Origin of the sequence: Psychrobacter sp. H7-1, from assembly GCF_904846585.1 — a bacterium.
Classification (GTDB): Bacteria; Pseudomonadota; Gammaproteobacteria; order Pseudomonadales; family Moraxellaceae; genus Psychrobacter; species Psychrobacter raelei.
This window is the reverse complement of sequence record NZ_CAJHBH010000024.1, coordinates 1-43,385: the sequence shown is the minus strand read 5'-3', so window position 1 is coordinate 43,385 and position 43,385 is coordinate 1. Positions and strand designations below refer to the sequence as shown.

The window sequence follows — 43,385 nt, the reverse complement described above, 5'->3', positions numbered from 1 at the left end:
GATCCCTTCTCGAACTCAGAAGTGAAACATCGTCGCGCCAATGGTAGTGTGGTTCGCCCATGTGAGAGTAGGTCATCGTCAGCTCCCTATACCTAAAAGCCCCCATTCATCCGAATGGGGGCTTTTTTTATGTGCTCTATAAGAGATTTGTATGTTGCTTTCTGGGGCTTAATCCAAGGTGTTCTACCCAAAGCAAACAATCGCTTACCCATACAGCCCACTACTTTTGTTATGGTGTCTATCTATCAACATTAACAAAAGTACTACTGCTATGACTCCTTCCAAACTATTCGATTTAACCAATAAGACAGCTATTGTGACCGGTGGCGCCAATGGTATCGGCAAAGCATCTGCTATCCTACTTGCCCAGCACGGTGCTAATGTCGTTATTGCCGACCTAAAATTAGACGATGCACAAAAAGTCGCTAAAGAGATAACTGCTCTAGAGGACACAGATGCTCAAGCATTGGCCATTGAGTGCAATATTTTAAAAGATGATAACTTAACCAATCTTGTTGATAAAACCATTGAGACATTCGGTGCGGTTCATATCCTGATTAATAATGCTGGCGGCGGGGGCGGCGGAAAAGAAAGCCCCTTTGAGATAGACGTTAGTGATTTTAAACGTGATTTTGAGCTGAACGTATTTAGCGGTTGGCGTCTATGTCAGCTGGTTATGCCACATATGAAAAAAGCAGGTTATGGCTCTATTATCTTCACGACCTCTATGGCCAGCATCAATAAAAGCCCTAACATGAGCGGTTATGCCAGCTCAAAAGCTGCGGTTAATCATATGGTCGCAAACCTTGCTCACGACTTTGGCCCAGAAGTACGCATTAATGCCGTAGGACCAGGCGCCACCAAAACAGACGCTCTGCAAACGGTGTTAACGCCTGAGCTTGAAGATAAGATATTAGAGCATACTCCAATTAAGCGCTTAGGCGAACCTGAAGATATTGCAGGGGCCATGCTGTACTTTGCCTCTCCCATATCTGAGTGGGTGAGTGGACAGACCTTATTTGTAAATGGTGGTGGCACGCAGACGTTAGATTGATAATAGCAACTCTTAAACTTGCCCTTTTATAGTCAAGTCAAGGTAAAAGTGCTACCCGTTACTCTATGCAGTACTTTTAAATTAAGGTTCTGTATTTACATAGATTAAAGATGGATAGCGACTGGTTGAATAACCTGATAGTCAAAAAGTTAATTTAGACGAAAATACTTTACTGCCTGGATTTATGGCTTATGTTTTTCATTTTTAGCCTGATAGGCTATGCCGTAATATGTAATAATTGTTTATTAAGCACGAGAGTTTTTAAGGAGCTTTTATGACTACCTCTACAGTTGAATACCAAGGCAATCTACGTACCCAAGCCTTACATCTACAGTCAAACAATCAAATCATCACCGATGCGCCAACGGACAATCATGGTAAAGGGGAGGCGTTTTCGCCGACCGATCTATTAGCGACGAGCCTTGCTAGTTGCATGCTGACCATCATCGGTATCAAAGCCGAGGCCATGGATATAGACGTGACAGGCACACGTGCTGAAGTGACTAAGATCATGGCGGACAAACCCCGCCGAGTAAAAGAAATTCAAGTGGTCATTACCTTTAATCAGCCGCTTGATGAGCGCACCAAAAACAGACTTGAAGCCGCGGCTTTTAGCTGCCCTGTGGCAAAAAGTCTACACCCTGATATTGAACAAAACGTGACCTTCCACTATCCCAGTGGTGAGTAATGTGTCGGCTAAGACCTTACTGATTGTTGCGCATGCACCGTCACCGAATACCCAAAAGTTAGCTCAAGCGGCCTTTGATGGGGCCAATCATTCTGATTTAGACGTTACGGTGATTCTCAAGTCGCCACAAGAGACTCAGCCTGGTGATGTGCTTGCTGCTGACGCTTTATTGTTAGGCACCACAGAAAACCTAGCTTATATGGCAGGGCTGACCAAAGATTTCTTTGATCGCTGTTATTATCCAGTGCTGGATAAAAAGCAGGGCCTACCTTTTGCTGTCTATATTAGAGCAGGTCATGATGGGACAGGAACCAAGCGGGCACTACAGACGATAACCACAGGACTGCGCTGGGAGTGGGTTCAACAGGCATTGATATTGCAAGGTGAGTGGCAGGATGTATTTGCTAAGCAAGTCGCAGAGCTAGCGATGACGTTAGCAGCAGGTGTTGAGGCAGGTATTTATTAACTCAAGTTTTATGTGCTTATGAGTGATCATCAGCACAGAGACCGTAGGCTGATTATCTAAGAGGGGTGTTATGAATCAACAAAATTTGGGCAATACAGATATCAGTCATAGCGCCCACCTGCCGTTTTCGCAAGCATGTGAGAATAATAAACAGCCTATTTTAGAGGTATTGCAGCACCAGTTGTCAGCTCATCATTATGTATTAGAGGTGGGCTCAGGGACAGGGCAGCATAGTGTTTACTTTGCACCCAGACTGCCGCATTTGCAGTGGCAAACAAGCGATGTGCTGGATAATCATGGGGTGATTCAAGGTTGGCATGACAAGTACCCTGCACCAAACTTACACGCACCGCTGGCCTTTGATTTGACCCGTGATGGCATGCCCATAGCAATGAGCGCGCCATCTTATCCAGATAAAAGTTCGCCCTACGATGCTGTTTTTACCGCCAATACCCTGCATATTATTGCTTGGCCGCTGGTTGAGAGGTTGTTTGAGCTGGTAGGGGATGCCTTGCCGACTCATGGCAAATTTATTGTCTATGGGCCGTTTAATGACAACGGTCAGTATAGTAGCGATAGCAATCAGCGCTTTGATAGGCATTTGCGTCAGCGTGATCCAAACAGTGGTATCCGTGACAAAGTCGATATTATGCATTTAGCCAAACAGCACCATCTAATTTTAGTTAATTGCTATAGTATGCCGGCCAATAATGAGATATTGGTGTTTGAAAAATCTGATATTTAAAACCTCAAGTGAATATAACGTTAACGTTAATAGTATGGCAGACCCTACAGGAAGCATTTCGCTAATAGTGCTTCAGACCAATGGTGCGTAGGGTACCTTTATCGTCAATATCTTTGATAATAAGTGACCACTCTTCATTGATTTGGACCGTGTCTCCAGGTACAGGTGCGGTATTTAGGTTGGCTTTGATAAATTCAGCAACCGTTTGTTGCCACATGTTAACCGGTGAGCCATCTTTATCGTAAGTGACTTTGGTATTCGGCGGGGTAGAGGAGACGCTTTCATCAAAGAAGGGCAGATCACCAAGCCGAACATTGGGAGAGATCATCCAGTCACCATAAAAATCTTCCACTGAGCGCCTATCTAGCTTGATGTCATTATAAATACGAGCGATTTTGGCGGCATGATTACCCCTTAAGCCATACCAGACTCGGTCGCCATATTTTAAGCGGGTGTCTTGATCAACAATAACGATTTTTTCATTACGAATTAACGCAAAAATGGCAATTTCATCCTCACTTATACTCGAGTAGATGTCCAAGGGGTGGCGGCCCATAGCAAAAGCACCAGGCTTCACCTCAAACTCGTATAAGGTAATACTGGCCTGCTCTGATACCCAAATCTCCATCTCTTCATCAGGCTCAGCATTGCTTGGTACACGTACTTTAAATAAATTAGCCATAAACGGAATAGTGGTACCTTGTAGCACTAAGGATAAAATCACCACCCCAAAGGCAATATCAAATAACAAAAAGGCATCCGGCAGGCCGGCCATCACCGGTAAAATGGCCAGCGTAATTGGCACCGCACCGCGCAGGCCAACCCAAGAAATAAAGCCTATTTCTCTATCTTTAAAGCCAAATGGCTTGATGCTTGAGAATACGGCGATAGGACGGGCAATCAAAATCATAAAGGCGGCGATGGCCACAGAGTAGTGCCAGACGTTGAGCACGTTTGAGGGGGTCACCAATAAGCCCAGCACCACGAACAGTACGGCTTGTGATAACCAAGCAAAGCTGTCCATAACCCTTAACACATGCTCAGTGGCGCGTACTTTATTATTACCTACTAAAATACCGGCCAAATATACCGCCAAGAAACCACTACCACCAATTAAGTTGGTCGCAGCAAACACAGCCAGACCTGCCGACATAATTAAAATGGCATACATGCCGACCGCCAGATGTAGCTTAGGCAACATCTTCGATAACAGATAACCAAATAATAGCCCCATGAGCATCCCAAAGCCCAATTGCTGCGCCAATAAGCTCACAAACCCTAATAAGGTTTGGCTATTTTGATCGACATTAAGCGCAATTAGGCCTGTAACCAGTAAGATAGCAAAAGGATCGTTGGCGCCGGATTCAAGCTCTAGTGTGGCTTGAACACGGTCGTTTAGCTTCACGCCGCCATTACGTAATAATGAAAATACTGCCGCTGCATCGGTTGAGCCGACAATGGCTGCCATCAATAGCCCGATACGCCAGTCGACATCCAGCAGCCAGGTGACGAATAAGCCCAGCACCAAGACGGTGGCAAATACACCCCAAGTGGCCAACACTACAGCCGGCTTTAAGCCCACACGGAAGGACTTAAAGGAGGTTCGCAAGCCGCCGTCTAATAGGATGCAGGCCAATGCCGCCTGCCCCACAAAGTTAGCAATGGCATACTGGGAGAACTCAATACCCAAAATCCCTTCTTCACCTGCCAACATACCCACCAATAAAAATAGCAGCAGTAAGGGTAGGCCCAAGCGGGCTGAAAGTGTACTGGCCATAATACTTGAGAAGATAAGTATCGCACTGACCAAATATACAATGTTTAGGGTTTCCATGAGTCCAATAAGCCTAGAGTCTAAGAGTAAGCTGCCTAACACAACTGATTAGGCAAGAAGGCGCCCAGCCAATTCGCTGAGCGTATTAAATGATAAAAAAGGTATCAGGTGCGGTAGCAATTGCGATGAGCGCGTGCTAGATAGATTCTGCAGTAGTTCGCTTGATTTGTCTATGCTGTACCCAAATTAGTAGGATAAAACACATCAGCCATAATGCCAGTAGGTGATACAGATAACTACTAACTTGACTTAAAGAGGCGCCCATTTGGTTTAATTGTACCGAGGCATTCATCCCTGAGGTAGATGGAAATAGCCAACGCACATATTGTAACACCTCAGGCAACTGAGTGACCGGCCAAGGATAGCCGCTCAAAAAGAACATGGGTAGGGAGCTGAAAATTAGAATCTGCATACCGCGCTCACGCTCTTTAAACCACAGGCCAAGCAAGCAGCCGAGTGTCGCCACAGTGGGAGCGTAGATTGCCATAAACAGTAAGGTACCCGGCAGATTATGACCGCGCGAATAATTTTGAAAATTAAAGACCCAACCATAATAAAAACAGGCCACGGTAAAAGTAATTAAAGATAAGGCGCCAATACGGCCAAGCCAGCCTAGGATACTGGCGTTTTGTTTTTTGTTTTCGTACCAAGTGCCAATAAGTAAGGAGGTGCCCATCAACAAGGTTTGCTGCAAAATCAAAATGGCCACGGCCGGTACCACATAAGCGCCATAGCCTTCGGTACGGTTAAACATGGGATCAATGCGCAGAGGCACCGCTTGAGTACTTACCTTGGCTGTTGGCATATAAGCACCTTGGGCCACACTGCGCTTAATCTCTATGCCCGCTGACACGGTGGAGACGGCTGTGGTAAAGCCCAATTGCAGCTGTTTATTTAATAAAAAGTAACTGTTATTGCCCAAAATAGACACATGTGCAGGCTTGCTGGCGTAGACGTCTTTTTCTAAATCACGAGGGATAATCAAATAGCCGGCAATTTGCTCATCATACAGGGCATTTAAGGCATCTGTTTGGGTAAGATAAGGGGTCACCTTGATGTTGGGATGGGCATCGCTATAGCGGGTAATGGTCTTTGATAATTTGCTGTGATCATAATCGACCACACCAACTGGCACCTGCTGCACCACCTCACTACCATAAGGCCAGGGGTAGAAGAACCCATAAATTATTGGCGCAAAAATCAGCATTAATAGCACGCCTTTGTCCTTAAAAGCCAATGCTAATGTGCCTAAGAATCCTTCAATAAAACTGCTGTGGCTGATCATAGCTGTCGGCTTTTTATCCACACTTGAGCGTGGCTGTGAGGGGCCTTTTGATTCAGATGATAAAGCAGGCTCTGCTCGTAACTGACTCACATCACAGTGTGCAGCATCTGTCTGATAGCTTGGCAGCTTATCTTGTGATAGTGGGTCTTGATTGATTGAGCTGTTATCTGTTGGGTCTTGATGTAACGGCTTCTTGTCTAAAGGGGCAGGGTCTAACGCAGCCTGTTGTGATGACTCATGATTCAAGTCAGTGTGCAAATTGCTACTGCCTTGTTGGGTAGTGTCTAAGGCACCATCATTGTCTTCATGTGGCTGTTTTGGGTTCAAAGGGAGATTGGACATTAGCGGGCTCCCCAGCGTTGCGGATTTTTAAAGGCGCGGATACATAATAAGGCGGTAAGTACCAAAGTGACCACCACAGCCACTATTAGGCCGGCGAGTGTGGGTAGCGCCACTGAAACCGGTGCCGACATTTGTAATTGGGTTAAGTGAATCCGTAGATAATGGGTTAAGGGTAGAGCATTGGCCCAGCGCTGGGCGCCTTCACTCATTGCCAATAGCGGAAAAGTGACACCCGCGAAGGCAAACGATGGCGCAGAGACAAAGCCGGTACTTGAGAGCCCCATACGCAGCGAATAACTGTTCAAAGTAAAAATGGCGCCCACCCACAAAGAGATCATCATCAGAGCTATAAAGGCAGCAAATACAATCAAGATGGCCGCAGCGCTGGCCGGATGCACGGACACCGCTAAGAGTAGCATCAGCCCTGCCCACATCATATAAAACAATAGCGCCCAGATAAGCTTGCCATTTAGACCGACCACCAGCGCCAAGATAGACACTGTTTGTGGCATACGCGGCTGTCCCAATTGGGTGGTGCTGATAGGGGCTGGTACTGCACTGAGGCTTGAGGTAGAAGTGGGTACAAAAGTCTGGGTGCTCAATGCGTTATAATCAATCGGGCCTTGCCAGCTAGCATCAAGATCTGCCTGCATTTTTGCCAGTTTTTGTGCTGGCGGGAGATGCTTGAGCGCTTTAAAATCAGGATAAGGCATGTCCGGATAGACGATGGTGTGGTACCACTGTGAGAAGGTTTTATCCCTAATCTCGCGGCCAATGGTCGTCGCCCCAATAATCATGGCCAAAATATGTAATAAAGCGGGAATCACGGTGGAGGCCAAGAACTGCTGATAGTTGGCTCCTATATTAAATAAGCTTATGCGCTCGACACCAATGGGCGAGTAGCTAATCTTAGCCTGCTCTATATAACTGCCTTGCTTGACAGTGCGCTTAATCTCCACCCCTGCTGATAGCGTACCTACCACAGCCTGCACCCCTTTTTGAATGATACCTGAATGGGTACCATACTGCGCATTAACCTTTAAGATAATCGGTGAAGGGGCTGCTTTATTAATTTGATCGGCAAAATCTGATGGAATGATGACCACCCCATATATCTTTTTGGTCAAGATATCCTCGTTGACCTGAGCAATATCGGTATACAGCTGCTCAACTTTGATATCAGGGCTGGCATCGAGGTAGCGGGTAAGGGTGCGAGAGTAGGCGCTGCGACTATCTTCAATAACGCCAATGGGCAGATCGACGATATAAGGCTTAGAAAATATCCACCATATGCTTAAGATGGTCGCTAAAGGCAGCCACAATAGCATGACAAAGTCCCACGAGTGGTGCTGCAAGAAGCGACCTTCATAGCACGCACTGCGTAAGAACACTGACCACAGTGAGGCCTTGCGATTGTCTTTATCACCAAAGACAATCTTAGGCGGTGTGCTGTGATTACCGGAAGATGCAGACATAATCTAGCCTTAGCCTATCCAATCTGATTTAGTTAACACGGTTGGTTTTTTTATTAGAGGCACTGGCATCAAGCTCTACCACCACGCTCATGCCCGAGCGAATCTTGGGGTCAGCAGTGACGGGACGCGCTTTGACCTCAAAGGTACGCACATCAAAGTTATCTTCGGTATTGGTGGCGCGCCAAGTAGCAAAGTCAGACAAGGCGGCGGTGTTAAATACTTTAAAAGTCATCTTATAAGGGGCATCAGGACGAGACAGCGCTGGTACTTGGCCGACAAACTGGGTGCCAATGCTAAACTGATTTAATAGGTTTTCTGTCACATTGAGTACCACCCACTGCTGATTGGGATCGACCAAAGTCATGATGGGGACGCCTTGGCCGATGACCTCACCTGGATTGACAATCACATCATCAACTATGCCGGCAATGGGGCTTTTTAAGTTGGCCTCATTTTGCGCCGCTTGTGCCTCTTCAATCTTACCATCTACTTGGGCCACCTGTGCTTTAGCACCCGCTTTATCTTCTTCACGAGCCCCTTCTACGGCCAAGTCATATTGTAAGCGGGCGGCGTCAGCTTTATCTTGGTTGGCCACATACTGAGTATAGGCTTCATCGCGCTTTTGACGTGCCATTAGTCCCTCTTCATAAAGACGATTAACACGCTCATAAGTACTCTTGGCTAAGTCTGCTGCGGCTTGGTTGGCTTGCCAGGCTGCTTTGGCTTGGCCAATTTCTTGCGGACGGGCACCATTTTGTGCTTTATCCAGCTGGCTTTGGGCCATGTCTCGGGCAGCTAAAGCCTGGTTCATTTTGGCAGTAATCTCAGGTGAATCCATCTCAATCAGCTGTTGACCCGCAGTGACATTATCACCTTCAGTGACCAATATCTTGGCGATGCGTCCCGGCACTTTTGCGGCAATGGCGGTGGACTGCATCTCCATTTGGCCTTGCACCACGATAGGTTTTTCGTTACTTTGTGAACTTTTATTTAAGCCATAAATAATCAGCGCTATTATCCCAGCCACAACTAAGGTGATTATGATGTTTCTTAGCATGGTTGGGCTGGGCTTTTTTGAGGGGCTCGTGTTTGAGGTGCTCATGTATTTATCCTGAAGATAAAATAAAAGTAAAAAGGTTAAGGCGTGTAGCGGCGCTTAGCGCTAATAAACCGTGGGCAGCTTAATATCGGCCACGGCCATATATTCGTTAAAGGCCTCTGGGGTACCAATGCTTTGCATTAAAGCGGCAAGCGCCTGTACATAATCATTGGCCGCAGCAGCTTGCTCGGTGCGGGCTTGCAAGTACTTGGTTTGCGCAGTAGTCACATCAAGGGCGGTATTCACCCCCTCTTTCATGCCCAGTTGCTTGTAGCGTAGTAACTCTTGAGACAGCAGCACATTACTGTTTAATGACTGGAAACGGACCCGGGCATTTTCTACCGATTGCCAGTTTTTTTCTACTAACAATAAGATGTTGTCACTCACATCGATTTTGGCCAATAAGGCTTGGCGCATTTGTGCTTGACCAGAAGCATGCTGTGCGCCTTTGTCCAAGCCACCCCACAGCTTCCAACTGGCAGAAACCCCCGCAATCCAGCTGGGATCCTTGTCAATTTCATGATAACCGAATAAGGTAACGGTCGGCTTATAACCGGTGTTGGATAAGCTGGTTAAAGATTCTGCTTGGGCGTATTTGGCATCGACTTTTTTAAGACCGGGATGGTTTTTTAAGGCCAAATCTTGGAAGTACTTTAAGGGAGGTAGAGGCTTTGAGGAGACAAACAATGGGCTGGTAGGCTTGATGGGTGTTGGTGAGCGCAATAGGCGCTGCAGGGCAGTCATGGCTAATTGAGCATTATTGCGCGCTTTTAGCGCCTCACTTTCAGCCTCTGCTAACGCTGTCTTCGCCTCTAGTCTTTCAACGCCTGATATAAAGCCTTCCTCTAGGTATCTTTGCGCCATATGATCGGTTTCTTTCACCGTATTTAAGGCATCTTCACGTAAGTAAGCAGCGAGCATGGCAAGCTGAGCGGTGAAGTAGCGATTAATTAAGGTTGCTTGCAGGTCGTCCTTATCAAGTAAGGCGTCCGCTTGGCTCTCTTCAGTGCGCGCATCTGCCAGATCAGTGACCGCTTGGGTGCGCCCAGCGGTATACACCGGCCACAGCATGGCAACACCTGCGCTGGTATTTGTACCACTGCGTTTTATATTATATTCATCGGGTAGGCGGTCACTGATGATGGGCGGAATGGCATTAACAATATTAGGATCAATATTTTGTAAAATAGGATTGTCTTGAATTGCTTGGTTTACGCTGTCATTGATACCGGATTTAAGACCGGTTAAATCCACATCTGCATCCACACTATATCGGGTAGCGCCAGCCCGTAAAAAAATCAGCGGTTGGTTGAGACCTTTGGTAGCTTCAGATTGCAGCTCATTTGCTGCAATACCGGCATTGTTGCTGGCAAGTTTGGGTGACACTTGCATTAATACGTTTTGGGCTTGTTGTAGACTGATTTTGTCGGGTACATCAATGGTATACACATCATCAATGGCCACCCCTGAAGCTGGGTCGACAATGCTGTGTAACGGTATGGTTTGATAGCTGCCTTTGTCTAGATTTTCGCCAATCTTTTTTACATTGGTCGCCGGGATGGGGTTTTGATAAGTGGGGCTTTGCGGTGACAAGACATACTCATCGCTGCCACTATTTATAGGTGCCGTGTGGCCTATGGTTGATAGGGCACTGAGACTTACGGCCACCGAAAGCTGCCAAGATAAGGGAGCCAAATACGCAGCATGCCTATTGAGCCGCTTAGCATAATGCGTCAATATATGATACGAGGTAGGCGCACAAGGGCGTCTCACAAAAGAGGCTTGCGGTTTTACAGTCTCAGAGCGCTTTAACTTAAGTAATGACATAACGGCAACTGGCTAATAAAAGGGATGAGTTGGAGGTAGAGAGTGTATCAGTTTTATTTAATGATTTTTGGTTAGTGATGACGCCTAAACCATGGATTAATCAGGCGCCAAGCGCATATCTTGATTTGGGTTCATTATAATAGCCTGCTAAAAAGCTTATTTGAAGTTATAAATACGTCCGACCAGTCCTTTTAGCATGTCTTAGCGCAATATAGCCATAAACACCACCAACAAAAAAGCCGTACAAGCAGGTATGGCGTGTATTGACAGGGTTAAAAACAGCCTTTAACCCCAATATGGAAGCCTCATCAATGGCCATAAAAAAAGGCTGTGTTTTTGCTTGGAGACAAAAACGCAGCCTTGGTAGGGTGCAAACTCATAAAATATGGTTTACATTGAGCCAAAGTTTAATGATTAGTTAACTAGATTTCAACAGCAGCCCGTTAATAAAATGCCAGCAGTGGGCGACCGGCCAGTCAAATATTAAGCTTAAGCTGTCAGTTATCAGCTTATACTTTCAATCATGCCAAGTGGGCTAAGCCTTTTCAAGCTTAGGACGAGCTTTGGCAACCGCTTTTAATAAGGCTGCTTTAAACTCACCTGGACCAAACTTCACCATATCTGAATGGGCTGCACAGAAGTTCTCGGTTTTTTGCCATTTTTCTGCCAAATTCTCTGCCCAATCACAGTATTTTTTTCCGGCATTAGGCTCATCGGTTAGTGCCTTTTTGGTGGTGGGATGTAGCGACAGTTCTGGCAAAATGGCTTGCAAGATTTTGGCAGGCGGCGTGACAAAAGTATCATCTACATGTAAGCTTTTGCTGGCAGGATGAAAGGCCAGTAAAGAGCTGGCGTGAATCATCTCATTGTCTGAGATATAGTCGATACCTTTGGGGAGTGAGAACTCAAGCTCAGGATAGCGTTTGGCTACCGCCTCGCTTTCTACCAAGTCATCGGCCCAGTTTACCTCGGTTATCTTACGCTTATGACGTTCGCTGCCGTAATTAATGGCGGTGGGAAAATCTTTGGCCATTTGCGCGCAGTGTATGGTATGAAAAGGGTGTAAATTTAAAATGGCTTCCACCTTTGTGCCATTATCAGTCAAGGACATCACCTTATCGCGCAGCTCACCGGTTAAACTATAGCTGTCTAAAAAGATAAACTTGCCTGACTCTAGTTGCACTAAAGAGCACTGAGTGCCAATATCTATTAGACCGCCCAGTTTAAATGAACCACGTATGTTCCAAAAACCTGAACCCAAATCAATTATCTTATCTGTCATAACATCCTCTTTTTAAAGTAAGTTATTTACTATTAAATGTTGTAGTCATCATCGGTTATTTGCCTCTAAATGTCTGTTAAGAAATAATACAGTGAGTAGTAAAAAAGCTAACGAGTGTAGTCTAATATGCCCACGACTTAATATAGCAAGCATTTCCTTGGTAGAGGATAGAGCAACCAATACCCTAATTTATCTGCTAAGAATAAAAAACACCCCAAGCGAATGCCAGAGGTGTTTTTTGAACCGTAAAGCTAACACAAGATGTCTGCCTTACCCGTGCGTGTTGCAGACGCAGTTATAGTAAGCTATCTAAATGACGTGCAGGGTCGGTCTCTCGAGCTGCGAGCGCATCGTCAACCGTTAAGCCGATGGCTTTGGCCACGCCTTCACCATAAGCAGGGTCACACCAGTAGCAGTTACGGATGTGGCGGTATTTGATAAAGTCTGGCACCGATGCTATGTTACGCGCTGTGTTATCAAATAATACCTGCTTTTGCTCATCGCTCATGAGATTGAATAAAGCGCGCGGCTGGCTAAAGTAGTCATCATCGTCTTTACGGAAGTCCCAATGAGCGGCATCCCCATTAATTCTTAGAGGCGGCTCAGCGTATTCAGGCTGCTCTTGCCATTGACTAAAGCTGTTTGGCTCATAATGTGGACGACCCCCATAGTTATCATCGACACGGCCTAGACCATCACGATGGTTGCTCGAGTAAGGGCAACGTGGTTGGTTGACTGGAATCTGATGGCTATTAACGCCCACACGATAGCGCTGTGCATCTGCATAGTTAATCAGACGGTTTTGTAGCATCTTGTCTGGAGAGACACCGATACCTGGTACTAAGTTACTTGGTGCAAATGCCGCTTGCTCTACATCTAAAAAGTAGTTGTCTGAGTTTTTGTTAAGTTCAAATTCACCCACCTCAATTAGAGGGTAGTCGCCTTTTGGCCAAACTTTAGTCAAGTCAAACGGGTGGTAAGGCACCTGTTCAGCCTCTGCTTCTGGCATGATTTGAACGTACATTTTCCATTTTGGGAAATCGCCATTTTCGATAGACTCAAATAAATCTTTTTGATGGCTTTCACGGTCCATACCGACAGTTTCGGCAGCTTCGGCATCAGTTAGGTTCTTAATGCCTTGCTGCGTACGCATGTGGAATTTGACCCAGAAGCGCTCGCCTTGATCATTCCAGAAGCTGTAAGTGTGTGAGCCAAAGCCATGCATATGACGGTATGAGGCAGGGATACCGCGGTCACTCATTACGATGGTCACTTGGTGGAATGACTCAGGTAGTAAGGTCCAAAAGTCCCAGTTATTGGTCGCTGAGCGCATATTGGTACGAGGATCACGTTTTACCGCTTTGTTCAAATCAGGGAACTTACGTGGGTCACGTAAGAAGAAGACAGGCGTGTTGTTGCCTACTAAATCCCAGTTACCCTCTTCGGTGTAGAACTTTAGGGCAAAACCACGGATATCACGCTCAGCATCAGCCGCACCGCGCTCACCGGCTACGGTACTAAAGCGGGCAAACATTTCGGTCTTTTTGCCGACTTCGCTAAAAATTTTAGCACGCGTATATTTAGTAATGTCATTGGTGACGGTAAAGGTACCAAAGGCGCCAGAACCCTTGGCATGCATGCGGCGTTCTGGAATAACTTCACGCACAAAGTTGCCCAGCTTCTCGTTCAACCAAAGGTCTTGCGCCAATAGCGGACCTCGAGGGCCGGCTGTTAAGCTGTTTTGGTTGTCTGCAACGGGTGCACCATTGTTCATGGTTAGCTTCGTGGGGGCGTAGGGGCATTTTTTATCACTCATTGTAATCTCCTTTTTTTTGTAATGAGTGGGGGATAAAACACTTGATTTTTTACAGCCTGTTATTTTTTTAAGTACAATAGAGCAGTTAGGGTATGGTTATTACCAAGCCGGTTATCTTGCTTATCTCTATTAAAGCCAAATTGTGTAGTTTTGTATAATAAATTAATTACAATAGTATGTTTTGTTTTACTAATCTATTTTTGCTACCGCTTTTGGTCTATAAATCCTTTTATAACTATTGAGATTTTTTTGGCTCGATTGAATTTAAGTCACCCATTACTTGATTGGTTATAACAATCATGTGGGTTTCAATAGCTAATGTAGTACAGTCCAACAAATAAAGCAATTTAGCCACATTTATAGGCGCCGCTGGGCTGATCGGTACCTTAAAATTACTATAATCGTGGGTGTTTAAATGTCTCCAACTGCCATCGCCTATGCCTATTTGGCCGGGGCTATTATCTTTGAAATAACCGGAACCACCTTTTTGGTGAAGTCGCAAGAATTCACTAAGCTTTATCCCACTTTAGCCACGGTGGTGCTCTATGCTTTTTCTTTTTATTTTTTGACTAAGTCATTAAGGGGTATTCCGCTTGGTATTGCTTATGCAATGTGGGGCGGGGTAGGTATTGTGTTAACAGCTTTGATTGGTCTGCTGGTATTTAAGCAGAGTATTGATACGCCGGCAGTGATAGGCATTGGCCTGATTGTGACCGGCGTTGTGGTGCTTAATTTGTTCTCAAGCTCTGTGGGGTAGGAGGGGGATTAGGGGAAGATCTAAACTCGGCTATCAATAATAACCGGATAGCCTTTGTGCTCAATGACGGTAGCTTTCACCCCATATAAATCCTGTATGGTCTCTTGCGTCAGCACTTCAATAGGATGGCCGGTTTGAATAACTTGTCCGGTCTTTATCATGACTACGGTATCGGCGAACTGTGCGGCTTGGTTGATATCGTGCAGCACAATAACCACTGTCTTTTTTTGTTCATGAGCCAAACTGCGTAGGGCGCGCATCAGCTGGCCTGAGTGGTACATGTCTAAGTTGTTAAGCGGCTCATCAAGCAGTAAATAAGGGGTATCCTGGCAGACAATCATAGCAATCAATACCCGCTGCTGTTGCCCACCTGATAAGGTAGATAAGTAGCGGTGTGCCATATCTTGCAATTCAAACTTCTCAATAACCTCAGCCACCTTTTGATGATCGGCTGGGGTAGGCCGGCCTTGATGATATGGATAACGGCCGAACATCAATAGCTCTTCTACCCGCAATCGGCCTTGTAGTTGATTGCTCTGTGCCAATATGGCCACTGTCTTAGCCATAACCTTACTGTCGGTATGTGCAATGTCGTACTCACCAAACTGAACCGACCCATTTTGTAGCGGTTGTAGGCGTGACATGACGCTAAACAAGGTGGACTTTCCGGCACCATTTGGCCCAATTAACGCAATCACTTGCGCATCTTCTAAGCTTAAGCTGACATTATTTAAGATGGGGTGGTGATCGATGTGATGGCTTACATTATTAATGGTAATCATAAAGATATTCAGCTGTCAGGTATAAAAATAGGATGAAAATTAGGGGGATATAACAGTAAGTGTCAAAGAAGCAGCCAAGCTGGCTTATTGATCACTTAGGCCACCTGCTTGCGATACTGCTTTAAAATCAGGCCGATAAAGACCATGCCGCCGAGCAGTTCAATCACAACTGACAACACACCGGCCATGCCAAGCACCCGCTCAAACAAAGTCTGACCCAATACCAACGTAATCATGGACACCAAGCTGACCAAAACGATACGCTCGCTATGATACATGCTGTGGCTTATGCGGTTGGTCAAAGCGCACACCAATAACCCCAAAAATACGATAGGGCCGACAAAGGCGGTCGCGGTTGCGACCAACACTGAGATGACCACCAATAGACGCAGGGTTAAACCCTGATAATCAATGCCCAGACCAATTGCATCGGAGCGGCCAAGCATCAGTACATCGACCTGAAAGCGCCAGCGCCAAATAAGCCATGCACTGACAAGACAAATGGCCAGGCTCAGCCACATCATATGGACATTGGTGATATTAAATTGGGCAAAGCTGGCCGCTTGTATCACTACGAAGTCTTCGGGGTTAATGAGGCGTGCCACCAAATTTGATAAGCTTCTAAATAACACGCCAAAGATAATGCCGACTAAAATTAGCCGAGATAAAGAGTGCTCAGTGCGATTAAATAATAGCCGAAACAGGAATAAGGAGGCGGCCACCATCAGTGCCACTTCAATGCCAAACTTTAGTAACGGCTGACTGGTAAACATATTCACCGCACCCAAGAAGAATACCAATAGGCTTTGGATAAGAATATATAACGAGTCAAAGCCCAATAGGGCAGGCGTTAAAATCGGGTTGTGGGTGAGGCTTTGAAACAGCAGTGTCGAGACTCCAATACAGTAGCCCACAATCATAAGCGCCGCCAGCTTTTGCCCCCGGAACGGCAACACAAAGTCCCAGTTGCCATTGGCCTGTAAGGTCATAAACAGCACGCAGCTTACCAGTAAAGTCAGCAAAGCAAGCCACACCGGTTTGCTAAATACCAAGCCTGGATTAATACGCAGCTGTACAGGGTGAGTGGTAAGTGGATGTTTAGAAGTTTGGCTATTTGAGGACACAAACTGCGAGCCTGCACAATCTTTATTATTGCTAGAGGACTTAGGCATTGATGTGGTGGATGCTTGCTTGGATGAATTCATAATAAGCTTAGCTGGCAAAAAGGATAAATGAGAAGATACGACTTAAGAGCTGTGGGCTTAGGCTTGGGCCGATGGATTGATTTCAAGCTTACGAGGTTTACGGAGTAACATCCATAAAAATATCGCGGCGCCAATAACACCGAATACGGTCGCTACCGGTACTTCAAAGGGGTAGCGGATGCTGCGGCCAATCACATCGCATAGTAGCACTAGGCTTGAGCCGAATAATGCCACTGCCGGCAAGCATCGACGTAGACTGTCTCCCATTAAGCGGCTGATAATATTAGGTACGACCAGTCCGACAAAAGGAATGGCGCCTACCGTAACCACCACCACGGCGCTAATCATGGCCACAGTTAAGATCACAAACCAGGTCATCAAGCGCTGGTTCACCCCTAAGTTAATAGCAATGGCTTCGCCTAATCCCACAATGGTTAGTTTGTCGGCCAAAAAGTACGCCACCAGTGCCAACGCACCGGTCACATACAGCAGCTCATAACGCCCCGCCAAAATAGTAGAAAAATCCCCAAAGCGCCACACTGACAGCATCTGCAAAGACTCCGTCTCATAGGCAATAAAGGTAGTGACCGCCTCAATAATACCGCCAAACACAATGCCTACCAAAGGGACCATTAAGATATCTGTGGCAGGCAAATGCTTAATCAGACGCATAAACAGCACCATACCGGCGATAGCGCACAAGGTCGCAATGAGCATCTTGCTAAATAGGCTACTTGTGGGCAAGTATAGGCTGACCAAAAGTAGGCCTAGGCCTGCGCTTTGGGTGGCGCCCACCATGGAGGGGTCAACAAAGCGGTTTTTTAACACAACTTGTAAAATCATCCCCGCCACAGCTAAAGAGGCACCGGTCAAAATAATGGCCAGCGTGCGCGGCAGTCGACTTACCAGCAACAACTGTAAATCGTTACTGACCGACTGCTGAGTCAAGGCTTGCCACAGCCCTTGCCATGAAAAATCTGCCACACCCAGCGATAAGCTTAGCAAAATTAGAGCCACCAATAGCAGCACACTTAACGTGTTGAGCAGCATAGGCGATAGCAAAACATGTCGAGCTTTAGGTTTGGCAGAAGAATCAAACATAACGGTCTTTATTTTTACTGTAAAAATTGAGGGATAAGCGTGTGCTTATTGAGCGCTTTCAACTGTTTCGGCTTTACTCAAGGCATCAGTGACGATCTTGGTATCTTTTAACCACTGATAGTAACCCCCGAAAGCAAGGTATGAGTCTGGGCTTAGGTAGACAATATGTTTGTTTTTCCAAGCTTTGGTTTGATGCATTAATGGGTTGTCTAATACCGCATCTGCACCTACGCCTTCTTCACCAATGGCTGAGCTTCTATCTAGCACAAATAACCAGTCTGGATCGATTTTTTGTAAGTATTCAAAAGATACGGGTTGACCATGTCGGCCATCTTCAATCTGAGTATCAGCAGCAGGAATACCAAAGACGGTATGTAAGAACCCAAAGCGAGATTTTTCGCCATAGGCTGAGATTTTATTGCCGTTTACTAGGACAACCAAACCATTGCCTTTACCGGCACTGGCAGCTTTGGCTTGCTCGATGGCTTGATCAATATCTTGTTGCAACTGAGCGGCTTTATCGGCTTTGTTAAATAGCTTACCTAAATCAGCTAAGCGCTGTTTGCTAGACTCATAAATATTTTCAGTATCTAAGGTCAGGTCTAAAGTTGGCGCCATTTTGCTAAGGGCGTCATATTTTTCTGCCATACGTGAGCCAATTAAAATGGCTTTGGGCTGCATTTGGTTAAGTGCTTCCATATCAGGCTCGAATAAAGTACCGATATTCTGGCTCTCTGGGGCACCTGCCGCTTTTAGATTGTCTAAATGTAAGTTGTCAGGCAGACCAGCTACAGGTACTTCTAAGGCAGCTAAATCCTGCATTAAGGTCATGTCATATACAGCTAATGGCTCAGGATTGGTGTGTAAAGTTACTTCACCGCGAGTGGTATCAATGCTTACTTGTGCTTGGTTGTCAGTCGCACTTGACTCTGTGGTGGCCGCTTCAGAGCCAGTCTCACTTTGAGTTTCAGCGGCACTGTCAGTTTGAGTGTCTGTCTGTTTAGGAGAGCAACCAAAAAGCGCACCGCTCACCATTAAGGTGAGTAGAGCCAACTTGGCTTTGGGATACGCAGAAGAGGCGGCGGCAGAGGATAGACGTTTGGTAAACATAAAATCTCACTTAATCATTAAACTTAGTCGTTAAAAAAGCCATGACAAGACAATGGCTGTTAAATAAAAAGCTGTAAAACATGTCAAAAAACTAGACTATAAAAAAACAAAACTCTCTTATCTGATGACATAGCGCACAGACCCTCTAAATTAACTGCGAGTGGTACATCAGATGTCTGCTAATTTTTTGAGAATGAGCCTATGATACGCTTTTTAAATGCAAAAATAAATGATAATAATTCGCATTAAATAAAACAAGGGTGTTTTGTTACTTTTAAGTGGGTCTATTATCCCCCAAAAGGGGTAGGGAATTAGGCTTATGTACCGCTTTTGCTCAATAGGTATTAATTAAGATTGGCGCTATATTAAAAGCAATTACAGGGCAGTGACTTGCTAAGCTCACAGGGTCTTTAAAGACGGGAGCTTGCCAACATCACTGCTTTTTTTTATGTCTATTGCTCAGGAGACGCATCATGCATGCCAAGGAGCTGCTTGAGGTTGAGCGCCGTGATATTAGAGCGCTGCACTATACCTGGATTGCTTTTTTTCTAACCTTTTATGTTTGGTTTAACATGGCGCCGCTGGCAACTTCTATGCTGGCGGCTGAAAGTTATTTGACGCCTGAGCATATCAAGCTGTTTTTGATTGCTAACGTGGCGTTGACCATTCCTGGCCGCGTAGTGGTGGGCATGGCATTAGATAGATTCGGCCCGCGCCGGGTGTTTTCGGTATTAATGATAGTGATGGCGATACCCACGTGGTTCTTCGCCTTTGGCACATCGGCGATGCAGCTGTTTGTATCTCGGCTATTTATGTCTATTGTCGGGGCAGGCTTTGTGGTCGGTATTCATATGACCGCGCTTTGGTTTAAGCCCAAAGACATTGGTTTTGCAGAAGGCTTTTATGCTGGATGGGGAAACTTTGGCTCTGCGGCGGCTGCGATTACTATTCCCACTGTGGCTTTACAGTTCTTCGGTGGTCATGATGGGTGGCGCTGGGCCATAGCATTGTCTGGCTTGTTGATGGCGCTATATGGGGTAGCTTATTGGTTTTTGATTACTGATGGGCCAACAGCAGATACACACCAAAGATCTAGAAAGGCGGGCGCCTTAGAGGTATCCAGCTGGCGAGATTTGTGGTTATACTGCTTGTTTACTATCCCATTGTATGGGGTGTTGGGGGTGCTGGTTTATCGCACTCAAGACATGGGGTTTTTGTCTGCGACAGGTGCTATCGTCTGTTATGTGATGATAGCGGTGGTGGTGATTTATCAGATTTACAAAGCCTTGAGTGTCAATATTCCTATGCTCAAAGCGGGCATTCCAGAAGATGACAAATACCCCTTTAAATCGGTGGCCGCTTTAAATGTATCTTATTTTGCCAACTTTGGCGCGGAGCTTGCGGTCGTCTCTATGCTACCTATGTTCTTTGCCAGTACTTGGAAGCTAGATGCCACAGCGGCCGGTCTAATCGCTTCTACTTTTGCTTTTGTTAACCTTTGGGCCCGACCTTTAGGCGGTTATATTTCAGATAAAATTGGCAACCGCCGTCTGGTGATGCTGGTTTATATGTTTGGCATCGGTATTGGCTTTGCGCTTATGGGACTACTCAACGCTGGTTGGCCATTATTTATTGCAGTCGTCTTTACCATTGGTTGTTCGGTGTTTGTGCAGGGTGCAGAAGGGGCAACCTTTGGCATTATTCCTTCTATCAAGCGCCGTTTGACCGGTCAAATCTCAGGTATGGCAGGCGCTTATGGTAACGTGGGTGCGGTATTTTACTTATTTATCTACACCTTTGTTGAGCCTAACCAGTTCTTTTATATCATCGCCGGTGGGGCCTTTGTGGCATGGCTGGTGTGCTTTTTTTGGCTCAAAGAGCCTGATGATGCCTTTGGCGAGGAGTACAAGATGTCGTCGGTGGATATCGCTTTGGCAGAGCAAGATCGCTTGGCACAAAACAAGTTGTCACCTATGACAAATGACTGAAACTCTGACAATGGCTTTAAAGCTATACGGATGCCCTTAGTCTCGTAGTGAATAAAAAAAGCCACCCAAGCGATTGTTTGGGTGGCTTTGTTTATGTATGGCTTAAAGACAGTCAAATAAAAGGTATTGCCTGTAATTCAAAGCTTAAGACATCAAAGGGTTAAGCGGTCAAATTATTCACCGCCCACACTGCGACATCTACTCGAGTGCGCAAATTGGTTTTATTTAAAATATGTTTGACGTGAACTTTTACGGTCGACTCAGAGATGCCCAGCTCATTACCAATCATCTTATTACTGTGGCCTTTGGCAATCATTTTTACCACTTGCAGCTCACGGCTTGTTAAGTTGCTGACAATGTCATCTAAATTGGGCGTACGCAGTGCTTGGGCTAACACAGCAGCTAAGCGCGAGCTGACCACCAGCTCACCGCGTAAGGCTTTACGAATATCAAGTGCCACCTGCTCAGGCTGCATGTCTTTTAATAAGTAGCCATTTACCCCAAGCTTTAACGCATTATGGATATCATCGCCACTATCAGAGACTGTGAACATCAATACTTTAGCCTGATGGCCTTGCTCACGAATTTGCTCAGCAGTATCTAAACCGCTAAGGCCTGGCATGTTTTGATCAAGAATCACTAAGTCCACTTGGTTTTGGGCAAGATAGCTCAATGCTTCTTCACCACTACTGACATCGGCGACTACTTGAAAGTCGGGCTCTAAGCTAAGTAGATCGGCCATACCACGTCGTAGCATGGGATGGTCATCGACCAGGAGGATTTTGGCAGGGGAGGTCGCGGTATAAACTTTCGTTGACATAGAGACTCACAAAGGTAAAAAATAAAAAGAATAATCAAATATAAACACTTAAATCGTATTACTAGAAAAAGGGTCTGTTAACACATAACTGATGAACAAAGAAGCTGTATACAACAAGGCGCCACAAGCTATCCATTAAAAAAATCTGGCGAAAAGCGTGCTTCTACCACAGTGCCTGTCGGCTCATTATTGCTGACAGTTAATTGGCCGCCCAAGCTTTTGGCGCGCTCTTGCATAATCATAAGCCCATGATGATGGGTCTGATCAAAACTACCTGATAGCCCTTTGCCATCATCGCTAATACTTAACAAGGTATCATTACTGTCTGCAATATAGCCAAAATTTACGGTCACGTTCTTGGCATTGGCATGGCGGCAGATATTAGATAAGGCCTCTCGAACAATCTGAATCACATTGACCTGCTCGCTTGCGCTTAGATTTAAGGAGATAACTTGATTGCTCACCTTGACATTAAAACCGCCTTTTTTGGCAAATTCTTCTGCCGAATTGTGTAGTGCCTCATCGAAACTGTCATCATTAAGGCTTAGACGGAAAGTTACCAACAGGTCTCTTAGGTGCTGATAGGCAGAGGTCAATCCGTCTTTTAGCTTGCCAATAGAGTCACTTACTAACGCCAAATCTGGGCTATCACAGTGAGTGTGCTGCAGTCGTTTTTCCAAAATAGTGGTCTGTATCTTCAAGTAAGATAAAGACTGCGCTAATGAGTCATGCAGCTCACGAGCAATGGTGGCGCGCTCCTCTAATAATATGATCTGATGCTCTTGTTGGCGCTGCTGTAACAAAAACATCGCCGTACTAATTAAGTTGGTTAAAGCGGTGATGGCCGGCTTGTTATTGGCAATTAATGCTTGTGTTTCTGTATCATCGATCATCGAATCAAGTTGAGCTACCTGTACCAAAGGAATGCGGTTCTCTGATGGGGTGGCCTGCTCAGTAGGGCGGCTTATGCCTAAAGATTTAGGGCGCACCCGTAAATCCCCAAACTGCGACTTTTGATGACGGATCAAAAAAGACTCCGTATAGAAGCTGGACTTAATCAAACAGCTATCACAGGTGGTGGTTGAGCACAAATCTCGCAGCTCACTACTGTGAATGGCAATGGCATCTTTATTGTCGATTAAATCGCCTTTGATACACAGTGTGAATTCAAGCTCTGGGATAATTTTACCAAAATCTGCAATCAGCCGGTTTAGTTCAGTAATACTCACCTGGCTGGTGGTTAAGTATTTGGCAAAGTCATACAGCAGTGACAATACTTGGTTGTCCTGCGTTAGGTGCGCGGTTTTTAATGCAATTTGTCTTTCCAAAAATTGTTTATTTTGCTCAATGGCGCTCACCATATCATTAAAAGAGCGGCCAAGCTCCTCAAACTCTTTATAACCGGTCAAGTGAACCCGAGTCTCTAGCTTACCTGAGGTAAAGGCAGCTTTGGCCTGCATCAATTTTTTGACCGGCAATAATACCTTTTTACGCAGCTCATAAATACCGCCAATCATGATAAGTATCATCAGACTCATTGAGATGAGCTGTAATAACTGCTGGCGGTTTTGCCGCTGCTCATTACGATACTGTAATTGAGACACCACCGCATCAACTTGCTGTATATATGGCAAGGACGCTTTATAAAACCCTACGCTGTCACGTGCCAATAGTAGGGGCATTAAGGTCTGTGTCCAGCCTTGATGAATGCGCTCAATTTGTCGATCGATGCGAGTGTCTTTATTGGTACGTTGGCTTTGATAGTGTTGCAGTAAGCTTTGACGCCGATTCATATCGTCTATCAGCTGATTAATCTGCTGCACTGAGCTGATATCCGCAGCTCTTAGCTCAGCGCTACTTTGGTCGGCCACCAATAAAAAGTTCATGCGGTAGGTGGCCATTCTAATGGAGCCAGCAGTATTAATGGCTTTGGCATCATTTTGCGCCGCCCATGCCAAAAACCCACTACTTAGGGCAGTGCCCAAAAAGAGCAAAATAATCAGTGTCGTGGCTATCCAAGAGCGAACTGCTAATGTATTAGGTATGGGCATCGTATATAACTACTTGATATATTTGAATTTAAAAAAGTTTCTGGAGCCGATCTTTTTAGAGATTTTGAGTATTTCTTTGAGCCAAAAAAGATGAGAAAAAAAAGGGGTAGGCTAAATTAGCATTTACGCCCCAAGCTTTGACATACTCCTAAAGTAGTAGTTAATAAGCGCTAATGCAAGTTACCTACTTAAGTGGATACATTAAACCCTTATAACCATATTAAATTCATGATGGCTGAAGTACCTTAACTTATCGAACAACAAGCCGTGACTGTGAGTTATCAACAGTACTAAGTGAGGTAAGTATGGGTGTGAATAAAGAAGACTTAAAAGGGGGCAAGCTCATCACTGACTGGCGCCCAGAAATGGAAGATTTTTGGGAAAACGGCGGTAAGCAGGTCGCCAGCCGCAACTTATGGGTGTCTATCCCAGCACTGCTATTGGCCTTTGCGGTATGGATGGTCTGGAGTGCGGTGATTGTTAACTTGCCTGAGATTGGCTTTGGCTTTGATGAGGGGCAGCTGTTTTGGCTGGCCGCTTTACCAGGATTGTCTGGGGCGACGCTGCGTATTTTTTATTCGTTTATGGTGCCTATCTTTGGTGGACGTCGCTGGACGGCCATCTCTACCGCGTCACTGCTTATCCCTGCAGTGTGGATGGGCTTTGCGGTTCAAAATCCTGATACGCCCTTTAGCGTGTTTGCCATGATTGCACTACTGTGCGGCTTTGGTGGCGCAAACTTTGCGTCCTCTATGTCCAACATCTCGTTTTTTTATCCTAAAGATAAGCAAGGCACAGCACTGGGTTTAAACGCAGGTCTGGGCAACCTAGGTGTGTCTGTGATGCAGTTTGTGGTGCCTTTGGTAATCGGTTTTGGTGTGTTTGGCGCACTTGGCGGTGCACCGCAAGTGACTGAAGCGGGCAAAACACTTTATCTGCAAAATGCAGGCTTTATCTGGGTGCCTTTTATTGCACTGGTGTCTATTGCTGCTTGGTTTTTGATGAATGATATTGCCTCGGCAAAAGCATCGTTTAAAGATCAAGCGGTTATCTTTAAGCGCAAGCACAACTGGATCATGTGTGTGCTATATATGGCCACCTTTGGCTCGTTTATTGGCTTTTCGGCCGCCTTTCCGATGCTGATTAAAAAAGGATTTCCGGATGTCAATGCGTTGCAGTTTGCCTTTTTAGGCCCCTTAGTCGGTGCGTTATTCCGTCCTGCAGGTGGCTGGATTGCTGATAAATTGGGCGGCGCCCGAGTGACATTCTGGAACTATGTGGTGATGATATTGGCCGTAGTGGCGGTGATGTACTTCTTGCCAAGTGGCACCAGCGCCGGTAGCTTTACGGGGTATCTGATCTCATTTATGGTACTGTTTGTCACCACAGGGATTGGTAATGGCTCAACCTTCCGTATGATTCCAGTTATCTTTAGAACGGTATTAGAGCGTGAGCATCCTGACAAAGTAGGCACAGAGCCTTTGTTTGTTGAGATTCGCAAAGAGTCAGCAGCAGTGGTGGGCTTTACCTCAGCAGTAGCGGCTTATGGTGCTTTCTTTGTGCCTAAGATGTTTGGCTCAGGCTTAGGTGTCAATGGCACATTCATCGCTTTGATTGCCTATTATGTGGTTTGTATTGTCTTAACCTGGTGGTATTACAGCCGCAAAAATGCAGAGTATCCGTCATAGGGCTATAGTGTAGGGCTATAATGGTAAGACACACAATGTAGTTATTTAGGACTTACGCAGGATTAGGGATTTTAGCGATTGGGTATTATTTTCTCGCTTGCTGTACGGTAGTTCCAGAGGCTTCAAAAACAATCCCCAGTCGCTCTTTAAGGATTACATTCTGGGTTTTGCGTAAGTCCTATTATTAAAACTAAGCGGTGAAAGCGTCACTTAAATAAGTGGCGCTTTTTTATTGCCCAAAGTAAAGCCGCCAACTGTCTTAAAAAAGGTTTGGTTACAAAAAAGTGGATAACTTAATCGTTACAACTTTGAGGTTATGAAAAAAATAGAGCTTAAAAAAAGAGCCATGAGCTAACCCTAAAGTGGTAGGCGATTGCCTATGTTAGATGATAGTAAGCCAGGTGCGGGATAAATAGAATACAGCCTATCTAATGATATCTATTGCTCACGCACTGACAGCATCAGGATTAGGCTGCTGCTCTGAGCTTTTTTGTACATCGAAGTCTTAACCTAGAGGATAGCAATATGAGCCATTTACTCGACCAGTTTCGTTTTTTTAAACGCAAAAAAGGGGAGTTCGCTGACGGTCATGGTGAAGTGCGCGATGAGTCGCGAGGATGGGAGGACGGTTACCGTAATCGCTGGCAATATGACAAAATTGTGCGTTCAACACATGGGGTGAACTGTACAGGCTCATGCTCATGGAAAATCTATGTCAAAAACGGCCTGGTGACTTGGGAGACGCAGCAAACCGATTATCCACGTACCCGTCCTGATCTGCCTAACCATGAGCCACGTGGCTGTCCTCGCGGGGCAAGCTATAGCTGGTATATGTATTCTGCTAACCGGGTTAAGTATCCAAAGGTGCGTAAGCCATTATTAAAGCTATGGCGCGCGGCCAAAGCACAGCACAAAGACCCAGTTGATGCGTGGGCAAGCATTGTTGAAGACCCAAGCAAAACAGTTGAATACAAATCAAAACGGGGTATGGGCGGTTTTATTCGCTCAAGCTGGGATGAGGTGAACGAAATCATCGCCGCCAGTAACGTCTATACCGCCAAAACTTATGGCCCTGACCGTATCGTTGGTTTCTCACCGATTCCGGCGATGTCTATGGTCAGCTATGCCGCTGGTAGCCGTTATTTGTCCTTAATCGGTGGTGTGTGTCTGTCGTTTTATGATTGGTACTGCGACTTACCGCCAGCGTCTCCCATGACATGGGGCGAGCAAACCGACGTGCCTGAATCCGCGGACTGGTACAACTCAGATTACATCATCGCTTGGGGTTCTAACGTACCGCAGACCCGTACCCCTGACGCTCACTTCTTTACCGAAGTACGTTATAAAGGTACCAAAACAGTTTCTATCACACCAGATTATGCTGAAATATCAAAGCTAACCGACCTGTGGCTAAATCCAAAACAGGGTACTGATGCGGCGGTGGCTCAAGCGTTTTGTCACGTGATTATCAAAGAGTTCTATCTCAAGCAGCCAAGCGATTATTTCATTGATTACGCCAAGCGTTACACCGACATGCCAATTTTGGTCATGTTAGAAGAAGATGACAATGGTGGTCGCCGTCCGGGTCGTTACCTACGTGCCTCAGATTTGGTCGATGACTTAGGTGAAGAAAATAACCCTGAGTGGAAAACCATCGGTATTAATAATGATGGTGAACTGGTATCGCCGCTAGGCTCTATCGGCTACCGCTGGGGTGAAAAAGGTAAATGGAACCTTGAGCAAAAAAGCGGCTCAACTGGCAAAGACATCGACTTAACCTTAAGTCTGAAATCCGATGTTGGCGAGCAAGAGGTTTGTGACGTCGCCTTTGATTACTTTGGTCATACCGAGCATCCTTACTTTAATGCCGTGGCTGGTGATGCGCTGCAAGTTAAACGTGTGCCTTGCAAAACTGTCACTTTAGCGGATGGCAGCACTGTTAAAGTGGCCACTGTATTTGACTTAACGGTTGCGAACCTAGGCGTTGATAACGGTCTGGGCGGCGAGCATGTGACTGATGATTATAACGATGCTACTGTACCTGGCACGCCAGCTTGGCAAGAGGTTATCACTGGTTTATCTCGTGAAAAAGTGATCCAAGTGGGCCGTGAGTTTGCCGAAAACGCACACAAAACTCATGGTAAATCGATGATTATCATCGGTGCTGGTATGAACCACTGGTATCACCTAGATATGAACTACCGCGGCGTGATTAATATGCTGATGCTGTGCGGCTGTATCGGTAAATCAGGTGGCGGCTGGGCACACTATGTGGGCCAAGAGAAACTACGCCCACAAACGGGCTGGTTGCCACTGGCATTTGCACTAGACTGGCACCGTCCGCCACGTCACATGAACGGCACAAGCTTCTTCTACAACCACAGCTCACAGTGGCGCCATGAGACCGTGTCGGCACACGAGATTTTATCGCCTCGAGTGAATAAGAAGTTCTTCCCAGAGCACATGCTCGATTACAACATTCAAGCCGAACGTGCTGGCTGGTTGCCATCGGCACCTCAGCTGAACCGTAACCCGCTATCTATTGCGGCTGCGGCCAAAGCACAAGGTAAAGAGATTGAAGAGTATGTGGTGGATTCATTGCATGACAACAGCTTACGCTTTGCTTGTGAGTCACCTGATAACCCACAAAACTTCCCACGCAATATGTTTATCTGGCGCTCAAACCTTTTAGGCTCGTCCGGTAAAGGTCATGAGTACATGCTGGAGTATTTCTTAGGTACCAAAAACGGCCTAATGAGTGAGGACAGCTTGCCAGATGGCCTGCGTCCAAAAGAGGTCGATTATGTCGAAGAGGGCGCCAAAGGTAAGCTTGACTTGGTGGTGACGCTCGATTTCCGTATGTCATCAACCTGCTTGTATTCAGACATCGTACTGCCAACGGCAACTTGGTATGAAAAAGATGACATGAACACTTCAGACATGCATCCATTTATTCATCCATTAACCGCAGCCACTGACCCCGCTTGGGAATCAAAAACAGACTGGGAAATCTACAAAGGTATTGCCAAAGCCTTCTCGGCAGTATCCGTAGGCCACTTAGGCGTTGAGACGGATGTGGTGACCTTGCCCATGCAGCACGATAGCCCAGGCGAGTTGGCACAGCCCTTTGGTGGTACCGACTGGAAAACCGCTGGCGAGCGACCAGTACCAGGTAAAAACTGCCCCATGATTAAAGTGGTTGAGCGTGATTATCCCAATACCTATGCCAAATATACCTCTCTAGGCCCTGCACTTGAGAAACTGGGTAATGGCTCAAAAGGCCTCAACTGGGATATGACCAAAGCAGTCAAAGACTTAGGCGATTTAAACCATCGGGTGACCACACCGGGTGTGTCAGAGGGTCGTCCACAAATCTTTACCGCTATTGATGCGTCAGAAACCATCTTGATGCTCGCCCCTGAGACCAATGGTGAGGTCGCGGTGAAAGGCTGGAAGGCGCTAGAAGAATTTACTGGCCGTGAGCACGCTCACTTAGCGGAATCAAGCGAGCACGAAAAGATCCGCTTTAGAGACATTGTGGCTCAGCCGCGTAAGATTATCTCAAGCCCAACCTGGTCAGGTCTTGAGTCTGAATCGGTCAGTTATAACGCTGGTTACACCAACGTTCATGAGCTGATTCCTTGGCGTACCATTACCGGCCGTCAGCAGTTTTATCAAGATCACCCTTGGATGCAGGCGTTCGGTGAGCAAATGCAGCAGTATCGTCCGCCGATTGATACCAAGACCACAGACATCATGAAAGACGCTAAGCCCAATGGTAACAAAGAGATTGTACTGAACTTCTTAACCCCGCACCAAAAATGGGGTATCCACAGTACCTACTCTGAAAACTTACTAATGCTAACACTTAGCCGTGGTGGTCCGATTGTTTGGTTATCCGAAAATGATGCCAAGTCAGCCGGTATTGAGGACAACGACTGGATTGAAGTGTTTAACGTCAACGGTGCAATTACCGCCCGTGCCGTGGTCAGTCAACGTGTCAAAGACGGCATGACCATGATGTATCACGCGCAAGAAAAACTGGTCAACATCCCAGGCTCTGAGCAGACCGGTACCCGAGGCGGTATCCACAACTCAGTGACCCGTACCATCTTGAAGCCAACACACATGATTGGTAGCTACGCCCAGCAATCATACGGCTTTAACTACTATGGTACGGTCGGCTGTAACCGTGATGAATTTGTGGTGGTGCGTAAGATGTCGAAGATTGATTGGCTGGAGGATAAGCCAGATGACTCATTACCACAGCCATTACCAACCACTTTAGAAGGTTAAGACAACCTTAAACACGTTAATTTGGAGCACACACCCATGAAAATCAGATCACAAGTAGGCATGGTGCTTAACCTCGATAAATGTATCGGTTGTCACACTTGCTCAGTTACCTGTAAAAACGTTTGGACCAGCCGTGAAGGGATGGAATACGCCTGGTTTAACAACGTAGAATCAAAGCCGGGTATCGGTTATCCCAAAGAGTGGGAGAATCAAAATAAATGGAATGGCGGCTGGATTCGTAATGCCAATGGTACGATTAATCCACGCATCGGCGGTAAATTTCGAGTGTTAGCGAACATCTTCGCTAACCCTGATTTGCCAGAGATTGATGATTATTACGAGCCGTTTGACTTTGATTATCAGCACTTGCACACCGCACCGATTAGCAATCATCAACCGATTGCACGTCCTCGCTCTGCCATTACTGGTAAGCGGATGCAAAAAATCGAGTGGGGCCCTAACTGGGAGGAAATCTTAGGCTCAGAGTTTGAAAAGCGTCGCCGTGATAAAAACTTTGATAACGTGCAAGCTGACATCTATGGCGAGTACGAAAATACTTTCATGATGTATTTACCACGTCTGTGTGAGCACTGCTTAAACCCAACTTGCGTGGCGTCATGCCCAAGTGGGGCAATTTATAAGCGTGAAGAAGATGGTATTGTGTTGATTGACCAAGACAAATGCCGCGGCTGGCGTATGTGTATCTCAGGCTGCCCTTATAAGAAGATTTACTACAACTGGAAATCAGGTAAATCTGAAAAATGTATCTTCTGTTATCCGCGTATCGAAGCGGGTATGCCAACCGTGTGTTCTGAAACTTGTGTGGGCCGTATCCGCTACCTTGGCGTGTTGTTATACGATGCCGATAAGATTGCGGAAGCTGCGAGCACCCCAAATGAGCAAGACTTATACCAAGCACAACTGGATGTATTCTTAGATCCAAACGATCCAGAAGTCATCGCTCAAGCATTAAAAGACGGCGTACCTCAATCTGTGATTGATGCGGCACAAAAATCACCCGTTTACAAACTGGCGATGGACTGGAAATTGGCACTGCCATTACACCCTGAGTACCGTACGCTACCTATGGTGTGGTATGTACCGCCTTTATCACCGATTCAAAACGCAGCAGAAGCGGGCAAAGTAGGTATGGATGGTCTGATTCCAGATGTTGACAGCTTACGTATCCCACTGCGTTATTTAGCCAACATGCTAACCGCTGGTGATGAAGAGCCAGTACGCATGGCACTAAAACGCCTACTTGCCATGCGCAGCTACAAGCGTATGCAATTGGTTGAAAAGCAAGAAGTGCAAAGCATCCTAGATGATGTGGGCTTAACCAAATTGCAAGTTGAAGAGATGTACCGCTATCTAGCGATTGCCAACTATGAAGACCGTTTTGTGATCCCAACGGCGCATAGAGAAGAGGCCATGAGTGATGCCTTTGCGGAGCGTAATGGTTGCGGCTTTACCTTTGGTGAAGGCTGCTCAGGCAGCAGTGACACCAGCATGTTCGGTCAGAAAAAAGCGACCCGCCGTGACTTTATTGACACCGTTCAAAAGTGGGAGGTGTGACATGACAGACGTTATCCAAAGCCAACGATTAGATGCCGGTATAGAGGACACGATGACCACTACACCAACCCTTGCAGACTCGGATATGAAGATTTTAAAAGTATTGAGCTTGCTGATTGATTATCCGGCCAATGAGCTGTTTGAAGGGGACACGCTGGTACTGTCAAAAGACATTGTTAGCACTTCACCGCTTATTAGCCCAGAGGTGCGTGCTCAGATTGCAGCACTGATAGATGAGCTGGTTGAGATGGGGTCACTTGAAGCGCAAGCGCAATATGATGGTTTGTTTGAGCGTGGGCGTTCACTATCGCTATGGCTGTTTGAACATGTGCATGGTGAGTCACGTGACCGTGGTCAGGCCATGGTCGATTTGATGGGTCAATATGAAGACGCTGGCTTTGAGATTGGTCTAAAAGAGCTGCCTGATTATCTGCCAATGTATTTAGAGTTTTTGGCATATCAAGCAGCAGTGGGCGGTGATGAGATTCAAATCCGTATGGATATTGCGGATGTCAGCCACATCATTGCACTACTGGCCGCCAGACTCAAAGACCGTGATAGCTTGTATGAAGGCTGCTTTAATGCACTATTACAAATCGCTGGTAAGCCGCTTAATACAGTGGAAGCACTTGAGGAGCAGGTGCAAAGTGAACAGCGTGATGACACCTTTGAGGCGCTGGATCAAGAGTGGGAAGAAGAGGTGGTGGAATTCTTAGGCGCGCAGCAAGAAGAGCGCTGCCCCTCTAATACCCAAAACCTTGCCAAGGGTATCGCTATTGACCGAAGTGTGATGCCGCCAAAACAAGTCGATGCCCCTGTGCATTGGGTGGATTTCGATACGTCGAAACCTGTTAAACAGCCTTAAGGAGAGAGTCTCGTGAATATTGCAGATCCTGGTGTACAGTCTTTGGCCAACTTAAACTGGCTACAAATTTTCTTATTTGGTATCTACCCCTACATTGCATTAGTGGTTGCCATCCTTGGTACTTGGGCGCGTTTTGATTTGTCACAGTACTCATGGAAGACCGGCTCTTCACAAATGCTGCGCAAAAAGAACATGCGCCTTGCCAGCAATTTATTCCACGTGGGTATTATTGTTGTCCTGCTGGGTCACTTGGTTGGTATGTTAACGCCTCACTTTATTTATGAGCCATTTATCAGCGCTGCACACAAGCAAATCCTAGCGGTGGTGGTTGGTGGTATTGCAGGGGTAGTGTGCTGGATTGGTATGGTGATGTTGATGGTACGCCGCTTTACCGATGATCGTATCTCGCATACCTCATCTTTTAGCGACAAATTGGTACTGATACTGCTATTTATCCAGCTCAACTTAGGTCTGATATCTATCTTTACTTCCATGCATCATCTTGATGGGTTAACCATGATGAATCTTGCTGGCTGGGCACAAGATATTACGATCTTAAGACCTTGGCATGCGGCCGCTCGTATCGAACAAGCCGATCTGATTTATCAGCTGCATATGGCGCTAGGCATTACCCTGATTATGATTTTCCCATTTACTCGTTTGATTCATATCATCAGTGCGCCAGTGTGGTATTTGGGTCGCCGCTATCAGATTGTGAGACAAAAAACCTCTCAGTAGGAATTTATCACAATTGCTATACAACAAAGGGTTGGTCCGGTAAAATCATAAGATTCATTTCAAATGAATCTTATGATAGAATAGCGCCCTGCAGTGATGAGCAAGGCTATTTTATTCGCTGCTTTATATTCTTTTACCTACCAACCCGTGCTCAATGCCGAGTTGCATACCCTACTGATTAAGGAAATCACAATGGCATCACCCAAAACATTACAAGTCGTAAAAGCAACCGTTCCTGTGCTTGAAACTCATGGCACCCAGATTACTACGGTCTTTTATCAAAATATGTTTGCTGAGCACCCTGAGCTTTTGGATATTTTTAATGAAACTAACCAAAAGCTAGGACGCCAGCAAAGCGCTCTTGCGACCACAGTTTTGGCCGCAGCCAAGCATTTAGAGCAGTTAGAAGTATTATTACCGCAAGTGATGCAAATTGGTCATAAGCACCGCGCGTTACAGATTAAGCCTGAACATTATCCTATCGTTGGTAAACATTTATTGGGCGCCATCAAGGAAGTACTGGGTGATGCCGCCACAGACGAGATTATCGAGGCTTGGGCAGAGGCGTATGCTGAGATTGCAGAGGTGTTTATCAAGGTAGAACAAAGCATGTACGAGCAGGCCATGTGGCCAGGCTTTGCGCCCTTTAAAGTGGTGGATAAACAAATCACCGGCACAGACATCGCCGCCTTCACGGTACAGCCTGAAGACAGCAGCCTAGATATCCGTGCATTGCCATTAACAGCAGGTCAGTACATTACTGTAAAAACCGACCCACAAGACAGTGACCATATTGCCTTAAGACATTATTCACTGTATTCAGTCGATAGCAGCGACGGTATTAAATTTGCGGTACGCCGTGACAACCGTAATGCTCATCGCGGCTTGGTGTCTAACTACTTGCATGATCATGTGGAAGTCGGCGATACCATCTTACTCTCTGCACCGGCAGGGGATTTTGAATTAAATAAACCTCTTATTGAACAAAATGAGGTGCCCTTGGTATTAATCAGTGCGGGCGTGGGCATTACACCAGTACTGGCTATGCTTGAGGCGCAAGTAAAAGCCAATCCTAGTCGCCCTATCATCTGGGCTTATGCGTGCCAAAACCCAGAGTTTCAAGCCTTTGATACCCGCGTAGCGCAGCTACTAGGCCAAGCTCAAAATGTACAACAGCACACCTTCTACTTTGAGCAAGGTCAACTATTAGATGAAAGCTGGCTAAAAACCCTACCTAATCCTGCCGATGTCTATGTGTGCGGCTCTATGGTCTTTATGGACAGCATGATTGAAGGGTTAATGGCATTGGAGCACAGCGGCGATAACATCCACTATGAGCCCTTTGGTCCAAAAATGAGCCTAAGCGTGGGCTAGACGCCTTCAATGAAATTAAATCACGCTGTTCATCTGTAGCAGCAGCTCTATAAAGCCTGCCGATATTAAGATTAAGGCGGCTTTATAGAGACATATGACTCAATGGAGTACACCATGACAGCAATGACTTACGACCCTAGACAAGCGGCGGATGACAATATTCGCATCATGCCCACCTCAGATGACTTAAAAAAGCTGCACTCTGATCAAGAGTTTATCCAAAAAGCACTGGCAGAGGAGCGTAGCAATCATCAAAATCTGATTGCCTCAAGTCGTGAAGAATTGCCAACAGTGCGTGTCAATGGTGTGGTAATTGACAAACAAGCCATCGCTCAAGAGCTACAGTATCATCCGGCACCCACCAAAGAGGATGCACTATTTTTGGCCACTCAAGCTTTGGTGGTGCGTGAGCTGTTAAAAAATGCAGTGCTTGATGATGATACCTTGGGTCAAGCCGCTTGGGAGGCCAATGAAGAGCAGGCCATCTCAGATTTAATTGAAAAAAACGTAACAGCCAGCACGCCTGATGGTGACACGTGCGAGCGCTATTACGAACAAAATAAAGCCGATTATAAAACCGCGCCCATTATGTCAGTACGTCATATCTTACTGGCGAGCTTACCTGAGGATGGGGAAGAGCGTTTGGCGCTTAAAAAACAGGCATATGAGCTTATTGAGCGGATTAATAACAGTACCAATGCTGATGCAGAATTTATTGAGCTGGCGCGTCAGTATTCAGCTTGCCCCTCAAAAGAGCAAGGCGGTGAGCTGGGCGTGTTAACCCAAGGCCAAACTGTACCTGAGTTTGAATCGGTCGTCTTCTCAATGGATGAGGGGTTAGCGCCCAGTCCGGTCGAGACCCGCTATGGATTTCATATCGTACAGGTGCTTGATAAACAGCCTGGTGTTCAGCTGGATTACTTGCAAGCCAAACCTGCTATCGCGAATAAGCTTGCACAGCAGGCTTTCCATCATGGGCTATGTGATTACTTATATACCTTGGCTGAGCAAGCAGAGATTGATGGTATTCAAATGGAGCTGGCTCAAGAGAATATTTTCCGCGGTTAGATAGGCTAGGCTGTAAGGTCAAAGTCAAAGTCAAAGTGTAAGTTACTAAGTGTATAAGGATGTATTATGAAACGTACGAATCAGCTTCAGCCTTTGTCACGAGAGCATCATTTAGGTCTGGTGCTCTCTCGCCGTGCTAAGGTATGTGCCAATGATGTTGAGGACATTGCCAAACACTGGACAGCTTTGACGGACTATATTAACCAAAATATGACCAATCCCTTTAAGGTTGAAGATGATCTTATATTGGCCAAGCTAGAGGGTTATAGAGCCAGCCATCCTCAAGTGGCACAGGTCATTGATAAAATAGCTGAGCAGCATCAAAAGCTGTATCAGCTTATTGGTTTGCCTAGCCTGAGTGCCGCTCAAGTTCAAGAGCTTGCCAACGCTTTGTATGACCATATTCGTTTTGAGGAGCGTGAGCTGTTTCCACTGGCTCAACACGTGTTGTCCGAGAAAGAGCTGGATGCTATTTATGATGCCAGCTCTAAAAATATCAAACGTGAAAAAGAAAATCGATAAGCCATTACCTCGACAGGAAGTCATCACTTTTGTCTGTATGTACAATCGTAAGGAGATAACATGAGCCCTATAGTCATTCCCAGTCACTGGAGAGTCAAGCGCTCCACACCATTCTTCACCAAAGACAATATCCCTCCTGCATTACTGACCCACCACAATACAGCTGCAGGTATTTATGGTCAGATTTGCGTCATGCAAGGCACGGTTACCTTTTTTGGCTTTGCTGATGAAGCTGCCACTGAGCCTGAGAAAAAAATTGTGATTCAGGCCGGCCAGTTTGCAGTCAGTCCACCACAGTATTGGCACCGGGTTGAGCTAAGTGACGATGCTCAATTTAATATTAACTTTTGGTCCGAAAAAGAGCATGAAGGCAGCAAGCTTATGCAGCAGTCAAAAGTACACAATCAGCCCATCGCAGATTTATTCGATGAGGGTGTGAAGGATGCACCCAAAAAATAATACCAAATCTAAAAATTAACATAGCAAGGATGACGAGTGAAAAGATGACAAGTGAAAACTGTACACCTGGTACGGTAAACGAGTTTGACAACGCTAGGTTGTTTTTTAGAAAAGGTATAAGCCATAAGCCATAAGGTATAAGCCATAAACAAGGCGGTGACATGCTGATTATAGAACGCACTAGGGGGTTAATATCAGCAGGCTTATTTAGTCGCGACATTGATTAAATGGGCATGATTTTATATGCTGAGCGAACCTTGTACTTTTGTTGATTTAATCCCTAAGGAGACTAAAATGACGGCGACTATATTTCATAACCCAAAGTGCAGCACTTCGCGCAATGCTTTGGCCATTATGCAAGCATCAGGTGAGACACCTGAGGTGATCGAGTATTTAAACACACCTCCAAGCCGTGAGTATTTGGTCAATTTGCTAAATCAGATGCACATGGCACCGCGCGAGCTGATGCGCAGCAAAGAAGCGGTGTTTACTGAATTGGGCTTAGATAATCCTGAGGTGTCAGATGATCAACTCATCGATGCCATGATTAGCCACCCAATTTTAATCAATCGACCGATTGTGGTGACAGACAAGGGCGCTGTGTTATGCCGTCCCTTAGAGCGGGTATTTGAGGTTTTAGCCACTCCTGTAGAGACATTTACTAAAGAAAATGGCGAGATTATTACCTACCCCGCGCTGTAGCTGAAGCCAACTAAAAGCCAGCTCAATGGGTTGATTTTGGCCGCTGGATTGCCTGATCTGTTTTGATTGTAGATACGCCCTGAGCCTTACGGTTTAGGGCTTTTTTTTGAGGAGTATGCCGGTATATCGCGCTTTTAGGAAAAAATGTAACGGCCATTAAAATATATTGTTGAGTAAAAAAACTAGGCATATAATAACTGCAAATCGTAAGTATTAATATTTACAATATCTTAACTTGTTTGGATATAGCCCATGGATAAAGCCATGATCGCCACCGATGCAGATGCCTCTGAGTCTGCTAACAGCTATCCTACCTCATCTTACTCACTTATCGATCTTGCAAAAAATCAAATCGCTTTGATAGAAGCCATTGTCGAAAATCCTCGTTTTGGAGGGTTAGATGCTGTGGTCAGTCAGCGCCTAAAAGACTTAGGGTTTTTGCCCAATACCCCGATACGTATTGTCGCTAAAGGTTTATTTGGTAAGCCGCCTTATGCAGTGCAATTAGGCTCAGGCGTGCAATTTAGCTTGCGTCTTGATGAGCTACAAAAAATTCGCTGCAAGGCGTTATAGCCCCAGATACCTGTCCCCATTTTTGTAGGCTTTTTTTACCCATAAGTGACTCCCCGTATGTCAACATCTTCTTTAGCCAGTGCCGCCACTGAGGGCAGCATAGCCCCCATTACTATCGCGCTGGTCGGCGCCCCAAATTGTGGCAAAACCGCTTTGTTCAATGTTTTGACCGGCTCAAAAGCCAAAGTGGCTAACTATTCAGGTGTTACGGTCGATAAGCGCTCAGCGCCTTTTATTAATCAAAGCCAGGTCAGGATTTTGGATTTGCCAGGCACTTATAGTCTAGCAACCACAAGTCCCGATGAAGAGGTCACTCGAAAGGTCTTGATGGGTGAGATGCCCAGTGAGTCTATCCCCGATGCCATCTTGGTGGTTGCTGACGCCACCAACTTACGAATGTCGTTAAGGATGATTCTTGAGCTAAAAAGCTTGGGTCTACCGATGATGGTGGCATTAAACCTAAATGATGTGGCAGTCAGCCGCGGTATGGTTGTCAATGAAGACAAACTCTCTGAGCAGCTTGGGGTACCTGTGGTAAAAACGGTGGCTATCAAGCGTCGCGCTAATGATGCTTTATTATCATTAATTAAAGAGTTCTCGCAGCGCCAACACCGCCACATAAGGCCAGTACGCTTCGCCCAAGATGTACCCGATCCACAGCAGCTGTATCAACGCGCTGATGAGATAATCAGCCAAACCGTTTCTACACCGCACAGATTGCCTAAGTGGCATGAGCGTTTAGATTATTGGGTGCTGCATCCTGTGGCGGGGGTGGTTATATTGCTAAGTATATTGTTTGTGATTTTCCAAGCCATCTATGCTTGGGCCGCCCCTATGATGGATGGGCTAGAGCTGTTGGTAAATGGCTTTGGGACGATGATAGCCAGTTACTTACCTGAGGGTATCTTAAAAAGTCTACTGGTAGACGGTATTATTGCTGGGGTTGGCAGTGTGGTGGTGTTTGTGCCTCAGATTGCCTTACTGTTTTTATTCTTGTTAATTTTGGAAGATTCGGGCTATCTGCCGCGCGCCGCCTTTTTATTAGATACGTTATTGTCCAAAGTGGGGCTGTCAGGCCGCTCTTTTATCCCGCTCTTATCTGGGTTTGCTTGTGCTGTACCGGCTGTTATGTCGACCCGTACCATTCCAAACCCTAAAGAGCGCTTTGTGTCCATAGCGGTATTGCCTATGCTCACTTGCTCGGCGAGGTTACCTATTTACGCATTGATCATAGCTGCGGTGATACCCAATAAGAGCGTGTTTGGGCTTTTTAATTTGCAAGGGATGACCTTATTTGTGTTATATACCGCAGGTATTGTGTCCGCCTTATTCATCTCTTGGCTAATGACCCGAGTGGGACGCAGTAAAAGCGATGCAGCCAGCTTTCCGTTATTGATGGAGCTGCCCACTTATCGTATGCCCAATGTCAAGCATATTGCCACTGAGCTGTGGAGCAAGGTTAAGGCCTTTTTGGTACGGGCAGGGACCGTGATCTTTGCATTAAGCGTGCTGCTTTGGGCCTTGGTGAGCTTTCCCTCAGCACCAATAGGCAGTACAGATCCAGCCATCAACCACAGTTTTGCCGGCATGCTTGGCCATGTTATTGAGCCAATTTTTAGCTCCATCGGCTTTACTTGGCAGATGTGCATTGCCATGATTCCGGGTCTGGCCGCCCGCGAGGTGGTGGTGGCGGCGCTAGGTACTGTATATGCTGTGGGCAATGTCGGTGAAGAAGCGGTGAGCCATACTCTAATGCCGATTATCCATAATCAGTGGGGATTGGCCACAGCGTTCTCCTTTTTAGCCTTTTATATTTATGCCCCCATGTGTCTGGCAACGTTGACCGTGATTCGCAGAGAAACCAAATCTTTGCCGCAGACCTTAGCCATTACTGGCTATTTGTTTGCCTTAGCCTATGTGATGGCGTGGATAACGTACCGAGCTGCAGGTTTTATTTTTGGTCTATAAATTATTGGAGTAATAAGCGATGTCTCATGTTGTCGAATATGGCCTGGTGTTTATTATTATCGCCTTGGCTTTATATTATGTGTGGACTAGAGTATTGTTCAAAAAATCAAGCAGCTGTGCCTCTGGCTGCGGAAAGTGTGGCTCATAGCACGCCAAGCTTTCGCCTTATTTTTGATAAGGTTATAATCCATCCGTGATTCGTATTCGCTTGGGGTCACTTGAGCCTTGCTGCTTGATGGCGATATGCTTGATTTATTTAATATTTACCCTGATGCTGCTTAAGCCTTCTATACTGGCCACCAGAGTATCCCCTGTTACCACGGGTCCAACACCTGCTGGCGTACCGGTCATGATTAAGTCGCCTGGTTTTAACTCAAACAGCTGTGATAAACGAGAAATCACCTCAGAGACACTCCAGATTAAGTGAGTCAAGTCGCTATCTTGTCGCGTCTCGCCATTGACGGTCAGCTTAATATTACCGGCATTTATTTCACCCAAATCAGCGATAGGGGTCAGCTCACCAATTGGGGCTGAATAATCAAAAGCCTTGCCAATCTCCCAAGGGCGGCCTTGCTCACGCATGGTGGCTTGCAAGTCACGGCGGGTCATATCTAGTCCTACGCCATAGCCAAAAATACTAGAGGCAGCTTGTGCCACTGAGATGTCCTTTACAGGCTTGCCTATCGCTACCACAAGCTCAGTTTCGTAATGATAGTTTTCGGTCAATGGCGGATAAGGGATATCCACGCTACCATTGGCAGGCACTGCCACCACCGCATCACCATCGCCCGGCTTACAGAAAAAAAATGGTGGCTCACGATCAGGGTCTGAACCCATCTCTATCGCGTGAGCGGCGTAGTTGCGGCCGACACAATATACCCGGCGTACTGGGAATTTATCTTGAACACCCTTGACATCTAATGCTGCAGGCAAGCTGGGGTTAAAAACATAGGTCATAGCACAGTCCTTTTATAAGTGGGCCAAATGACCTATATTAAGGCACATTTAAACCAATTTATACCGCATATTATAGTAAAAATAAGGACATGCTATGCTAACGCACACCACCAGTCAATTAAAACCACAAACGCTCATCTTGCTGGCGCGCCTTACTCAATGAGTTTTTAGCGCAGTAATGAACAAGGTATTCTTTGGTCTTAAGGTAGAGGTTTTATGAACAATAAGCTTGGCGTTTTGTACTCTTTTCGCCGCTGTCCTTATGCAATGCGGGCGCGGCTTGGGCTGTTATTTGCCGGTGTGTCAGTTGATTTGCGTGAGGTGGTGTTAAAAAATAAGCCACCGCAAATGCTTGCCATCAGCCCCAAAGGCACGGTGCCTGTTTTGCAGTTAGCAGATGGGACAGTGATTGAAGAGAGCCGTGATATTATGCTGTGGGCACTTAACCAAAATGACCCTCAATGTTTACTGGATAACACAGTAGGCGCTCAAGCTAAGGCTTTAATTGATCAAAATGATACTGAGTTTAAATATTGGCTTGATCGCTATAAATACGCCGATCGTTATCCTGACATGAGCCAAGAGGCTTATAGGCAAAAGGGCGAGCAGTTTTTGCGCACCCTAGAAGCCTTGTTAACTCAGCACCCTTATCTTTTTGGCGAGCGCATCGGTGTGGCGGATATTGCCATTATGCCGTTCGTGCGTCAGTTCGCTCATGTTGATCGTGCACTGTTTTATCGCCTGCCTTATGTACATGTGCAGCGCTGGCTTCGGCATTGGCTTGAGCATCCACTATTTTTGCAGGCCATGACGAAATATACACCTTGGTCTGAGGGAGATGACGTGGTGGTGTTTGGCAGCTAAACCCAGCAGTGCTCATTAAAGCGCATTACTTTGCTTGGCAAGATCCGCTTTAAGCGATTAATGCCCCAAGATTTTAGATAAAAATAACTGGGCGCGATCGCTACGTGCCCCTTCAAAAAACTCATCTTTACTGCAGTTCTCCACGATGTGTCCCTCATCCATAAAGATGATACGGTTGGCAACTTGACTGGCAAATCCCATTTCATGAGTCACACACATCATGGTCATGCCCTCTTTTGCAAGCTCTACCATAACATCTAACACTTCTTGAATCATTTCAGGATCCAGTGCTGAGGTAGGCTCGTCGAATAACATACATACTGGGTCCATTGCCAAAGCGCGGGCAATGGCAACACGTTGCTGCTGCCCGCCTGACAGTTCGGCGGGGTATTTTTTGGCTTGAGCCGATAGCCCCACACGGTCAAGATAAGCCATGGCTTTTTGCTGGGCTACACTGTCACTGCGCCCCAAGACTTTGATTTGTGCCACAGTCAAATTATCAATGATTGAAAGATGCGGAAATAGCTCAAAATGCTGAAACACCATGCCCACTCGGCTACGTAGCTTTGGCAAATCAGTTTTTGAATCACCCACGGCTATGCCATTGACGAAAATCTCACCCTTTTGAAACGGCTCTAGCGCATTTACCGTTTTGATCAAAGTGGACTTACCACTACCAGAGGGCCCACAAACCACCACCACATCGCCACGATGCACGTGTGCGGTACAGTCAGTTAGTACCTGAAAGTCACCATACCATTTACTGACATTAGACATTTCAATTACCATCTCATCGCTGGCATGTCCTGTATCGGTGACCAATCCGCCAAAATCATTGATATAGGAATTGGGGCGGTCAGTAGGCATAGAGTCAGAGGTTAAAGGTGGGGTAGGGCTGTCAGGTTTTGTCTCAAATTTATTCATAATGGTATCCGTTATTATAGCTCTTAATATGAAGCAACTGCGCATGAAGCTTAAAATCGCATGGATTTTTGCAGGCGCTGAACCCCAATAGAGGCAATCAAACTAATGATGAAATACACAGCGCCGGCGCCTAAGATGTAAGGGGTTAAATATCCCATTAGCTCACCGCGTACGTAAGCTGATCGGAAAAAGTCACTCAATCCAATTGCAAATACTAAAGTGGTATCTTGGAATAAAATAATACACTGCTGCAAAATAAGCGGGGTCATTTTGCGAAAGGCTTGTGGCAAGATAATCAATCGCATGGTCTGAGCATACGTCATCCCTAAAGCTTTGGCTGCATTGACCTGTGCGCTACCAATGGATTGGATACCCGCCCTGACTACTTCTGAGAAATAAGCGGCTTCAAACACCATAAAGGCCACCACACAGGAGGTGAAGGCAGTATCAAAAGTAATGTAGCTACCGGTTAAGCCGTTATAAATCATCGGTACAGCAAAATAGAACCACAGTAGGATTAGCAGCAGCGGCACTGATCGAAAGAAGTTCACATATAGCTTGGCGGGTAGCTCAAGGGCTTTAATGCCTGATAAGCGCATCATGGCTAATACGGTCCCCAGTGCCATACCGCCTACTATCGCTAGTAGTAGTACTTTGAGGGTGACAATCATGCCACTGATTAGGCTTGGATATGCGGTGGTTAACTCGGTGACAAATGCACTCATTTTTTACCTCCTGCAATTAGCCCTGGGACACGAAGTTTTTGTTCAATAAGACCCATGATACCTATGAGCGATAGGTTAAATAGTAGATAGATAATGGTGGCGTAGGTATAGATTTCGATGTTGTTTTGGGTGTACTCACTGATGGTTTTGGTTTGACTAATAAGCTCCATCACCCCGACCAAAGAAGCAATAGAGGCATTTTTATAACAGTTGGTCAGCTCTGAGCTTAATGGGCATAGGTATCTACACAAATTTACTAGCCGCATCAGCGAATTGACGTAGTTTGTCAGGGGAATAATGATTTACCAGTTCGTTAAAATTAAGCCACTGGAACAATCCTGCCATCACAGCAGGTGCGGT

Annotated in this window: 36 protein-coding genes and 1 pseudogene; 20 read left to right on the top strand and 17 right to left on the bottom strand. The window is 46.0% G+C overall.

All coding sequences use genetic code 11. The features are described 5' to 3' along the window. Positions 1-271 precede the first annotated feature (271 nt). The 4 genes from JMX92_RS08475 to JMX92_RS08460 all read left to right on the top strand — a co-directional run bounded on the left by JMX92_RS08475 (position 272) and on the right by JMX92_RS08460 (position 2,953). Positions 272-1,054, top strand: a complete 783-nt coding sequence (locus tag JMX92_RS08475) for a glucose 1-dehydrogenase (protein WP_201545179.1) — start codon at positions 272-274, stop codon at positions 1,052-1,054. Between the two features lie 274 nt (positions 1,055-1,328). Continuing rightward, entirely contained in the window at positions 1,329-1,742 is a 414-nt protein-coding gene (locus JMX92_RS08470) for an OsmC family protein (protein ID WP_201545177.1), read from the top strand. A 1-nt stretch (position 1,743) separates the two neighbouring features. Next, positions 1,744-2,208: a flavodoxin family protein gene (locus JMX92_RS08465; protein WP_201545175.1), complete on the top strand. Its 465-nt coding sequence runs from the start codon at positions 1,744-1,746 to the stop codon at positions 2,206-2,208. Between the two features lie 70 nt (positions 2,209-2,278). Next, complete coding sequence (locus JMX92_RS08460; RefSeq protein WP_201545174.1) at positions 2,279-2,953, top strand: DUF938 domain-containing protein; 675 nt, start codon at positions 2,279-2,281, stop codon at positions 2,951-2,953. 61 nt (positions 2,954-3,014) lie between these two features. Here JMX92_RS08460 and JMX92_RS08455 read toward each other — a convergent pair whose 3' ends face one another. The 7 genes from JMX92_RS08455 to JMX92_RS08425 all read right to left on the bottom strand — a co-directional run bounded on the left by JMX92_RS08455 (position 3,015) and on the right by JMX92_RS08425 (position 13,913). After that, positions 3,015-4,787: a potassium/proton antiporter gene (locus JMX92_RS08455; protein WP_201545172.1), complete on the bottom strand. Its 1,773-nt coding sequence runs from the start codon at positions 4,785-4,787 to the stop codon at positions 3,015-3,017. A 136-nt stretch (positions 4,788-4,923) separates the two neighbouring features. Further along, positions 4,924-6,414 carry an ABC transporter permease gene (locus JMX92_RS08450; RefSeq protein ID WP_201545170.1) on the bottom strand — a complete coding sequence of 497 codons (1,491 nt, stop codon included), beginning with the start codon at positions 6,412-6,414 and terminating at the stop codon, positions 4,924-4,926. Beyond that, on the bottom strand, positions 6,414-7,889 hold the full coding sequence (locus JMX92_RS08445) for an ABC transporter permease (protein WP_201545169.1): 1,476 nt from the start codon (positions 7,887-7,889) through the stop codon (positions 6,414-6,416). The genes JMX92_RS08450 and JMX92_RS08445 overlap by 1 nt, the downstream gene beginning before the upstream one ends. A gap of 28 nt (positions 7,890-7,917) precedes the next feature. Then, positions 7,918-8,991: an HlyD family secretion protein gene (locus JMX92_RS08440; protein WP_011959933.1), complete on the bottom strand. Its 1,074-nt coding sequence runs from the start codon at positions 8,989-8,991 to the stop codon at positions 7,918-7,920. Positions 8,992-9,051: 60 nt separating this feature from the next. Beyond that, positions 9,052-10,815 (bottom strand): TolC family protein, encoded by a 1,764-nt coding sequence (locus tag JMX92_RS08435; protein ID WP_201545166.1) that lies wholly within the window; start codon positions 10,813-10,815, stop codon positions 9,052-9,054. Between the two features lie 535 nt (positions 10,816-11,350). Beyond that, positions 11,351-12,097 carry a hypothetical protein gene (locus tag JMX92_RS08430; protein WP_201545164.1) on the bottom strand — a complete coding sequence of 249 codons (747 nt, stop codon included), beginning with the start codon at positions 12,095-12,097 and terminating at the stop codon, positions 11,351-11,353. Positions 12,098-12,392: 295 nt separating this feature from the next. Further along, entirely contained in the window at positions 12,393-13,913 is a 1,521-nt protein-coding gene (locus JMX92_RS08425; RefSeq protein WP_011959936.1) for a catalase, read from the bottom strand. Between the two features lie 415 nt (positions 13,914-14,328). On the opposite strand from JMX92_RS08425, the gene JMX92_RS08420 reads away from it, so the two are divergent. Next, entirely contained in the window at positions 14,329-14,670 is a 342-nt protein-coding gene (locus JMX92_RS08420) for a DMT family transporter (RefSeq protein ID WP_155587714.1), read from the top strand. A gap of 20 nt (positions 14,671-14,690) precedes the next feature. Here the strand turns inward: JMX92_RS08420 and JMX92_RS08415 are convergent, their stop codons facing one another. The 4 genes from JMX92_RS08415 to JMX92_RS08400 all read right to left on the bottom strand — a co-directional run bounded on the left by JMX92_RS08415 (position 14,691) and on the right by JMX92_RS08400 (position 18,868). Then, positions 14,691-15,452 (bottom strand): ABC transporter ATP-binding protein, encoded by a 762-nt coding sequence (locus JMX92_RS08415; protein ID WP_201545163.1) that lies wholly within the window; start codon positions 15,450-15,452, stop codon positions 14,691-14,693. Between the two features lie 95 nt (positions 15,453-15,547). Continuing rightward, positions 15,548-16,657: an iron chelate uptake ABC transporter family permease subunit gene (locus JMX92_RS08410; RefSeq protein WP_011959939.1), complete on the bottom strand. Its 1,110-nt coding sequence runs from the start codon at positions 16,655-16,657 to the stop codon at positions 15,548-15,550. A 57-nt stretch (positions 16,658-16,714) separates the two neighbouring features. Continuing rightward, positions 16,715-17,758, bottom strand: a complete 1,044-nt coding sequence (locus JMX92_RS08405; protein WP_201545157.1) for an ABC transporter permease — start codon at positions 17,756-17,758, stop codon at positions 16,715-16,717. A 45-nt stretch (positions 17,759-17,803) separates the two neighbouring features. Beyond that, complete coding sequence (locus JMX92_RS08400) at positions 17,804-18,868, bottom strand: siderophore ABC transporter substrate-binding protein (RefSeq protein WP_201545155.1); 1,065 nt, start codon at positions 18,866-18,868, stop codon at positions 17,804-17,806. A 473-nt stretch (positions 18,869-19,341) separates the two neighbouring features. On the opposite strand from JMX92_RS08400, the gene JMX92_RS08395 reads away from it, so the two are divergent. Then, positions 19,342-20,856 carry an MFS transporter gene (locus tag JMX92_RS08395; protein ID WP_201545153.1) on the top strand — a complete coding sequence of 505 codons (1,515 nt, stop codon included), beginning with the start codon at positions 19,342-19,344 and terminating at the stop codon, positions 20,854-20,856. Positions 20,857-21,016: 160 nt separating this feature from the next. Here the strand turns inward: JMX92_RS08395 and narL are convergent, their stop codons facing one another. Both narL and JMX92_RS08385 read right to left on the bottom strand, forming a co-directional pair. Beyond that, positions 21,017-21,676, bottom strand: a complete 660-nt coding sequence (gene narL, locus JMX92_RS08390) for a two-component system response regulator NarL (protein WP_011959943.1) — start codon at positions 21,674-21,676, stop codon at positions 21,017-21,019. A 128-nt stretch (positions 21,677-21,804) separates the two neighbouring features. Further along, the gene (locus JMX92_RS08385) at positions 21,805-23,727 is read right to left on the bottom strand and encodes a histidine kinase (protein WP_201545151.1); all 1,923 of its coding nucleotides are present in this window, start codon (positions 23,725-23,727) and stop codon (positions 21,805-21,807) included. 305 nt (positions 23,728-24,032) lie between these two features. On the opposite strand from JMX92_RS08385, the gene JMX92_RS08380 reads away from it, so the two are divergent. From JMX92_RS08380 to JMX92_RS13770, 13 genes are all read left to right on the top strand, one after another. Continuing rightward, on the top strand, positions 24,033-25,415 hold the full coding sequence (locus JMX92_RS08380) for a NarK family nitrate/nitrite MFS transporter (RefSeq protein ID WP_155587709.1): 1,383 nt from the start codon (positions 24,033-24,035) through the stop codon (positions 25,413-25,415). 525 nt (positions 25,416-25,940) lie between these two features. After that, the gene (locus JMX92_RS08375) at positions 25,941-29,711 is read left to right on the top strand and encodes a nitrate reductase subunit alpha (protein WP_201545149.1); all 3,771 of its coding nucleotides are present in this window, start codon (positions 25,941-25,943) and stop codon (positions 29,709-29,711) included. Positions 29,712-29,747: 36 nt separating this feature from the next. Beyond that, positions 29,748-31,286 (top strand): nitrate reductase subunit beta, encoded by a 1,539-nt coding sequence (gene narH / locus JMX92_RS08370; protein WP_011959946.1) that lies wholly within the window; start codon positions 29,748-29,750, stop codon positions 31,284-31,286. A 1-nt stretch (position 31,287) separates the two neighbouring features. Continuing rightward, on the top strand, positions 31,288-32,151 hold the full coding sequence (narJ, locus tag JMX92_RS08365; protein ID WP_413786864.1) for a nitrate reductase molybdenum cofactor assembly chaperone: 864 nt from the start codon (positions 31,288-31,290) through the stop codon (positions 32,149-32,151). Between the two features lie 12 nt (positions 32,152-32,163). Continuing rightward, positions 32,164-32,889 carry a respiratory nitrate reductase subunit gamma gene (gene narI / locus JMX92_RS08360; protein WP_110816273.1) on the top strand — a complete coding sequence of 242 codons (726 nt, stop codon included), beginning with the start codon at positions 32,164-32,166 and terminating at the stop codon, positions 32,887-32,889. A gap of 192 nt (positions 32,890-33,081) precedes the next feature. Further along, positions 33,082-34,263: a globin domain-containing protein gene (locus tag JMX92_RS08355; protein ID WP_110816274.1), complete on the top strand. Its 1,182-nt coding sequence runs from the start codon at positions 33,082-33,084 to the stop codon at positions 34,261-34,263. Between the two features lie 114 nt (positions 34,264-34,377). Next, positions 34,378-35,331 carry a peptidylprolyl isomerase gene (locus tag JMX92_RS08350; protein ID WP_201545147.1) on the top strand — a complete coding sequence of 318 codons (954 nt, stop codon included), beginning with the start codon at positions 34,378-34,380 and terminating at the stop codon, positions 35,329-35,331. A 66-nt stretch (positions 35,332-35,397) separates the two neighbouring features. Then, complete coding sequence (locus JMX92_RS08345) at positions 35,398-35,853, top strand: hemerythrin domain-containing protein (protein WP_201545145.1); 456 nt, start codon at positions 35,398-35,400, stop codon at positions 35,851-35,853. Between the two features lie 60 nt (positions 35,854-35,913). Next, positions 35,914-36,312, top strand: a complete 399-nt coding sequence (locus tag JMX92_RS08340; protein ID WP_155587705.1) for a DUF1971 domain-containing protein — start codon at positions 35,914-35,916, stop codon at positions 36,310-36,312. Between the two features lie 294 nt (positions 36,313-36,606). Further along, positions 36,607-37,014, top strand: a complete 408-nt coding sequence (gene arsC, locus JMX92_RS08335; RefSeq protein ID WP_041773281.1) for an arsenate reductase (glutaredoxin) — start codon at positions 36,607-36,609, stop codon at positions 37,012-37,014. A gap of 252 nt (positions 37,015-37,266) precedes the next feature. Then, on the top strand, positions 37,267-37,587 hold the full coding sequence (locus tag JMX92_RS08330; RefSeq protein WP_201545141.1) for a FeoA family protein: 321 nt from the start codon (positions 37,267-37,269) through the stop codon (positions 37,585-37,587). Positions 37,588-37,644: 57 nt separating this feature from the next. Further along, positions 37,645-39,555: a ferrous iron transporter B gene (gene feoB, locus JMX92_RS08325; protein WP_201545140.1), complete on the top strand. Its 1,911-nt coding sequence runs from the start codon at positions 37,645-37,647 to the stop codon at positions 39,553-39,555. Positions 39,556-39,574: 19 nt separating this feature from the next. Further along, the gene (locus JMX92_RS13770; RefSeq protein ID WP_150097841.1) at positions 39,575-39,703 is read left to right on the top strand and encodes a FeoB-associated Cys-rich membrane protein; all 129 of its coding nucleotides are present in this window, start codon (positions 39,575-39,577) and stop codon (positions 39,701-39,703) included. A 104-nt stretch (positions 39,704-39,807) separates the two neighbouring features. On the opposite strand, the gene JMX92_RS08315 is transcribed toward JMX92_RS13770, so the two are convergent. Beyond that, positions 39,808-40,512, bottom strand: a complete 705-nt coding sequence (locus tag JMX92_RS08315; protein WP_201545139.1) for a fumarylacetoacetate hydrolase family protein — start codon at positions 40,510-40,512, stop codon at positions 39,808-39,810. Positions 40,513-40,728: 216 nt separating this feature from the next. Between JMX92_RS08315 and JMX92_RS08310 the strand changes: the two genes are divergently transcribed. Further along, a complete protein-coding gene (locus JMX92_RS08310) occupies positions 40,729-41,376 on the top strand; it encodes a glutathione S-transferase (protein WP_011959957.1) in 648 nt (215 codons plus the stop codon). 57 nt (positions 41,377-41,433) lie between these two features. Here the strand turns inward: JMX92_RS08310 and JMX92_RS08305 are convergent, their stop codons facing one another. The 3 genes and pseudogenes from JMX92_RS08305 to JMX92_RS08295 all read right to left on the bottom strand — a co-directional run. Then, entirely contained in the window at positions 41,434-42,165 is a 732-nt protein-coding gene (locus JMX92_RS08305; RefSeq protein WP_155587721.1) for an amino acid ABC transporter ATP-binding protein, read from the bottom strand. A 185-nt stretch (positions 42,166-42,350) separates the two neighbouring features. Beyond that, positions 42,351-43,025: an ABC transporter permease subunit gene (locus JMX92_RS08300; RefSeq protein WP_011959959.1), complete on the bottom strand. Its 675-nt coding sequence runs from the start codon at positions 43,023-43,025 to the stop codon at positions 42,351-42,353. Beyond that, positions 43,022-43,264, bottom strand: a pseudogene (locus tag JMX92_RS08295) (amino acid ABC transporter permease); the annotation flags it as partial. The gene JMX92_RS08300 and the pseudogene JMX92_RS08295, both read right to left, overlap by 4 nt. Between the last annotated feature and the right edge of the window lie 121 nt (positions 43,265-43,385).

Coding starts and splice junctions, on each gene's coding strand:
- JMX92_RS08440 (WP_011959933.1), bottom strand. CDS start 8,991: ATGAGCACCTCAAACACGAGCCCCTCAAAAAAGCCCAGCCCAACCATG.
- JMX92_RS08425 (WP_011959936.1), bottom strand. CDS start 13,913: ATGAGTGATAAAAAATGCCCCTACGCCCCCACGAAGCTAACCATGAAC.
- JMX92_RS08380 (WP_155587709.1), top strand. CDS start 24,033: ATGGGTGTGAATAAAGAAGACTTAAAAGGGGGCAAGCTCATCACTGAC.
- narH (WP_011959946.1), top strand. CDS start 29,748: ATGAAAATCAGATCACAAGTAGGCATGGTGCTTAACCTCGATAAATGT.
- JMX92_RS08355 (WP_110816274.1), top strand. CDS start 33,082: ATGGCATCACCCAAAACATTACAAGTCGTAAAAGCAACCGTTCCTGTG.
- JMX92_RS13770 (WP_150097841.1), top strand. CDS start 39,575: ATGTCTCATGTTGTCGAATATGGCCTGGTGTTTATTATTATCGCCTTG.
- JMX92_RS08455 (WP_201545172.1), bottom strand. CDS start 4,787: ATGGAAACCCTAAACATTGTATATTTGGTCAGTGCGATACTTATCTTC.
- JMX92_RS08330 (WP_201545141.1), top strand. CDS start 37,267: ATGGATAAAGCCATGATCGCCACCGATGCAGATGCCTCTGAGTCTGCT.
- JMX92_RS08475 (WP_201545179.1), top strand. CDS start 272: ATGACTCCTTCCAAACTATTCGATTTAACCAATAAGACAGCTATTGTG.
- JMX92_RS08345 (WP_201545145.1), top strand. CDS start 35,398: ATGAAACGTACGAATCAGCTTCAGCCTTTGTCACGAGAGCATCATTTA.
- JMX92_RS08420 (WP_155587714.1), top strand. CDS start 14,329: ATGTCTCCAACTGCCATCGCCTATGCCTATTTGGCCGGGGCTATTATC.
- feoB (WP_201545140.1), top strand. CDS start 37,645: ATGTCAACATCTTCTTTAGCCAGTGCCGCCACTGAGGGCAGCATAGCC.
- JMX92_RS08435 (WP_201545166.1), bottom strand. CDS start 10,815: ATGTCATTACTTAAGTTAAAGCGCTCTGAGACTGTAAAACCGCAAGCC.
- JMX92_RS08415 (WP_201545163.1), bottom strand. CDS start 15,452: ATGATTACCATTAATAATGTAAGCCATCACATCGATCACCACCCCATC.
- JMX92_RS08400 (WP_201545155.1), bottom strand. CDS start 18,868: ATGTTTACCAAACGTCTATCCTCTGCCGCCGCCTCTTCTGCGTATCCC.
- JMX92_RS08410 (WP_011959939.1), bottom strand. CDS start 16,657: ATGAATTCATCCAAGCAAGCATCCACCACATCAATGCCTAAGTCCTCT.
- JMX92_RS08430 (WP_201545164.1), bottom strand. CDS start 12,097: ATGACAGATAAGATAATTGATTTGGGTTCAGGTTTTTGGAACATACGT.
- narL (WP_011959943.1), bottom strand. CDS start 21,676: ATGTCAACGAAAGTTTATACCGCGACCTCCCCTGCCAAAATCCTCCTG.
- JMX92_RS08385 (WP_201545151.1), bottom strand. CDS start 23,727: ATGCCCATACCTAATACATTAGCAGTTCGCTCTTGGATAGCCACGACA.
- arsC (WP_041773281.1), top strand. CDS start 36,607: ATGACGGCGACTATATTTCATAACCCAAAGTGCAGCACTTCGCGCAAT.
- JMX92_RS08350 (WP_201545147.1), top strand. CDS start 34,378: ATGACAGCAATGACTTACGACCCTAGACAAGCGGCGGATGACAATATT.
- JMX92_RS08445 (WP_201545169.1), bottom strand. CDS start 7,889: ATGTCTGCATCTTCCGGTAATCACAGCACACCGCCTAAGATTGTCTTT.
- JMX92_RS08460 (WP_201545174.1), top strand. CDS start 2,279: ATGAATCAACAAAATTTGGGCAATACAGATATCAGTCATAGCGCCCAC.
- JMX92_RS08340 (WP_155587705.1), top strand. CDS start 35,914: ATGAGCCCTATAGTCATTCCCAGTCACTGGAGAGTCAAGCGCTCCACA.
- JMX92_RS08310 (WP_011959957.1), top strand. CDS start 40,729: ATGAACAATAAGCTTGGCGTTTTGTACTCTTTTCGCCGCTGTCCTTAT.
- narJ (WP_413786864.1), top strand. CDS start 31,288: ATGACAGACGTTATCCAAAGCCAACGATTAGATGCCGGTATAGAGGAC.
- JMX92_RS08300 (WP_011959959.1), bottom strand. CDS start 43,025: ATGAGTGCATTTGTCACCGAGTTAACCACCGCATATCCAAGCCTAATC.
- JMX92_RS08305 (WP_155587721.1), bottom strand. CDS start 42,165: ATGGTAATTGAAATGTCTAATGTCAGTAAATGGTATGGTGACTTTCAG.
- JMX92_RS08395 (WP_201545153.1), top strand. CDS start 19,342: ATGCATGCCAAGGAGCTGCTTGAGGTTGAGCGCCGTGATATTAGAGCG.
- JMX92_RS08470 (WP_201545177.1), top strand. CDS start 1,329: ATGACTACCTCTACAGTTGAATACCAAGGCAATCTACGTACCCAAGCC.
- JMX92_RS08375 (WP_201545149.1), top strand. CDS start 25,941: ATGAGCCATTTACTCGACCAGTTTCGTTTTTTTAAACGCAAAAAAGGG.
- JMX92_RS08450 (WP_201545170.1), bottom strand. CDS start 6,414: ATGTCCAATCTCCCTTTGAACCCAAAACAGCCACATGAAGACAATGAT.
- JMX92_RS08405 (WP_201545157.1), bottom strand. CDS start 17,758: ATGTTTGATTCTTCTGCCAAACCTAAAGCTCGACATGTTTTGCTATCG.
- JMX92_RS08315 (WP_201545139.1), bottom strand. CDS start 40,512: ATGACCTATGTTTTTAACCCCAGCTTGCCTGCAGCATTAGATGTCAAG.